General features: G+C 67.6%; 56 protein-coding genes and 1 pseudogene (1 of these 57 cut by a window edge). 22 read left to right on the plus strand and 35 right to left on the minus strand.

From position 1 onward, the window contains the following. The 9 genes from PMI12_RS04545 to PMI12_RS04585 form a co-directional block, all read right to left on the minus strand. The coding region (locus PMI12_RS04545; protein ID WP_007829589.1) for a GTP-binding protein at window positions 1-106 on the minus strand (106 nt) is incomplete at its 3' end. A 142-nt stretch (window positions 107-248) separates the two neighbouring features. After that, window positions 249-2,348 (minus strand): elongation factor G, encoded by a 2,100-nt coding sequence (gene fusA, locus PMI12_RS04550; RefSeq protein ID WP_007829590.1) that lies wholly within the window; start codon window positions 2,346-2,348, stop codon window positions 249-251. A gap of 96 nt (window positions 2,349-2,444) precedes the next feature. Then, window positions 2,445-2,918: a 30S ribosomal protein S7 gene (gene rpsG / locus PMI12_RS04555; RefSeq protein WP_007829591.1), complete on the minus strand. Its 474-nt coding sequence runs from the start codon at window positions 2,916-2,918 to the stop codon at window positions 2,445-2,447. A gap of 150 nt (window positions 2,919-3,068) precedes the next feature. Next, complete coding sequence (gene rpsL, locus PMI12_RS04560) at window positions 3,069-3,446, minus strand: 30S ribosomal protein S12 (protein WP_013543948.1); 378 nt, start codon at window positions 3,444-3,446, stop codon at window positions 3,069-3,071. 203 nt (window positions 3,447-3,649) lie between these two features. After that, window positions 3,650-4,819: a D-alanyl-D-alanine carboxypeptidase family protein gene (locus PMI12_RS04565; protein WP_007829593.1), complete on the minus strand. Its 1,170-nt coding sequence runs from the start codon at window positions 4,817-4,819 to the stop codon at window positions 3,650-3,652. 40 nt (window positions 4,820-4,859) lie between these two features. Beyond that, window positions 4,860-5,492: an alpha/beta hydrolase gene (locus tag PMI12_RS04570; protein WP_007829594.1), complete on the minus strand. Its 633-nt coding sequence runs from the start codon at window positions 5,490-5,492 to the stop codon at window positions 4,860-4,862. 36 nt (window positions 5,493-5,528) lie between these two features. Then, window positions 5,529-5,882, minus strand: a complete 354-nt coding sequence (locus tag PMI12_RS04575) for a (2Fe-2S) ferredoxin domain-containing protein (RefSeq protein ID WP_007829595.1) — start codon at window positions 5,880-5,882, stop codon at window positions 5,529-5,531. A gap of 44 nt (window positions 5,883-5,926) precedes the next feature. Further along, the gene (locus PMI12_RS04580) at window positions 5,927-7,057 is read right to left on the minus strand and encodes a VanZ family protein (RefSeq protein WP_007829596.1); all 1,131 of its coding nucleotides are present in this window, start codon (window positions 7,055-7,057) and stop codon (window positions 5,927-5,929) included. Window positions 7,058-7,069: 12 nt separating this feature from the next. Next, a complete protein-coding gene (locus PMI12_RS04585) occupies window positions 7,070-7,498 on the minus strand; it encodes a CopD family protein (protein WP_007829602.1) in 429 nt (142 codons plus the stop codon). Between the two features lie 367 nt (window positions 7,499-7,865). Between PMI12_RS04585 and hemB the strand changes: the two genes are divergently transcribed. Together hemB and PMI12_RS04595 are read left to right on the plus strand one after the other, a co-directional pair. Further along, entirely contained in the window at window positions 7,866-8,852 is a 987-nt protein-coding gene (gene hemB, locus PMI12_RS04590; RefSeq protein WP_007829604.1) for a porphobilinogen synthase, read from the plus strand. An 11-nt stretch (window positions 8,853-8,863) separates the two neighbouring features. Then, complete coding sequence (locus tag PMI12_RS04595) at window positions 8,864-10,006, plus strand: magnesium transporter CorA family protein (RefSeq protein WP_007829606.1); 1,143 nt, start codon at window positions 8,864-8,866, stop codon at window positions 10,004-10,006. Window positions 10,007-10,093: 87 nt separating this feature from the next. On the opposite strand, the gene PMI12_RS04600 is transcribed toward PMI12_RS04595, so the two are convergent. After that, the gene (locus PMI12_RS04600) at window positions 10,094-10,459 is read right to left on the minus strand and encodes a hypothetical protein (protein ID WP_007829608.1); all 366 of its coding nucleotides are present in this window, start codon (window positions 10,457-10,459) and stop codon (window positions 10,094-10,096) included. A gap of 304 nt (window positions 10,460-10,763) precedes the next feature. On the opposite strand from PMI12_RS04600, the gene PMI12_RS04605 reads away from it, so the two are divergent. Continuing rightward, window positions 10,764-11,669: a LysR family transcriptional regulator gene (locus PMI12_RS04605; protein ID WP_007829610.1), complete on the plus strand. Its 906-nt coding sequence runs from the start codon at window positions 10,764-10,766 to the stop codon at window positions 11,667-11,669. 18 nt (window positions 11,670-11,687) lie between these two features. Here PMI12_RS04605 and PMI12_RS04610 read toward each other — a convergent pair whose 3' ends face one another. Together PMI12_RS04610 and PMI12_RS04615 are read right to left on the minus strand one after the other, a co-directional pair. Further along, on the minus strand, window positions 11,688-12,371 hold the full coding sequence (locus tag PMI12_RS04610; protein WP_007829612.1) for a dienelactone hydrolase family protein: 684 nt from the start codon (window positions 12,369-12,371) through the stop codon (window positions 11,688-11,690). 49 nt (window positions 12,372-12,420) lie between these two features. Next, entirely contained in the window at window positions 12,421-13,026 is a 606-nt protein-coding gene (locus tag PMI12_RS04615) for a 2-hydroxychromene-2-carboxylate isomerase (RefSeq protein ID WP_007829614.1), read from the minus strand. A gap of 73 nt (window positions 13,027-13,099) precedes the next feature. On the opposite strand from PMI12_RS04615, the gene PMI12_RS04620 reads away from it, so the two are divergent. Then, window positions 13,100-13,846, plus strand: coding sequence for an SDR family oxidoreductase (locus PMI12_RS04620; protein ID WP_007829617.1), 747 nt, complete (start codon window positions 13,100-13,102; stop codon window positions 13,844-13,846). A 2-nt stretch (window positions 13,847-13,848) separates the two neighbouring features. Further along, a complete protein-coding gene (locus tag PMI12_RS04625; RefSeq protein WP_007829619.1) occupies window positions 13,849-14,502 on the plus strand; it encodes a MarC family protein in 654 nt (217 codons plus the stop codon). Window positions 14,503-14,507: 5 nt separating this feature from the next. Here PMI12_RS04625 and PMI12_RS04630 read toward each other — a convergent pair whose 3' ends face one another. The 10 genes from PMI12_RS04630 to purT all read right to left on the minus strand — a co-directional run bounded on the left by PMI12_RS04630 (window position 14,508) and on the right by purT (window position 25,077). After that, a complete protein-coding gene (locus PMI12_RS04630; RefSeq protein ID WP_007829620.1) occupies window positions 14,508-14,969 on the minus strand; it encodes an EVE domain-containing protein in 462 nt (153 codons plus the stop codon). A 167-nt stretch (window positions 14,970-15,136) separates the two neighbouring features. Beyond that, a complete protein-coding gene (locus tag PMI12_RS04635; RefSeq protein WP_007829622.1) occupies window positions 15,137-16,303 on the minus strand; it encodes an ABC transporter substrate-binding protein in 1,167 nt (388 codons plus the stop codon). Window positions 16,304-16,336: 33 nt separating this feature from the next. Next, window positions 16,337-18,193 (minus strand): AMP-dependent synthetase/ligase, encoded by a 1,857-nt coding sequence (locus PMI12_RS04640; RefSeq protein WP_007829624.1) that lies wholly within the window; start codon window positions 18,191-18,193, stop codon window positions 16,337-16,339. Window positions 18,194-18,198: 5 nt separating this feature from the next. Next, window positions 18,199-18,972, minus strand: a complete 774-nt coding sequence (locus PMI12_RS04645) for an ABC transporter ATP-binding protein (protein WP_007829626.1) — start codon at window positions 18,970-18,972, stop codon at window positions 18,199-18,201. Further along, the gene (locus tag PMI12_RS04650) at window positions 18,969-19,787 is read right to left on the minus strand and encodes an ABC transporter ATP-binding protein (protein WP_007829632.1); all 819 of its coding nucleotides are present in this window, start codon (window positions 19,785-19,787) and stop codon (window positions 18,969-18,971) included. The genes PMI12_RS04645 and PMI12_RS04650 overlap by 4 nt, the downstream gene beginning before the upstream one ends. Window positions 19,788-19,932: 145 nt before the next feature. Next, window positions 19,933-21,009 carry a branched-chain amino acid ABC transporter permease gene (locus tag PMI12_RS04655; protein WP_007829634.1) on the minus strand — a complete coding sequence of 359 codons (1,077 nt, stop codon included), beginning with the start codon at window positions 21,007-21,009 and terminating at the stop codon, window positions 19,933-19,935. 6 nt (window positions 21,010-21,015) lie between these two features. Further along, complete coding sequence (locus PMI12_RS04660; RefSeq protein ID WP_007829636.1) at window positions 21,016-21,891, minus strand: branched-chain amino acid ABC transporter permease; 876 nt, start codon at window positions 21,889-21,891, stop codon at window positions 21,016-21,018. Between the two features lie 15 nt (window positions 21,892-21,906). Beyond that, window positions 21,907-22,737, minus strand: coding sequence for a helix-turn-helix domain-containing protein (locus PMI12_RS04665; protein WP_007829638.1), 831 nt, complete (start codon window positions 22,735-22,737; stop codon window positions 21,907-21,909). A gap of 112 nt (window positions 22,738-22,849) precedes the next feature. After that, window positions 22,850-23,791 (minus strand): alpha/beta hydrolase, encoded by a 942-nt coding sequence (locus PMI12_RS04670; protein ID WP_007829640.1) that lies wholly within the window; start codon window positions 23,789-23,791, stop codon window positions 22,850-22,852. An 83-nt stretch (window positions 23,792-23,874) separates the two neighbouring features. Next, window positions 23,875-25,077 carry a formate-dependent phosphoribosylglycinamide formyltransferase gene (purT, locus tag PMI12_RS04675; RefSeq protein ID WP_007829642.1) on the minus strand — a complete coding sequence of 401 codons (1,203 nt, stop codon included), beginning with the start codon at window positions 25,075-25,077 and terminating at the stop codon, window positions 23,875-23,877. 186 nt (window positions 25,078-25,263) lie between these two features. Between purT and PMI12_RS04680 the strand changes: the two genes are divergently transcribed. Genes PMI12_RS04680 through PMI12_RS04690 form a run of 3 tightly spaced genes read left to right on the plus strand, consistent with a single transcriptional unit; the run spans window position 25,264 to window position 28,323 of the window. Continuing rightward, window positions 25,264-26,112, plus strand: a complete 849-nt coding sequence (locus PMI12_RS04680) for a 3-hydroxybutyryl-CoA dehydrogenase (RefSeq protein WP_007829644.1) — start codon at window positions 25,264-25,266, stop codon at window positions 26,110-26,112. Between the two features lie 35 nt (window positions 26,113-26,147). Beyond that, on the plus strand, window positions 26,148-26,963 hold the full coding sequence (locus PMI12_RS04685; protein ID WP_007829646.1) for a crotonase/enoyl-CoA hydratase family protein: 816 nt from the start codon (window positions 26,148-26,150) through the stop codon (window positions 26,961-26,963). Between the two features lie 22 nt (window positions 26,964-26,985). Further along, window positions 26,986-28,323: a serine hydrolase domain-containing protein gene (locus tag PMI12_RS04690; protein ID WP_007829647.1), complete on the plus strand. Its 1,338-nt coding sequence runs from the start codon at window positions 26,986-26,988 to the stop codon at window positions 28,321-28,323. A 7-nt stretch (window positions 28,324-28,330) separates the two neighbouring features. Here PMI12_RS04690 and PMI12_RS04695 read toward each other — a convergent pair whose 3' ends face one another. Beyond that, a complete protein-coding gene (locus PMI12_RS04695) occupies window positions 28,331-29,116 on the minus strand; it encodes a type III pantothenate kinase (RefSeq protein ID WP_007829648.1) in 786 nt (261 codons plus the stop codon). Window positions 29,117-29,251: 135 nt separating this feature from the next. On the opposite strand from PMI12_RS04695, the gene lysM reads away from it, so the two are divergent. Continuing rightward, window positions 29,252-29,713 (plus strand): peptidoglycan-binding protein LysM, encoded by a 462-nt coding sequence (gene lysM, locus PMI12_RS04700; RefSeq protein WP_007829649.1) that lies wholly within the window; start codon window positions 29,252-29,254, stop codon window positions 29,711-29,713. Window positions 29,714-29,890: 177 nt separating this feature from the next. On the opposite strand, the gene PMI12_RS04705 is transcribed toward lysM, so the two are convergent. From PMI12_RS04705 to PMI12_RS04720, 4 genes are read right to left on the minus strand one after another with little or no spacing between them, the layout of a single operon-like run. Further along, entirely contained in the window at window positions 29,891-30,301 is a 411-nt protein-coding gene (locus tag PMI12_RS04705) for a rhodanese-like domain-containing protein (RefSeq protein ID WP_007829650.1), read from the minus strand. A gap of 34 nt (window positions 30,302-30,335) precedes the next feature. Further along, on the minus strand, window positions 30,336-30,764 hold the full coding sequence (locus PMI12_RS04710) for a YeeE/YedE family protein (protein ID WP_007829651.1): 429 nt from the start codon (window positions 30,762-30,764) through the stop codon (window positions 30,336-30,338). Between the two features lie 20 nt (window positions 30,765-30,784). Continuing rightward, complete coding sequence (locus PMI12_RS04715; protein WP_007829652.1) at window positions 30,785-31,222, minus strand: YeeE/YedE family protein; 438 nt, start codon at window positions 31,220-31,222, stop codon at window positions 30,785-30,787. 2 nt (window positions 31,223-31,224) lie between these two features. Beyond that, window positions 31,225-31,548, minus strand: coding sequence for an ArsR/SmtB family transcription factor (locus PMI12_RS04720; protein WP_007829653.1), 324 nt, complete (start codon window positions 31,546-31,548; stop codon window positions 31,225-31,227). 75 nt (window positions 31,549-31,623) lie between these two features. On the opposite strand from PMI12_RS04720, the gene PMI12_RS04725 reads away from it, so the two are divergent. Beyond that, the gene (locus PMI12_RS04725) at window positions 31,624-32,535 is read left to right on the plus strand and encodes an MBL fold metallo-hydrolase (RefSeq protein WP_007829654.1); all 912 of its coding nucleotides are present in this window, start codon (window positions 31,624-31,626) and stop codon (window positions 32,533-32,535) included. A 4-nt stretch (window positions 32,536-32,539) separates the two neighbouring features. Here the strand turns inward: PMI12_RS04725 and PMI12_RS04730 are convergent, their stop codons facing one another. Continuing rightward, on the minus strand, window positions 32,540-34,594 hold the full coding sequence (locus tag PMI12_RS04730) for a PEP/pyruvate-binding domain-containing protein (RefSeq protein ID WP_007829655.1): 2,055 nt from the start codon (window positions 34,592-34,594) through the stop codon (window positions 32,540-32,542). A 143-nt stretch (window positions 34,595-34,737) separates the two neighbouring features. Between PMI12_RS04730 and PMI12_RS04735 the strand changes: the two genes are divergently transcribed. Both PMI12_RS04735 and gorA read left to right on the plus strand, forming a co-directional pair. Then, a complete protein-coding gene (locus PMI12_RS04735) occupies window positions 34,738-36,663 on the plus strand; it encodes a DUF6600 domain-containing protein (RefSeq protein ID WP_007829657.1) in 1,926 nt (641 codons plus the stop codon). 77 nt (window positions 36,664-36,740) lie between these two features. Beyond that, window positions 36,741-38,099 (plus strand): glutathione-disulfide reductase, encoded by a 1,359-nt coding sequence (gene gorA / locus PMI12_RS04740; RefSeq protein ID WP_007829659.1) that lies wholly within the window; start codon window positions 36,741-36,743, stop codon window positions 38,097-38,099. Here gorA and PMI12_RS04745 read toward each other — a convergent pair. Further along, window positions 38,096-38,992: a ketopantoate reductase family protein gene (locus PMI12_RS04745; protein ID WP_007829662.1), complete on the minus strand. Its 897-nt coding sequence runs from the start codon at window positions 38,990-38,992 to the stop codon at window positions 38,096-38,098. The genes gorA and PMI12_RS04745 overlap by 4 nt on opposite strands. A gap of 54 nt (window positions 38,993-39,046) precedes the next feature. Beyond that, window positions 39,047-39,961: a LysR substrate-binding domain-containing protein gene (locus PMI12_RS04750; protein WP_007829664.1), complete on the minus strand. Its 915-nt coding sequence runs from the start codon at window positions 39,959-39,961 to the stop codon at window positions 39,047-39,049. A 169-nt stretch (window positions 39,962-40,130) separates the two neighbouring features. On the opposite strand from PMI12_RS04750, the gene PMI12_RS04755 reads away from it, so the two are divergent. The 8 genes and pseudogenes from PMI12_RS04755 to PMI12_RS04790 all read left to right on the plus strand — a co-directional run bounded on the left by PMI12_RS04755 (window position 40,131) and on the right by PMI12_RS04790 (window position 48,255). Continuing rightward, window positions 40,131-40,916, plus strand: a complete 786-nt coding sequence (locus PMI12_RS04755; protein ID WP_007829666.1) for an ABC transporter permease — start codon at window positions 40,131-40,133, stop codon at window positions 40,914-40,916. Continuing rightward, window positions 40,913-41,937, plus strand: a pseudogene (locus PMI12_RS04760) (ABC transporter ATP-binding protein). The gene PMI12_RS04755 and the pseudogene PMI12_RS04760 overlap by 4 nt, the downstream one beginning before the upstream one ends. Window positions 41,938-41,959: 22 nt before the next feature. Continuing rightward, window positions 41,960-43,039 (plus strand): extracellular solute-binding protein, encoded by a 1,080-nt coding sequence (locus PMI12_RS04765; RefSeq protein ID WP_007829669.1) that lies wholly within the window; start codon window positions 41,960-41,962, stop codon window positions 43,037-43,039. Between the two features lie 5 nt (window positions 43,040-43,044). After that, complete coding sequence (locus tag PMI12_RS04770) at window positions 43,045-43,866, plus strand: ABC transporter permease (RefSeq protein WP_007829671.1); 822 nt, start codon at window positions 43,045-43,047, stop codon at window positions 43,864-43,866. Beyond that, window positions 43,817-44,365: a TIGR00725 family protein gene (locus PMI12_RS04775; protein WP_007829673.1), complete on the plus strand. Its 549-nt coding sequence runs from the start codon at window positions 43,817-43,819 to the stop codon at window positions 44,363-44,365. Before PMI12_RS04770 ends, PMI12_RS04775 begins: the two co-directional genes overlap by 50 nt. A gap of 117 nt (window positions 44,366-44,482) precedes the next feature. Beyond that, window positions 44,483-46,000 (plus strand): AMP nucleosidase, encoded by a 1,518-nt coding sequence (locus tag PMI12_RS04780; protein ID WP_042672838.1) that lies wholly within the window; start codon window positions 44,483-44,485, stop codon window positions 45,998-46,000. Window positions 46,001-46,125: 125 nt separating this feature from the next. After that, window positions 46,126-47,136, plus strand: coding sequence for a Bug family tripartite tricarboxylate transporter substrate binding protein (locus tag PMI12_RS04785; RefSeq protein WP_007829678.1), 1,011 nt, complete (start codon window positions 46,126-46,128; stop codon window positions 47,134-47,136). Between the two features lie 111 nt (window positions 47,137-47,247). Further along, window positions 47,248-48,255 (plus strand): Bug family tripartite tricarboxylate transporter substrate binding protein, encoded by a 1,008-nt coding sequence (locus PMI12_RS04790; protein ID WP_007829680.1) that lies wholly within the window; start codon window positions 47,248-47,250, stop codon window positions 48,253-48,255. Between the two features lie 12 nt (window positions 48,256-48,267). Here the strand turns inward: PMI12_RS04790 and PMI12_RS04795 are convergent, their stop codons facing one another. Further along, the gene (locus tag PMI12_RS04795; protein ID WP_007829681.1) at window positions 48,268-48,960 is read right to left on the minus strand and encodes an ArsR/SmtB family transcription factor; all 693 of its coding nucleotides are present in this window, start codon (window positions 48,958-48,960) and stop codon (window positions 48,268-48,270) included. An 82-nt stretch (window positions 48,961-49,042) separates the two neighbouring features. Here PMI12_RS04795 and PMI12_RS04800 point away from each other — a divergent pair, with 82 nt between their 5' ends. Beyond that, a complete protein-coding gene (locus PMI12_RS04800) occupies window positions 49,043-50,227 on the plus strand; it encodes a cytochrome P450 (protein WP_007829683.1) in 1,185 nt (394 codons plus the stop codon). On the opposite strand, the gene PMI12_RS04805 is transcribed toward PMI12_RS04800, so the two are convergent. Both PMI12_RS04805 and PMI12_RS04810 read right to left on the minus strand, forming a co-directional pair. Continuing rightward, window positions 50,185-51,186, minus strand: a complete 1,002-nt coding sequence (locus PMI12_RS04805; protein WP_007829685.1) for a pyridoxamine 5'-phosphate oxidase family protein — start codon at window positions 51,184-51,186, stop codon at window positions 50,185-50,187. The two genes, PMI12_RS04800 and PMI12_RS04805, sit on opposite strands and share 43 nt — an antisense overlap. Beyond that, window positions 51,183-51,833, minus strand: a complete 651-nt coding sequence (locus PMI12_RS04810; RefSeq protein WP_007829687.1) for a glutathione S-transferase family protein — start codon at window positions 51,831-51,833, stop codon at window positions 51,183-51,185. The genes PMI12_RS04805 and PMI12_RS04810 overlap by 4 nt, the downstream gene beginning before the upstream one ends. Window positions 51,834-51,948: 115 nt before the next feature. Between PMI12_RS04810 and PMI12_RS04815 the strand changes: the two genes are divergently transcribed. Next, window positions 51,949-52,839 carry a LysR family transcriptional regulator gene (locus tag PMI12_RS04815; RefSeq protein ID WP_007829688.1) on the plus strand — a complete coding sequence of 297 codons (891 nt, stop codon included), beginning with the start codon at window positions 51,949-51,951 and terminating at the stop codon, window positions 52,837-52,839. A gap of 12 nt (window positions 52,840-52,851) precedes the next feature. Here the strand turns inward: PMI12_RS04815 and PMI12_RS04820 are convergent, their stop codons facing one another. Both PMI12_RS04820 and PMI12_RS04825 read right to left on the minus strand, forming a co-directional pair. Continuing rightward, window positions 52,852-53,379: a hypothetical protein gene (locus PMI12_RS04820; protein WP_007829689.1), complete on the minus strand. Its 528-nt coding sequence runs from the start codon at window positions 53,377-53,379 to the stop codon at window positions 52,852-52,854. A 50-nt stretch (window positions 53,380-53,429) separates the two neighbouring features. Next, window positions 53,430-54,076, minus strand: partial view of a hypothetical protein gene (locus PMI12_RS04825; protein WP_007829690.1) — the 3' portion only. The gene runs 34 nt beyond the window's last position; 647 of the gene's 681 nt are visible here — the last part of the coding sequence; its start codon lies off the right edge, out of view; its stop codon occupies window positions 53,430-53,432.

Below are 54,076 nucleotides of genomic sequence, written 5' to 3' on the forward strand. Positions count from 1 at the left end.
GCACCGTGGCGATCGCCGCCGTCAGCGTGGTCTTGCCATGGTCGACGTGACCGATCGTGCCCACGTTCACGTGCGGCTTGGTGCGGGTGAATTTACCTTTTGCCATTTTTCAATCCTTGAAAGAGCATGTCCCGTGTGTTGGTTTTATGTCTGCATCCGATTGCTGGTTCGCCTCGCACGGGAACGTGGCGGCACCGGATCGCAGACAACGAGGGCCACGCACTGCGCGGCCCTGCATTCTTGAAAACTTACTTTGCGCGAGCAGCCACGATGGCTTCGGCAACGTTGCGCGGAGCTTCAGCGTAGTGCTTGAACTCCATCGTGTACGTGGCGCGGCCTTGCGACATCGAGCGCAGCGTGGTCGAGTAGCCGAACATTTCCGACAGCGGCACTTCGGCCTTGATGGACTTGCCGCCACCGATCATGTCGTCCATGCCCTGCACCATGCCGCGGCGTGAGGACAGGTCGCCCATCACGTTGCCGGCGTAGTCTTCGGGCGTTTCGACTTCCACGGCCATCATCGGCTCCAGGATCACGGGGCTGGCCTTGCGGGCGCCTTCCTTGAAACCGAAGATCGCGGCCATCTTGAACGCCATTTCGTTCGAGTCCACGTCGTGGTACGAACCGAAGTGCAGCGTGACCTTGACGTCGACGACGGGGTAGCCCGCCAGCACGCCTTGCGTCAGCGCTTCAACAACGCCCTTTTCCACTGCGGGGATGTATTCGCGAGGAACCACACCGCCCTTGATGGCGTCGACGAACTCGAAACCCTTGCCCGCTTCCTGCGGCTCGAGCTTCAGGATCACGTGACCGTACTGGCCCTTGCCGCCCGACTGGCGAACGAACTTGCCTTCGGCTTCTTCGACGGTCTTGCGGATCGTTTCGCGGTAGGCCACTTGCGGCTTGCCGACGTTCGCTTCCACGCCGAATTCGCGCTTCATGCGGTCCACGATGATTTCGAGGTGGAGCTCGCCCATGCCGGCGATGATGGTCTGGCCCGATTCTTCGTCGGTCTTGACGCGGAACGACGGGTCTTCCTGAGCCAGGCGCTGCAGGGCGATGCCCATCTTTTCCTGGTCGGCCTTGGTCTTGGGTTCGACGGCCTGCGAGATCACCGATTCCGGGAACACCATGCGCTCGAGCGTCACGACGGCTGCGGGATCGCACAGGGTTTCGCCCGTGGTCACTTCCTTCAGGCCCACGCAGGCGGCGATGTCGCCGGCGCGGATTTCATTGACTTCTTCGCGGTTGTTCGCGTGCATCTGCACGATACGGCCGATACGTTCCTTCTTGCCGCGCACCGGGTTGTAGACGCTGTCGCCCTTGGTCAGCACGCCGGAGTAGACGCGCACGAAGGTCAGCTGGCCCACGAACGGGTCGGTCATCAGCTTGAATGCCAGGGCCGAGAACTTCTCGTTGTCGTCGGCCTTGCGGGTGACGGGCGCTTCGTCTTCGTCGGTGCCGTTGACGGGCGGAATGTCGGTCGGTGCCGGCATGTATTCGACGACGGCGTCGAGCATCGCCTGCACGCCCTTGTTCTTGAAGGCCGAGCCGCACAGCATCGGCTGGATTTCGCCGGCGATGGTGCGCTGGCGGATGGCCTTCTTGATTTCTTCCTCGGTCAGCTCGTTGCCTTCGAGGTACTTGTTCATCAGCTCTTCGCTGGCTTCGGCAGCCGCTTCGACGAGCTTTTCGCGGTATTCGTTGCAGACATCGGTCAGGTTCGCGGGGATGTCACCGTAGGTGAAGGTCACGCCCTTGTCTTCGTCCCAGATGATGGCCTTCATCTTCACGAGGTCGACGATGCCCTGGAAGTGCTCTTCGGCACCGATCGGGATCTGGATCACGACGGGGTTGGCCTTCAGGCGGTCGACCATCATCTGGCGCACGCGCAGGAAGTCGGCGCCGGTGCGGTCCATCTTGTTGACGAACGCGAGGCGGGGCACCTTGTACTTGTTGGCCTGGCGCCAGACGGTTTCCGACTGGGGCTGCACGCCGCCGACGGCGTCGTACACCATGACGGCGCCGTCCAGCACGCGCATCGAGCGCTCGACTTCAATGGTGAAGTCCACGTGGCCGGGGGTGTCGATGATGTTGATGCGGTGTTCTTCGAACTTGCCAGCCATGCCCTTCCAGAAGCAGGTGGTGGCAGCCGACGTGATCGTGATGCCACGCTCTTGCTCTTGCTCCATCCAGTCCATCGTGGCGGCACCGTCGTGCACTTCACCGATCTTGTGGTTCACACCGGTGTAGAACAGGATACGTTCGGTCGTCGTGGTCTTGCCAGCGTCAATGTGCGCGGAGATACCGATGTTGCGGTAGCGCTCGATGGGGGTCTTGCGGGACATGATTTACTTTCGGGTTAAATGCGTTGAGCGCTGGTTCTCGAGTACGGACGACATCGCCCGACACTCAAGATCCAACGCCCAAGCTGTGTCTGATTTTTAGAAGCGGAAGTGGCTGAATGCGCGGTTGGCTTCTGCCATGCGGTGCACTTCGTCGCGCTTCTTCATGGCGCCGCCACGGCCTTCCGTGGCTTCCATCAGTTCGTTGGCCAGACGCAGGGCCATCGACTTCTCACCGCGCTTGCGGGCAGCTTCCTTGATCCAGCGCATCGACAGGGCGAGGCGACGGACGGGACGGACTTCGACCGGCACCTGGTAGTTCGCACCGCCAACGCGGCGCGACTTCACTTCGACCATCGGCTTCACATTGTTGATGGCAACGGTGAAAGCCTCGAGAGGGTCCTTGTCCGGGTTCTTCTTTTCGATGAAGTCGAGGGCACCGTAGATGATGCGCTCGGCAACAGCCTTCTTGCCGCCTTCCATGATCACGTTCATGAATTTGGACAGCTCGACATTGCCGTACTTGGGATCCGGCAGGATTTCACGTTTGGGGACTTCGCGACGACGTGGCATTTTTCTAACCTCTTTGCTTCAGTTGGCATCGTTTCCGATACCGCGAGAGCCAGTCAGGACTCTCACTTACTCGACCCGGGATTGGGTCACTTCGTTCGACAAGCCCGCCAAGGCCATCGAACACCGCTTGTTTTTTTACAACAGGAAGGCTTAAGCCTTCTTGGGACGCTTCGCGCCGTACTTGGAACGCGACTGCTTGCGGTCTTTCACGCCTTGCAGGTCGAGCGAACCGCGCACGATGTGGTAACGCACACCGGGCAAGTCCTTGACACGACCGCCGCGAACCAGCACGACGCTGTGTTCCTGCAGGTTGTGGCCTTCGCCGCCGATGTAGGAGATGACTTCGAAGCCATTGGTCAGACGGACCTTGGCAACTTTACGAAGCGCCGAGTTGGGCTTCTTTGGCGTCGTGGTGTAGACGCGGGTGCAGACACCGCGACGTTGCGGCGAGTTCTGCATGGCAGGGCTCTTCGAATTGATCTTTTCGACCGTTCGACCCTGACGCACCAGTTGATTGATGGTTGGCATGAATGAATTAGTCCCAAAACGCCCCGGCCTTGGCTGTGAAACCGTCCTTGTCCTTGTCGTGACGCAAGGCAGGGAAGCCGGGAATAACGAAAACGTGAAACCCTTCGGAAATTTCCGAAAAGCCCACGAGTATAGCAAACGAGCATGAAACAGCAAGGTCAGCCGCGGCGGCTGGCCGCCGACGGCCTTGCAATACCACTGATTTACTTGATCCAGAGCCGCACGGCATCCCAGGCTCGGCCGAATATCCCTGCCTGCTCGACGGGCTCCAGGGCGACCAGCGGCACATCCGCGACCGGCTGGTCGTCCAGGGTGACCTTGAGCGAACCGACGGGCTGGTACTTGGCGAACGGAGCCACCAGCGGATCGGGGCGCGACACCTGGGTCTTGATCTTGGCGGCAGTGCCGGCCGGCACCGCGACCACGATGGCCTCCGGACGACCCAGCTTCAGGATGTTGGCCTTGCCCTTCCAGACGGCCGGAGTGGCAGCCGGCTGGCCTGCGTCGAACAGGCGGACCGCGTCGTAGGCCGTGTAACCCCAGTTCAGCAGCTTCTGCGACTCGTTGGCGCGCACGGTCTCGCCGGTGGTGCCCAGCACGATCGACAGCAGGCGGCGCCCACCGGTCAGGTTCGGGAAGTCGCGCTTGGCGGTGGCGATCATGCAGTAGCCGGCCGCTTCGGTGTGACCGGTCTTCAGGCCGTCGACAGTCGGGTCGCGGAACAGCAGCAGGTTTCGGTTGGTGTCGTTGGTCGACGGGGTGCCCGGATAGCGGTACTTCTTGATGGCGTAGTACTTGGCTTCCTCGGGGAAGTCGCGCACCAGGCGGGTCGCCAGGATGCTCAGGTCGCGGGCCGTCGTGGTGTGACCGGGGGCCGTCAGGCCTTCGGGGTTCTTGTAGCTGGTGTTCTTCATGCCCAGGGCCTTGGCCTGGGCGTTCATCATTTCGACGAAGTGCTCCACCGTGCCGCCGACGCCCTCGGCCAGCGCCACCGTGGCGTCGTTGCCGGACTGCACGATCAGGCCCTTGATCAGGTCTTCCACCGGCACCTGCATCTTGGGGTCGATGAACATGCGCGAGCCGGGCATCTTCCATGCGCGCGGGCTGACCGGCATCGTCTGGGTCAGCGTGATCTTCTTGGCGCGCAGCGCGTCGAACACCACGTAGGCCGACATCAGCTTGGTGAGCGAAGCCGGCTCGACCGGGCTGTCGATGTCCTTCTGCGCCAGGATCTGGTTCGCGGTCACGTCGAGCAGCAGGTAGCTGCGCGCGGCGATTTCGGGCGGCGTCGGCACCTGGGCGACGGCGATCAGGCTGACGGATGCAGCGGCGGTAAGGACCAGCGCGCGGAGCGCGCCAAGAAAACGATTCATGGGGAGTTCGGAAAGAGACGAAAACAAGCCTGCGAGGCTTTCACGCGATGTCCGCGCGCAGATGGCGGACCACGAGACTTTTGAGCAGCGGCAATTGTCCGTGAAAGAAATGGCCGCCCCCGGGAACGACTGTGACAGGAAGTGACTGGGGCCGCGCCCAGTCCATCACGGCGGAGAGCGCCACGGTGTCGTCGGCTTCGCCATGAACCACCAGCATGCGCTCGTGCGCCTCGGCCGGCAGCGTGGCCACGGTGTTGCGCGCGGCGGCCGTGCCCACCAGCACGATCTGCCGGATGTCGCGTTCGGCCCAGAGTCTTGCGGCGGCGCCGCTCGCGACGAAAGCACCGAAGGAAAAGCCGGCGATCGCCAACGGACCTTCGGACGCCAGCTGGCCCACGACATTCAGCATGTCGTCCAGCTCACCGCGTCCCTCGTCGTGCACGCCTTCGCTGGCACCCACGCCGCGGAAGTTGAAGCGCACCGTGGTCCAGCCGCAGGCGACGAAAGCGCGCGCCAGCGTCTGCACCACCTTGTTGTCCATCGTGCCGCCGAACAGCGGGTGCGGATGGGCGATCACGGCAATGCCGCGCGCAACACCGGCAGGCTGGTCGCGTTGAACCTCGATCGCGCCGGCGGCGCCCTGGAGGCTGATCTTTTCGGTCTGGGAGTTCATTGGCGCAGGGTACGAGCGGAGAGCCGGTGGAAAAGTTCAGCGTCCGACATCGGGAGGCAGCACCAGCCGCTCGACGACCTGGCCGTTCTTCAGGTGCGACTCGACGATTTCGTCGATGTCCTCGCTGTCGACGAAGGTGTACCAGACGGCTTCGGGGTACACCACGGCCACCGGCCCGCCCGCGCAGCGGTCGAGGCAGCCGGCCTTGTTGACGCGCACCTTGCCAGGCCCTGCGAGCCCCTGCTCCTTGACCTTCGCCTTGCAGCGATCGAAGCCCTCCTGCGCGTTGTGCATGGCGCAGGAGTCTTCGCCGTTCTTGCGCTCGTTGAGGCAGAAGAAGATGTGGCGACCGTAATAGCCGGACGGCTTGGCGGGAGAGGAACTGGGCATCGGCAGATTTTAGTGACCGCCTCCCGGCGTCGTGGCCCGGACGCTCAGACCGTCGCAACGGCGGCAGGCCGGCTCCGCCGCGACAAGGCGGCCACCACATACGCCAGCACGGCGAATGGCCAAGTCCAGCCGAGCCACTGCGCCAGTCCGTGGAAGCGGATGAAGCACCCCTGCTCCCAAGTGGCCAAGGTCTGGGCGAAGTACGCGCTCTCGGGCGCCTGGTTCAGCAGGCTCAGCTGCAGCACGAGCCCCACCAGCAGCAGTGCCGCGCAGAGGCGGCGCGGCGCGAAAAGCAGCAACACGCCAGCGAACAAGGCCGCGGCGATGCCGACCTGCACCGGCAGGTCCAGCCATGCCCATGCGTGCTCGGGCCCGTAGCTCAATGCCGCCGACAGCGCCGAGGCCGCGACGCCGGTCAGCAGCGTCAGCGGCAGCAGGACCGCGCGCTGGGCCACGGAGCGCGCCACCAGGTAGCCCAGCAGGCACGGCACCAGCGCGCCGAGCATCACGCACAGCAGTTCCACCGCGGGCACCAGCGGTTCGAGTTCGAACTGCCGCAGCGGCAGCCAGTCGATGAAGGGCGTGTCGAGCAGCCATTCGGAGATCGCCACTTCGAGCCGCTCGAACACCTGCCCGAGCCCGAAGGTGACGGCGGCCGGAAACAGCAGCGCGAAAGGCCACAGCGCGAGCAGCACCAGCGCGCCGCGCGACTCCTCGACGAACCACTGCGAACGCGCGCGGCTCCAGTGCGCAACCGCGCCCAGCCGCTCCAGCCCCGCCGCCAGCACCGCGCCGAGAACGGTGCCGGTCGTGTTGAGCCCCAGGTCCACATTGGAAGGGATGCGCGCAGGCAGATAGCTCTGCAGCGTCTCCATGGCGAAGGCGATCGCCGCACCCGCTATGACGGCTCGCAGCACGGCATGCCAGACGGCAGCAGTCCGGCCCGTGCGCAGTGCCGCCAGGGCGCAGAGGAATCCGAAGGGCATGTAGCCCACCACGTTGACGGCGAAGTCGAAACCCGTCCAGTACTTGGGCCAGGGCGCCGACAGGTAGGCCCAGGGCGCGATCCCCTGGTCGCGCCAGTCGGCGAACGGATAGAGGCTGGCGTAGACGATCAGCGCTGCATAGGCGAGCGCCAGGGGGAGCGCGGTTGACTTGTGCGGCCTCTCCACCATGTGCACCGGGCTTCAGAACGGCTTGACGACCACCAGGATCACGATACCCAGCAGCAGCAGCACCGGCAGTTCGTTGAACCAGCGGAACCAGCGGTCGTTACGCCGGTTCTCGCCCGCCACGAAGCGGCGCAGCAGCACGCAGCAGCCATGGTGGTAGCCGATGGCCACCAGCACCAGCGCCAGCTTGGCATGCATCCACCCGTTGCCCGGGCCACGCCCGATGCCGTAGCCCAGCCAGAGCCACAGGCCGAAGCCGAGCGCCGGAACTGCCAGGAAAGTCGTGAACCGCATCAGCTTGCGCGCCATCAGCAGCAGCCGTTCACGCTCGGCCACCGACTCGGGCGGCACCATCGCCAGATTGACGAAGATCCGGGGCAGGTAGAACAACCCCGCGAACCAGCTTGCAATGAAGACGATGTGAAGAGATTTGACCCAGAGCATGGCGGCAGTTTAGTGGCGCCCTCTCGCCGGCCCCGGGGTTTTGCGGCAGTGCCTCCGCACGGCGGGCAAAAAAAAGCCCGACGTCTTCACGCCGGGCTGGGAAGCCCTTTTGCTGTCACACATCAAGGCACCCGCTCAGGGAGGAAAAGCGGGGAGCGGCAAGCCGCCCGCTTCAGAATTTAACAAAGACGAAACAAGGTTTCAAGCGACTGAGGCACTTTCTTTGACATTTAAGGCAAAAAATTTAGAACCTTGGTTCTACGATTTTCCGTAGTTGTCAGACAACCGCCTCCTTCGAACGGACGCGGCGAAATGTCGCTTCAGGCACAATTTTGGATATATGACGTCATCATCTTCCCCCTTGGCCATGTTCCCCGCCGGGCGGCCGCGGCGCCTGCGCCGCGATGCCTTCACCCGCAACCTCGTGCGGGAGCACGCGCTGACGGCCAACGACCTGATCTACCCGGTGTTCGTGCAGGAAGGCGAAAAACGCCGCGATGCCGTGCCTTCGATGCCCGGCGTGGACCGCCTGAGCCTCGACCTGCTCTTGCCCGTGGCCGAGCAGTGCGTCGCCGCCGGCATCCCGGCGATGGCGCTGTTCCCGGTGATCGACGCCAGCCTCAAGACACCCAACGGCGACGAGGCCTTCAATCCCGACGGGCTGATTCCCCGCGTGGTGGCCACCCTCAAGGCGCGCTTCCCCGAACTGGGCGTGATGACCGATGTCGCGCTCGACCCCTACACCAGCCACGGCCAAGACGGCCTGCTCGACGACATCGGCTACATCCTCAACGATGCGACCGTTGAAGTGCTGGTGAAGCAGGCGCTCACACAATCGCAAGCCGGCGTCGACATTGTGGCGCCCAGCGACATGATGGACGGCCGAATCGGCGCCATCCGCACCGCGCTCGAGGCCCGCGGCGACGTGCACACGCGCATCATGGCCTACAGCGCCAAGTACGCCAGCGCCTTCTACGGCCCCTTCCGCGACGCCGTGGGCTCGGCCGCCACGCTCGGCAAGAGCAACAAGAAGGTCTACCAGATGGACCCCGGCAACAGCGACGAGGCCCTGCGCGAAGTGGCCATCGACATCGCCGAGGGCGCCGACATGGTGATGGTGAAGCCCGGCATGCCCTACCTCGACATCGTGCGCCGCGTGAAGGACCAGTTCCACGTGCCGACCTTCGCCTACCAGGTGAGCGGCGAGTACGCGATGCTCAAGGCGGCCGCCCAGAACGGCTGGCTCGACCACGACGCCGTGGTGCTCGAAAGCCTGCTGGCCTTCAAGCGTGCCGGCGCCGACGGCGTGCTGACGTACTTCGCGCTCGACGCCGCGCGCCTGCTCCAGAAGTAGCGCGCACCGGCATGCGCATCTTCGAAATCAATCGCTCGCAGGTCAGCGAGCACTCCGCACTGACGCCGTTGACCGTGCCGGGCGCGTGCGGCGCAGGCGGCTACCTGTGGATCTCGCTCACGCGCGAGGAATTTCGGACTTCGCTGGCCGAGGTGCAGCAGATCCTGCAGACCTTGTGTCTCACGCAGCTGGTCGACCTGCACGTGGCCGACCTGCTCAACGATCAGCTGCCTTCACACTACGACTACACGTCCCAATACGACGTGCTGGTGTTCCGGCGCCTTGCCAACGGGAACGGGCAGGGCCAGGAGGCCCCGGCGGGTGGCGCGGCGCCGCGCCTGCCCCGCAGCGGCCCGCCCGTGCTGCGCCGCGTCGACACCCGTCCGGTCGGCTTCGCGGCGTTCGACCGCGTGCTGCTGTCGGTGCACCCGGAAGACGGCGCGGTGCGCGACGCCTTCGCCGCGCGGCTGCTGGCGGCCGGCTCGCCCGACGACCGCGGCGCGCCAGCACTCGACGTGCGCGCCACTTCGTCGCGCGTGCCGGCCAGCCCTTCGGACCTGATGCTGCGCGTGATCAACCAGATCGTCGACGGCTACCTCGACCTGCGGCGCGAACTCACCAAGCAGCTCGACCACTGGCAGACCGAGCTGATCGACCCGCGCAGCCGCTTCACCAACTGGGGGGCGCTGATGGAAGCGCGCCAGTCGCTGCACCACCTGGACGAGATCTGCGAGGACCAGCGCGCCGCCATGCAGGACTGGATCGACTCGCTCGAGACCCTGCCCGTGCCCAAGGGCGAGACCGAGCGGCGCGAGCGCGAACTCATCATGATCCGCAGCCGCGACGTGCTCGAGCACATCGAGCGCGTGGTGCACCACGTGCACCGGCTGGAGCAGAACGCCGAAACCGCGGTGCAGATGCACTTCAGCGTGCAGGGCCACCGTGCCAACGACATCATGCGGGTGCTGACGGTGCTCACTGCCGTGTTCCTGCCGCTCAACCTCATCGCGGGCATCTTCGGCATGAACTTCGAGTTCATCCCGCTGGTGCACAAGGCCGACGGTTTCTGGATCGCGATGACGTCGATGCTGGTCATCGCCGTGCTGCTGGTGCTGATCTTCTGGCGCAAGCGCTACCTCGCCCGCACGCGCTGACTCCCCTATATATCAGCGGCAAATGCAAAAGGGCCACGCTTTCGCGTGGCCCTTTTGCATTTGGGCAACCCCGAGGGGCCGCTTCGATTACTTGGCGATAGCGCCCGAACCTTGCTGCGCCTGGAGTGCGTCAGCCGGATTGGCCATCGTCGAGATGACCTTGCTGTTGACGCGCGAACCCGAAGTCACGTTCTGGTCGGGAGCGTAGGCGGTGCGAACGGCTTCGGCTTCGACGATCGCGCGGTCCTTCGACACGGCGACGGTTTCCGCACCGCGCGAACCGCGCACGACGTTCTGGTTCGGAGCCGACGCGGTGCGTGCGGCTTCGGCGTTGACGTCGTCGCGGCTCTTGGTCGAGACGGCGGTGTTCACGCCTTGGTAGGTTTCGGCTTGGGCGCCAACGGCGGCCAGCAGGGTCAGGGCGGCAGCGGCGAGGATTTGCGAGGTCTTCATGTTCAGTTCTCCTAGTGTGTTCGTCGGATGGTTCGTCCACCAGGCTTGCTGGTTCGCTTGCCTGTGCGGCGAGTTTCCCGGCGAACGGCCCTGCCAGAACACTCGGATCAGAGACACCGTGTTTCCTCTATTGAAACAATGCGAGCATCAAGGCATGCCGGTAGAAGAAAGCGGCCGGTTCCGGAACGGCCCAGCCGTGGCTGGCAACGTCGGCGTGAACCACAGTGTCGCGGGAGCCGGCTAAGAAAAACCCCGGAGAATCGAACCATCGCGTTCCCAAAACGGAAACAATGGGCTTATTCACATGGACAGTCTCGACCTGATCAGAACCTTTCGGGAAGTCGCCTCGCAAGGCAGTTTTTCCCAGGCAGCCAAGAGGCTCGACATGTCGAAGGCCACCGTCAGCAAGTACGTGGCCGAGCTGGAAACCCGCTTCGGCGTGCGTCTTCTCAACCGCTCCACGCGCTCCGTGAGCCTCACCGACGCCGGCCAGCTGCTGCTGGAGCGCAGCACGCCGGTGCTCGAGATGGTCGAGCTCACCCAGTCGGAACTGCAGGACCGCGCCAGCCAGCCCGGCGGCCGGCTGCGCATCTCGGCCCCGCACGGCATGGGCAACGGCGAGTTTCCGAACCTGCTGGCCGACTTCATGCGCTACTACCCCGACGTGACGATCAGCCTGCAGCTGACCAACCGCACCGTCGACCTCGCCGAGGAAGGCATCGACGTCGAACTGCGCAGCGGCCCGGTGGAAGACGCCAACCTCATCGTGCGCAAGCTGCGCCTGATGAACATGGTGGTCTGCGCCTCGCCGATCTACTGGAAGAAGCACGGCAAGCCCGAGCATCCGCGCGACCTGTCTGGCCACGACGCCCTCACGTTCTCGCTGCTGGGCCAGCAGCCGGTGTGGCGCTTCGACGAGAACGGCACGCCGCTCGACGTGCAGGTCAAGAGCCGCATGGACTGCACAGAGGCTGCGCCGCTGATCCGCGTGGCGATGCACGGCTTCGGCGTGATCTACCTGCCGTCGATCCTCGTGCAGTCGCACCTCGACCAGGGCGAACTCGTGCCCGTGCTGCAGGACTACGCGCGCAAGGACATGTGGCTGTCGGCCGCCTACCTGCAGCGGCGCCACAACAGCGCCGCGCTGCGCGCGCTGCTCGACTTCCTGCAGACGCGGGTGGGTCCTGAATCGGCGCAAAGAAGCAAGTAAGGGCGCCGAGGCGCTGCTTCAGCCGACGTGCTTCGCAAAGAACGCCAGCGTGCGTTCCCGCGCGAGCTTTGCCGCGTCGGCGTCGTAGGAGCCGCGCTGGTCGCAGTTGAAGCCGTGGCCGACCGGGTACACGTGCACTTCCACCTCCGGATGCGCCTTCTTGAACGACTCGACGGTGTCCAGCGGAATCCAGTGGTCCTGGTTGCCGAAATGCGCGAGCACCGGCACCTTGGGCTGGCGTGCCGTTTCCTCGGGCGTGGTCATGCCGCCGCCGTAGTAGGGCGCCGCTGCCGCCAGGCCCGGCAGCAGCGCCGCTGCGCGCCACACCAGCAGGCCGCCCCAGCAGTAGCCGACGATGCCGACCTTGCCGGCCTTCGACGCGTAGGCGATGGACGCCTCGATGTCCTGCAGCACGCCCGGCGCCGGCAGCGCCTCGACCGCGGTTTTCAGGCCGAAGCCGTTCTTCATGTCGTCGTCCGAATAGCCCAGCTCCACGCCCGGCTTGACGCGGTGGAAGGTCGACGGCGCCACGGCGAGGTAACCCTCCGCCGCGTAGCCGTCAGCCACCGCGCGGATGTGCGAGTTGACGCCGAAGATTTCCTGCACCACGACCACCGCGCCGCGCGGCTTGCCCGCCGGCTCGGCCACGTAGGCGGGGAAGATGAAGCCGTCCTTGGCCTTGAGATCGATGAATTGACCCATGTTGTCTTGCTCCTTGATGGCAAATAGATGAATGAATGAATGCCGGGGGTCAAGGGCGCAGCGCCCGCTCGACAAAGTCGAGGCGGTCCTGGCCCCAGAAGATCTCGCCGTCGATCACGTAGCTCGGCGCGCCGAACACCTGGATGTCGATGGCCTCCTGCGTGTAGGCCTCGTAGCGCTCCTGCACCGCCTGGCTCTGAGACTGCTCGGCGCGCTTGGGCGACAGCCCGCATTCGATGACCAGCGAATCGAGCACCTTCGGATCGCCGATGTTGCGCTCCTGCACCCACACGGCCGCGAACACCGCCGCGCACATGCGCATGGCGGCCTCGGTGCCGTCGTGCATGTCGACCGCGATGATGAGCCGGGCCGCATCGTCGCTGGCCACGGGAAAGAACTTCGGCCTGGTGTTCAGCGGCAGGCCGAGGTGGCGCGAGAAGCGCGCCAGGTCGACCAGCCGGTACGCCTGGCGCTGCGGTGCGCGTTTGCCCAGCGGCAACCCGCCCGACACAGGGAACACGCTGCCCATGTCGATGGGCCGTACGCGCACCGCGGCACCGGCGGCCGCGGCAATCGCCGCGAAGCGGGAATGCCCCAGATAAGTCCATGGGCTCTGTGGCGCAAAGTAGTAGTCGATGGTTCTGTTGGTGCTCATGCGCGTGCCCCCGATGATGTAATCCAAGCCAACGGTTTTAACTGACACGCAGTTTCTCTGCAGGAGGTAGGTTTTGGACCAAGTGCTCTTGATCACGGGCGGCGGGCGCGGCATCGGCGCCGCCACCGCCGTGCTCGCCGCGCAGCGCGGCTACGCGGTGGCCGTCAACTACGCCAGCAACTCTCTGGCCGCCGACGAGGTGGTGCGCACCATCCGCGCGGGCGGCGGCACCGCCATGGCCGTGCAGGCCGACGTGGGCGACGAGGCGCAGGTGCTCGCCATGTTCCAGAAGGTCGACGCGAGGTTCGGCCGGCTGACGGCGCTGGTCAACAACGCCGGCGTGGTCGACGTGCAGGCACGCGTCGACGAGATGAGCGTGGCCCGGCTGGAGCGCATGTTCCGCATCAACGTGATCGGCAGCTTCATCTGCGCGCGCGAGGCCGTGCGGCGCATGAGCACGCGCTACGGCGGCGCGGGCGGCGCCATCGTCAACATCTCCAGCGCCGCCGCGCGGCTGGGCTCGCCCGACCAGTACGTCGACTACGCCGCGAGCAAGGGCGCCATCGACACCTTCACCATCGGGCTGGCCAAGGAAGTGGCGGCCGAAGGCATCCGCGTGAACGCAGTGCGCCCCGGACTGATCGATACCGAGATCCACGCCTCGGGCGGCATGCCGGACCGCGCCTTCGATCTCGCGCCCACCGTGCCCATGCAGCGCACCGGCAGCGCAGAGGAAATCGCGGGCGCCATCCTGTGGCTGCTGTCCGCCGAGGCCAGCTACACCACCATGGCCCTGCTCGACGTCGCCGGAGGCCGCTGACCATGAGCACCTCGATGGACCTGATCAAGCCGCTGGTCACGCTGGTGGCCATCGTCAACCCGCTGGCCATCGTGCCGTTCTTCATCCACTACACGCAGGGCTACAGCGATGCGCAGCGCCGCCACACGGTGCGCATGTCGGCCTTCAGCGCTTTCGTGGTGATCGCGGTGAGCGCGCTGCTCGGGCTGCAACTGCTGTCCTTCTTCGGCATCTCGATCGCGAGCTTCCAGGTCGGCGGCGGCCTGCTGCTGCTCATGAGCTCGCTGTCGATGCTGAATGCCAAGCCGGCCGAGAGCAAGACCAACGTCGAGGAGCTGCGCGCCACCGAAGTGAAGGCCTCCATGGGCGCGTCCATCGCGGTGGTGCCGCTCACCATTCCGCTGCTCACCGGGCCGGCCACCATTTCCACCGTGGTCATCTACGCGGACAAGACGCAGCACCTGTGGGAACTCGCGGTGCTGGTCGGCTACGGCGTGGTGGTCGCGCTGGCCACCGCGGTGGCCTTCTCGCTCGCGCAACCCATTGCGCGCGTGCTCGGCAAGACGGGCATCAACATCATGACGCGGCTCATGGGGCTGATCCTCGCGGCGCTCGCGGTAGAGGTGATGGCCGATGGGCTGGGGAAGCTGTTTCCGATCCTGCAGCGCGTGGGCTGATTCATTCAGCCCAGCATCTTCTCGATGATCCGCCAGTGCGCGGGTTCGACCGGCGTGATCGACAGCCGGTTGCCCTTGCGCAGCACGACCAGGTCGGCCAGCTCGGGCCTGGCGCGCAGCTCGGGCAGCGAGAGCAGCCGCGTCTTGCGCAGCGCCTGCACATCCACCAGCAGCCAGCGCGGATCGTCCTTCTTCGAGGCCTCGTCGTAGTAGGGCGACTTCGGATCGAACTGCGTCGGGTCGGGCTTGATGCCCGAGGCCACGCGCGCAATGCCCGCGATGCCGGGCTCCGGGCAGCTCGAGTGATAGAACAACACGCCGTCGCCGACCTTCATGCCATCGCGCATGAAGTTGCGTGCCTGATAGTTGCGCACGCCGGTCCAGGCCACGGTGGCGCCGGGCGCGGCGAGCGCGTCGTCGATCGAGACCTCGTCGGGCTCGGATTTCATCAACCAGTACTGTGGCATTGCGGTCTCTTCACCGGAGGAATTCGCCGCAAATATAAACCTGCACCAGGCCGTGCACCTTCATCGCGGAACACCGCGGAACCGGCTCTGCCGGGCCGCAGGTGTTGCCCCCGGCGAGGGGGTGTGCGCAGCGACACGAAGTGCGCGAAGCATGGGGGAGCGCCGGGTCAGGGTGTCACATAGTCGGACACGACCACCCACTTGCCATCCTTGATCTGCGACAGGCGCGACAGGTCGTTGCCCAGGCGCTTGGTGGCGGTGTAGCTGCTCTTCGGGCTGCCGAACATGTCGGGCTCGAAGGTCATGCTGTCCATCGCCTTGATGAAGCTGTCGGTCGTGAGGTTCGGCCCGGCCTTGGTCGCCGCCTTGATGAACGAATCGATGATCACGTAGCCGTACACCGAGAACACGGTCGGGTCTTCGTTGAACTTGGTCTTGTACTTGTTGGCCCAGAAGCGCAGCGGCTGCGACTGCTCGTCGGTGTACGGGTTCTGCACCGTCATGGTGGCGTAGATGCCGTCCATCGCCTTGCCGCCCAGCTTGTGGATCAGGTCGGTGTAGGCCGCGCTCGAGCCCAGGAAGGTCGGGTTGAAACCCGTCTTGCGCGACTCGCCCACGGTGCCGATGGTCTCGCGGATGATGGTGCCGAGCACCACGAGGTCGCAGTTGGCGGCCTTCATCTTGGCGACCTGCGAGCTGAAGTCGGTGGCGCCGCGCTTGAACGAGGTCTTCTCGGCCAGCTCCATGCCGGCGGTCTTCAGGCCCGCCTCGGCGCCGCGCAGCACCTCGAGGCCGAACTCGTCGTCCTGGTAGATGGTGCAGACCTTCTTGGCGCCCTTCTCCTTGATCATCTTGGGCAGGGCCAGGCGGATCTGGTCGTAGTAGGTGGCTGCGAACGAATACTTCAGCCGATTGAGCGGCTCGTACATTTCGCGCGCTGCGGTGATCGGCATGAAGTTGACGATGTTCTTCTCGAACTGCACCGGCATCGCCGCCATGTTCTGCGCCGTGCCGATGTGGCCGGCCATGATGAATATCTTTTCCTGGTTCACCAGCTTCTGCGCCGCCAGCACGGCCTTCTTCGGGTCGTAGCCCGAGTCTTCGACGAAGAGCTTGAGCTTGCGCCCATTGAGGCTGCCCTGCTCGTTGAGTTCGTCCACGCGCAGCTGCATGCCGTTGCGCGCCTGCTTGCCGAAGCCCGCGAGCGGACCCGACAGGTCCTGGATCGTGCCGATGCGGATCTCGTCCTTGCTCACGCCCTGCTGCTGAGCGGATGCGAGCGTCGCGATCAGGCCCAGCACGGCCAGCGTCGTCAGTGTCTTGAGCTTCGTCATAGCGGTGTCTCCTCGGGTTGGCAAAAAAAGAGGTCAGCGGTACATGGCGTCGATGCGGCCGGCGTACTTGGTCTGCACCAGCTTGCGCTTGAGCTTCATCGTGGGCGTGAGCTCCTCGTCCTCGGCGCTGAGCTGCGTTTCGAGCAGAAAGAACTTCTTGATCTGCTCGACGCGCGCGAACCTGGCGTTGACGCGATCGATCTCGCCCTGGATCAAATCCTGCACTTCCTTCGTGCGCGTCAGGCTCTCGTAGTTGCTGAACGGCACGTCGTGGTCCTGCGCAAACTTCTCGACGTTCTCCTGATCGATCATGACGATCACCGTGAGGTACGGCCGCTTGTCGCCGATGACCACGGCATCGGTGATGTAGGGGCTGAACTTGAGCTCGTTCTCCAGCTCGCTGGGCGTCACGTTCTTCCCACCCGCCGTGATGATGATGTCTTTCATCCGGTCGGTGATGCGGAAATACCCGTCCTCGTCCATCGTGCCCACGTCGCCGGTGTGCAGCCAGCCGTCGGCGTCGATGGTCTCGGCCGTCTTCTCGGGCAGGTTGAGGTAACCCATGAAGACATTGGGGCCGCGCACCAGGATCTCGCCGGTGGCGGGGTCGAGGCGCACCTCGTTGTAGCCGGTGGCCGGGCCGATGGAGCCCGGCTTGATGCGCGTGGCCGGCACCGCGGTCGAGGCGCCGCACGACTCCGTCATGCCCCACACCTCCAGCATCGGCACGCCCAGCGCGAGATACCACTTGACCAGCTCGGGCGAGATGGGCGCCGCGCCCGTCACCAGGAAGCGCGCGCGGTGGATGCCGATGAGCTTGCGCGCGTTGTCCAGCGCGAGCATGCGCGCGAGCCTGAACCTGAACTTCAGCGGCGAGCTCACCGGCTCGCCCGCCAGCACGCGGTTGGCGATCTCCTCGCCCACGCCGATGCTCCACCTGTAGGCCGCCTGCTGCAGCGGGCTCGCCTCCTTCAGGGCGATCATCACGCCCGAATAGAACTTCTCCCACACGCGCGGCACGGCCGTGAACACCGTGGGTGCGATCTCGCGCACGTTCTCCGGCACGGTCTCGGGGTTCTCGACGAAGTTGAGGATAGCGCCGGTGTACATCGCGAAGTACTCGCCGCCCATGCGCTCGGCGATGTGGCACAGCGGCAGGAAGCACATGCGCTCGTCGGTCTGGTCCTGCGCGACGAGCGTGTTGTAGCCGCGCGCGGTGTACACGAGCCCGGCATGGCTGTGCATGGCGCCCTTGGGCTTGCCGGTGGTGCCCGAGGTGTAGACGAGGATGGCGAGGTCTTCAGGGCGGCAGGCGGCAACCGTACGTTCGACCGCCTGCGGATCGGTGGCCAGGTGCTGGCGCCCGAGCGCGCGCAGCGCGTCGAGGCTCATCACCGCTGCATCGTCGAGGTCGCGCAGGCCTTCCATGTCGAACACGACCAAGCAGCGCAGGCGCGGCAGGCCGGCGCGCACCTCGAGCGCCTTGTCGAGCTGCTCGTCGTCTTCCACGAAGAGCACGGTGGTGCCCGAGTCTTCGCAAAGGTAGTGCACCTGCGAGGCCGCGTCGGTCGGATAGATGCCATTGGAGACACCGCCGCAGCTCAGCACCGCGAGATCGGCGAGCACCCATTCGATGACGGTGTTGGACAGGATCGACGCGCACTCGCCCGGCGCAAAGCCGATGGACTGGAGGCCGGCCGCGATCTCGCGCACCGCGTCGGCGGTCTGGTGCCAGCTCCAGCTGCGCCAGATGCCCAGTTCCTTCTGCCGCATCCAGATGTTGTCGCCGCGCTGCTTCACGGCGTTCCAGAACATCGCGGGAATGGTGTCGCCGGGCACGACGACGTCGAGCCGGGGTGCGAAGGCGTCGAGGTCCCAGAGTCCTTGCATGGCGGCTATCTCCAGGTTTTCTTCTTTTTCCAGCGCCGCTCGCCGCGCACGCCGTCGTCCTTCACGCCGAGGTAGAACTCCTTGATGTCTTCCTTCTCGCGCAGGCGTTCACAGGTGTCCTCCATCACGATGCGGCCGTTCTCCAGCACGTAGCCGTGGTCGGCGGCGTTGAGCGCCATGTTGGCGTTCTGCTCGACCAGCAGGATGGTGGTGCCGCGCTCGCGGTTGATGCGCACGACGATCTCGAAGATCTCTTTCGTCAGTTTCGGACTCAGCCCGAGGCTCGGTTCGTCCAGAAGAATCAGATGCGGCGCGGCCATGATCGCGCGCGAGATGGCGAGCATCTGCTGCTGGCCGCCCGACAGCAGCCCCGCGTCCTGCGTGGCCCGCTCGCGCAGGATCGGGAAGTAGGTGTAGACCGTCTCCATGTCCCGCGCCACGCCGTCGCGGTCCTTGCGGGTGTAGGCGCCCATCAGCAGGTTGTCCTTCACCGACAGCAGCGGGAACACCTCGCGGCCTTCGGGCACGTGGCTCAGCCCCTGCTGGACGATGTGGGCCGGGTCCTTGGCGGTGATGTTCCTGCCCTGGAATTCGATGCTGCCCTTGCGGGGGTCGATGATTCCGGAGATGGTCTTGAGGATGGTCGTCTTGCCTGCGCCGTTCGAACCGAGCACGGTCACGATCTCGCCCTGCCTGACTTTCAGGCTGACGCCACGGATCGCCTTGATCGGACCGTAGGCGCTCTCTACGTTGAGAAGCTGAAGGACTGCGTCGCTCATGCCGCCGTCCTCCTCAAGCTGCTCACGTCGTCCACGGTCCCGAGATAGGCCTCGACAACCCGCGCATCGGCTTGCACCTCGCGAGGAGAGCCGGTAGCCAGCACCTCGCCCATGTTCATCGCCAGCACCCGGTCGGACACCTTGGAAACAAGCGACATATCGTGCTCGACCATCAGCACAGACACACCCAGCTCATGCTGGATGTCCTGGATCCAGAACGCCATGTCCGCCGTCTCTTCCACATTGAGCCCCGAAGAAGGCTCATCGAGCAGCAGCAGCTTCGGCTCCGTGCACAGCGCACGCGCCAGCTCGACGACCTTGCGAACGCCATAGGGCAACCCCGCCACCATCGAATCGCGATGGTGCTGCAGGTCCAGCAGCTCGATCACCTGCTCCGCCTTCTCGCGCGCCTCGATCTCCGCGAGCCGCGTGGCGGGCGTGAAGAACACCTCGCTCCAGAACCCCGTCTGCCGGTGCGTGTGCCGGCCGATCAGCAGGTTGTGCAGCACCGTCGCGTGCTCGAACAGTTCGATGTTCTGGAAGGTGCGCGCAATGCCCAGCGCGGCAATCGCATGCGGGGCCTGCTGGGTCAGCGCAATGGCGCCGCCCTCCTCGCCATGCCACGTGATCTCCCCCATGGTCGGCGTGTAGATGCGGCTGATCAGGTTGAACACCGTCGTCTTGCCCGCCCCGTTCGGCCCGATCAGCGTGAACACCTCGCCACGCCGCACGTCGAAGCTCACCTTGTTGACCGCCAGCACACCGCCGAAGCGCACGCTCAGCTCCTTGGCCGAAAGAAGAATGTCGCCGCTCATCTCTGGGCTCCGTCACTCGCCGGCGCGCAGGACTGCCGCACCCCGTTCGCAGGACACCGCGGAACCGGCTTTGCCGGGCAGCAGGTGTCGCCCCCGGCGAGGGGGTTGGCGAAGCGACACGGAGTGCGCGAAGCCTGGGGGAGTGTCATCTCAGCCGGTCCGACTTGGTGAACGACTTCTGCCGCTTGAACAGCCCCCTGCGGTAGAACGGAAACAGCTGCAGCCAGGTGCGGATCTTCAGCCAGCGTCCGTACAGCCCCAGCGGCTCGAACAGCACGAAGGCGATCAGCACCACGCCATAAACCAGCCCCTGCAGCCCCGGCGCCTGGCCGATGACCGCCGGCAGCCAGTCCTTGCCAATGGAGATCAGCTGCGGCATCGCGATCAGGAAGATCGCACCCAGGAACGCGCCGTGCACCGAACCGAGCCCGCCGATCACCACCATCAGCAGCAGGTCGATCGACTGCAGGATGCTGAACTGGTCCGGCGAGATGAAGCTGAGCTTGTGCGCATACAAGGCCCCGCCCAGGCCCGCGAGTGCCGCCGAGATCGCGAACGACATCGTCTTGTAGCGTGCGAGGTGAATGCCCATGCTCTGCGCCGAGATCTCCGAATCGCGGATCGCGACAAAGGCGCGCCCCGTCGGCGAGCGCAGCAGGTTCAGGATGCCCAAGGTGGAAATCACCGCAACCACCAGGCACAGGAAGTAGAAGCCATCGCCCGAGCCCAGCGACCAGCCGAATATCTCCGGCGCCTTCACATGCAGGCCGGCATTGCCGCCCGTCACGCTCTCCCACCGCGCGAACACTTCCTCGACGATGAAGCCGAACGACAGCGTCGCGATGCCCAGGTAGATGCCCTTCACGCGCAGCGCCGGCAGCGCGACCACCACGCCCACGGCCGCCGACAGCGCCGCGGCCGCGATCAGCGCAACCGGAAACGGCACACCGGCGTTCGTCAGCACGCCCTGCGTGTAAGCGCCCGCGCCAAGAAACGCCGCATGCCCGATCGAGAACTGCCCCGTGAACCCGGCCAGCAGCATGAGCCCCAGGCCGACGATCCCGTAGATCAGCACGAAGGTCAGCTGCGCGAGCCAGTATTCGTCGATCACCCATGGTGCGACGACCAGGAACGCCACCAGCAGGCCGTACCAGAACACATGCCCGCCGTGCCGGGCAAGGCGGATGTCCTGGTCGTAGCTGGTCTTGAAGATGAAGCGCATGAACGATCAAACTTTCTTGCGCAGCTTCTCGCCGAACAGACCGTTCGGCTTGATCATAAGCATCAACAGCACCACGATGTACGGCGCCGTGTCCTTGAAGCCATCGGGCAGATAGAAGCCCGCGAACGACTCGACGATGCCGATGACCAGCCCACCGACGATGGCACCCGGCAGGCTGCCGAAACCGCCGACCACCGCCGCCGGAAAGGCCTTGAGCCCGATGAAGCCCATGTTCGCGTGCACGAAGGTGATGGGCGCGAGCAGCATGCCCGCGATGGCCGCGACCGCCGCCGCCAGGCCCCACACCAGCCCGTTGAGCCGCTTCACCGGAATGCCCATGTAGTAGGCCGCCAGCTGGTTCTGCGACGAGGCCTGCATTGCGATGCCGAGCTTGCTGTAGCGGAACATCGCGAACAGCAGGGCGCAGAGGATGGCGGTGGCGACGATGATCGCGAGCTGCTCGAGGTTGACCACCAGCTCGCCCAGTTTCCAGATCTGGTCCTTGTAGGGCACGGGGAGCGTGTGGGTGTCGGTGCCGATGCCCGGCACCATGGTGATGAGCCCGCGCGCCACGTAGGCGATGCCGATCGTGAGCATCACGATGGAGAACTGCGGCTGCCCGAGGATCGGCCGGATCACCACCAGTTCGAGCAGCACGCCGAAAGCCGCCATCGCCACCACGGCAAGGATGGCCGCGAGCCAGAACGGCAGGCCGAACAGCGACATGCCCGCGAACGCACCGAAGGCCCCGAGCATCATCAGGTCGCCCTGCGCGAAGCTCACGGTTTCGGTGGCCTTGTAGATCAGCACGAAGCCCAGCGCGATCAGGCCGTAGATGCAACCTTGCGCAATGCCCGACAGCAGGAGTTGGAGGATCTGCATGGGGCCTCTTCGCGCCTACTGCCTGAAGCCGCCCGCCGCGTCGTGCAGCGCAAGCCGGCGCGATCCGGCCACGATGTCGCTGGGCTTGAGGCCGTAGACCTGGCGGATCGAATGGCTGAAGTGCGTCGAGTCGGGGTAGCCGGTGTCCAGCGCGATATCGGTCAGCGTGCCGGCCTGGCGCACGTAGCGCAGCAGGCTGCGCGCGCGCTTCCAGGCCCGGAAGGCGCGAAACGCCATGCCGGTCTCCTGCTTGAACAGATGCAGGAAGCGCGAGAACGACAGGTGCACCGAGGCCGCGCAGTCTTCGGCCGAGGCGGGCGCCGCGGGGTCGGCGACGAGGGTGTCGATGACCTTGCGGATGCGCGCGTCGATCGGTCGCGGCGCAAGCACCTCGCCGAAGAACAGCGCATCGAAATCGAAGCCGTCGAATTCCGAGCCGCGGCCCGAGGCCGCGAGCAGGTGCGCATGGACCTCGCGCACACGCCGCGCGAAGGCGGGCGCATCGACCGGGCCGCAGTGCCGCATGAACGCCGGCAAGCGCGCGGGGTCGACCGATTCCGATTCGATCAACAGGTTGAAGATCAGCGGATGCTCGCTCTCGACATGGTGCGGCACCTGCGGCGGCACCACGATCAGCTCGCCCGCCTGCCAGGCGCCGCCGCCGATGCGGATGCGGATCGGCGGCACGCCCGCGGGCGCCAGGTACACGCCGTGCCCGCCCATCGTGCGCTCGGCGGCCGCGCCGAGCAGCCCGGCGTAGAACACGCGTTGCGGCGTGAGCCACATGAGGCGTTCACCCTGTGGTGCGCCGCCGTTGTCCGACGGCGCAGTCCTCGTTCGCTGCATGGTGCCTGTCTCCTGCATCGGGGGTCGATTGCCAACGGTGGATGGTGTCGCGCTCGCTGGATCGTAGCGGCGCAGGCCGGCGGCGCGGCGTGCATTTGCGCGGGGACTTTCCCTAGGCCCGCGCGAACGCGCGGCGCAGCTCGGCGGCACAGAGCGCGACCGCGGTGCCGGCCTCGTCGAGCACCTTGCCCATGGTGATGAAGCCATGGATCTGGCGCTCGAAGCACACGTACGCGGCGCTGTTGCCGGCGGCCGTGAGCGCCTCGGCATACGCGGCGCCTTCGTCGCGCAGCGGGTCGTAGCCGGCCGTGACGACGAGCGCCGGCGGCAGGCCCGCGAGGTCGGTGTGCAGCAGCGGCGAAGCACGCCAGTCGAGGTCGTGCTCCGGGTCGGTGATGTAGTGGTCGTGGAAGTACGTCATCGTGTCGCTGGTCAGCAGGTAGCCCTGCCCGTTGGCATGGTGCGATGGATGGCCGCGGCGCATGTCGGTGGCCGGGTAGATCAGCAGCTGGTAGGCGATGGGCAGGTCGCCGGCATCGCGTGCGGCGATCGACACCACGGCCGCGAGGTTGCCGCCCGCGCTGTCGCCGCCCACGGCGAGGCGGCTCGCATCGAGCCCCAGCGCGACGGCCTCGCGGCGCACCCAGCGGGTGGCGGCGAGCACGTCGTCCACCGCTGCGGGAAAGCGGTGCTCCGGGCCCATGCGGTAGTCGACCGCGACCACGGCGCAGCCGGCGCCGTTGGCCAGTTCGCGGCACAGCACGTCGTGCGTGTCGAGGTCGCCGATGACCCAGCCGCCGCCGTGGTAGTACACCAGCACCGGCAGCGGACCGGCGCCCGAACCCAGGGGCCTGTACAGACGCACCGGGATGGGGCCGTGCGGCCCTTGCGCGGCCAGGTCGCGCACCTCGGCCACCTCGGCCGGCAGCGGCTGCAAGGCGGCGCGGCGCTCGCGATAGAAGGCCCGCGCGTCGGCAGGCGAGAGGGTGTGAGTCGGCGGAATGCCGCGCGCCTCGATGAAGTCGAGCAAGGCGCGCGCCTGGGGATGCAGCATGGTGTCTCCGGGAGGTCGAGCGGGCGTCGCTCGATCCCCCCGCACCATGCCCGCGCCGCTGCGGCGCGGCTTGCGGAAACTGGCTATGCCTTGCGCGGCTTCACGCGCGAGGCGGCTTCCTTGGCGAGCCTGCGAGCGGTGCCGGTGTCGGCTGCATGCACCAGCGCCACGCCCATGCGGCGCTTGGTGAAGCTCTCGGGCTTGCCGAACAGGCGCACGTCGCTGCCGGGCACCTGCAAGGCCTCGGCCACGCCGTCGAAGGCGATGCCGGTGGCGTCCACGCCGCCGTAGATCACGGCGCTGGCGCCCGGGCTCTTGAGCGAGGTGTCGACCGGCAGGCCGAGGATGGCGCGCGCATGCAGCTCGAACTCGTTCTGCCACTGCGTGGCCATGGTGACCATGCCGGTGTCGTGCGGGCGGGGGCTGACTTCGCTGAACCAGACTTCGTCGCCCTTCACGAACAGCTCGACGCCGAACAGGCCCTGCCCGCCGAGGTCGGCCGTGACGGCCTGCGCGATCTGCTGCGCCTTCTGCAGCGCGGCGGGCGCCATGGGGTGCGGCTGCCAGCTTTCCACGTAGTCGCCGCTCACCTGCACATGGCCGATGGGGTCGCAGAACCTGGTTTCCACGGCGCCTGCGGCATCCTTGGCGCGCACGGTCAGCAGCGTGATCTCGTAGTCGAAGTCGATGAAGCCCTCGACGATCACGCGGCCGTAGCTCACGCGGCCGCCGGCCATGGCGTAGTCCCAGGCCTTCTGCACGTCGGCCGGGCCGTCGATCTTGCTCTGGCCCTTGCCGGAGCTGCTCATCACGGGCTTGACGATGCAGGGGTAGCCGATGCCTGCGTCGATGGCCGCCTGCAGTTCGGCCAGCGAGTCGCAGAACTTGTAGGGGCTGGTGGGCACGCCCAGCGTCTCGGCGGCCAGGCGGCGGATGCCTTCGCGGTCCATGGTCAGGCGGGCGGCGCGGGCGGTGGGAATCACGCGCACCACACCCGCGTCTTCGAGCTGCTGGAGCATGGGCGTGGCGATGGCCTCGATCTCGGGCACCACCAGCGCGGGCTTCTCGGCCTCGATCAGCGCCTTGAGTTGCTCGGGGTCGCTCATGGTGATGGTGCGCGCGTGGTGCGCCACCTGCTGGCCGGGGGCGTTCTCGTAACGGTCGACCGCGATGGTCTCGACGCCGAGGCGCTGCAGGGCGATCAGCACCTCCTTGCCGAGTTCGCCGGAGCCGAGAAGCATCACGCGGGTTGCCGAGGGGGAAAGGGGGGTGCCGAGGGTGGTCATGGTCGGAGGTCGGAGAAAGCGGTGGAAAGCGGGGGAAAAAGCAACCGCCGCACTGTAAGCCACCGGCGGGCCGACGGTGTCGCACGCGGCAACGGCGCGGCCCGGGGGCTGCTTCACAATCGAAGTTTTCGCCGCGGCGCCAGCCTCGCGCACCCTTCTTTTCGTTTTCTCTCAAGGAGTTTTCTCATGGCTATTCAGACTGTCGGCATCATCGGCGCCGGAACGATGGGCAACGGCATCGCGCAGGCCTGCGCGGTGGCCGGCGTGAAGGTGGTGATGGTCGACATCGCCCAGGCGGCGGTCGACAAGGGCCTGGCCACGGTGTCGGGCAGCCTCGACCGCCTGATCAAGAAAGAGAAGCTCACCGCCGAGCAGAAGACCGCCGCGCTGGCGCTCATCAAGGGCTCGACCAACTACGACGACCTGAAGAGCGCACAGCTGGTCATCGAGGCGGCCACCGAGAACCACGCGCTCAAGCTGAAGATCCTCAAGCAGGTCGACGACATGCTGGCACCCGAGGTGATCATCGCCTCGAACACCTCGTCGATCTCGATCACGCAGCTGGCCGCCGCCACCTCGCGCCCCGACCGCTTCATCGGCATGCACTTCTTCAACCCGGTGCCGATGATGGCGCTGGTGGAGCTGATCCGCGGCTACCTCACGAGCGACGCCACGCACGACACGGTGAAGGAACTGGCCGAGCGCCTGGGCAAGTCGCCCATCACCGTGAAGAACGCGCCGGGCTTCGTGGTCAACCGCATCCTGGTGCCGATGATCAACGAGGCCTTCTTCGTGCTGGCCGAGGGCATCGCCACGGCGGAAGACATCGACGCCGGCATGAAGCTGGGCTGCAACCAGCCGATCGGCCCGCTGGCACTGGCCGACATGATCGGCCTGGACGTGTGCCTGGCCGTGATGGAGGTGTACCTGGAGCAGTTCGGCGACTCCAAGTACCGCCCCTGCCCGCTGCTGAAGGAAATGGTCGCCGCGGGCCAGCTGGGCCGCAAGACGGGCCGCGGCGTCTACACGTACTGATCGAGCGAAAACAACAACAAGGAGACAAGAACGCCATGACCGCCACGCCCACAATCCCACCGGCAGAAGGCTGCATCGACACCGAGGTGCTCGGCCACGTGCTGCTGATCGGCATCAACCGCCCTGCCAAGCGCAACGGCTGGACGCCGCCGATGTTCAGGCAGCTCGCCGAGGCCTACACCCGGCTCGACGACGACCCGAACCTGCGCGTGGGCGTGCTGCACGCCTTCGGCGACCACTTCACGGCAGGCCTCGACCTGCCGGCGGTGGCCGAGTACATGAAGCGTGGCGAGAAGGCGGTCCCGCAGGGCCTGGTGGAGCCGCATGACTTCGGGCTCGAAGGCTACCGCCGCCGCACCAAGCCGATGGTGGCTGCCGTGAAGGGCATCTGCTTCACGGTCGGCATCGAGCTGATGCTGGGCGCCGACATCGTGGTGGCCGCCGACGACTGCCGCTTCTCGCAGATGGAAGTGCAGCGCGGCATCATGGCCACGGGAGGCGCCACGCTGCGCATGGCCGAGCGTGCCGGCCTGGGCAACGCGATGCTGCACCTGCTCACGGCCGACGAGTTCGACAGCGCCGAAGCCTATCGCCTCAACTTCGTGCAGAAGGTGGTGCCGGCCGGCCAGGAGCTCGACGCGGCGCTGGCCATTGCGCAGCGCATCGCCGCCCAGGCGCCGCTGGCGGTGGTGGCCACGCGGCTCAACGTGCTGAAGGCCATCGAGCACGGGCCGCTGGCCGCGGTGTCGGAATTCATCGAGACGCAGAAACGCCTGTCGAACAGCGAGGACGCCGCCGAGGGCGTGCGCTCTTTCGTCGAACGCCGGCCAGCGCGCTTCAGCGGCCGTTGATCCTTTCACCGAGAACAACAACATGCCCTTTTTCGTTCGCACGGCGATCGCCGCCGCATTCACCCTGCTCGCCGTGAACACCACTTCCGCACAGACGCCCACGCCTCCCGCGCTGCCCGACCCCGCGGCCACCTCGGTCGACGCGCTGGGCTGGATGAAGGGCTTCCCGCCCGCACCGGACAAACTCATCACCTTCGACAACCCGGCCGGCGGCGTGTTTCCGCGCACGCGCTGGAGCTTCTCGCACGTGCGCGAGACCGTGCCCACCGCCAACGTGTGGCGCGGCAGCGGCGCGGCCAGCCCGCTGCCGGCGGCCACGTCACCCGTCCAGATCGAAGCCGTGACGTTCAAGCCTCTTGGAGGTGCAGGCAGCGACCAGACGCTGAACTTCGCCCAGATGATCTCCGGCACCTACACCGACGGCATCCTCGTGATGCACCGCGGCAAGGTGGTCTACGAGAAGTACTTCGGCGCACTCACGCCCGAGCGCCCGCACATCGCGATGTCGGTCACCAAGTCCTTCGTGGGCACGCTGGCTGCCATCCTCGCGGACGAAGGCAAGCTCGATCCGGCCGCACCGGTCACCAAGTACATCCCCGAGCTCAAGGACACGGCGTACGGCGACGCCACCGTGCGCCAGGTGATGGACATGACCGTCGGCGTGCACTACTCCGAGAACTACGCCGACCCGAAGGCCGAGATCTGGGACTACGCCCGTGCCGGCGGCATGCTCACGCAGGGCCAGAACTACATCGGACCCAAGTCGTTCTACGAATTCCTCGTCACGCTGAAGAAGGAAGGCGAGCACGGCGACGCCTTCGCCTACAAGACGGTCAACGCCGAGGTGCTGGCCTGGATCGTGCGCCGCGCCAGCAACCAGTCGCTGGCCGACCTGCTGAGCGAAAAGATCTGGCGCCGCATCGGCGCCGAGCAGGACGCCTACTTCATGGTCGACCGCATCGGCACCGAGTCGGGCGGCGGCGGCCTCAACACCGTGCTGCGCGACCTCGCGCGCTTCGGCGAGACCATGCGCAACGGCGGGCGCGCCTCCAACGGGCAGCAGGCCATTCCGAAGGCGGTGGTCGACGACATCCAGCGCGGCGGCGACCCGGCGAAGTTCGTGAAGGCCGGCTATGCGCTGCTCAAGGGCTGGTCGTACCGCGACATGTGGTGGGTGTCGCACAACCCGCACGGTGCCTACATGGCGCGCGGCATCCACGGCCAGAGCATCTACGTGGACCCGAAGGCCGAGGTGGTGATCGTGCGCTACGCCGCGCATCCGGTGGCGGGCAATGCGGGCAACGACCCGCTGACGCTGCCGGCGTTCCATGCCGTGGCCGAGGCGCTGATGCGCCCCTGAGCCGCTTCTAGGCCGTCGCCCGCTCCCGGGCAATCACGAGCAGGCCGTCCATGATCAGGCTCTCGACCAGCTCGAAGTGCCCGTTCATGACCGGCGCCATCTTCCAGCCCGCGCCGCCGGTCATGTAGCAGGCCGGATCGGCGCCGCAGTGCGAGCGCACGTGCTGCACCATGCGCTCGACCGCGCCGGCGATGGCGTAGGTGCCGCCGCTGGTCAGCGCATCGCTGGTGTTGGTGGGGAATTCGCGCACCTCGCCGGTCGGCACGTGCAGCCCGGCCGTGCCCGACTCCAGCGCGCGCAGCATGATGCCGTGGCCCGGCAGGATCAGCCCGCCGAGGAACCTGCCGTCCGCGTCGATCGCCTCGACGGTCACGGCGGTGCCGATCATCACCACCACCATAGGCCGCGGCGGCTGTCCCGGCCTTGCGGCGAGCATGCGGTGGCGCGCGCCGATCATCGCCACGAAGCGGTCGGCGCCCAGGCGGGTGGGATGGTCGTAGCCGTTCACGATGCCGGCCTCGCCCGCGCTGGACATCACCCAGCGCGGCGCGCAGTCGAAACGCTCGACGATCTGTTCCTCGGCACGCCGGCGCACCGCGTCCCCGGCCACCACGCAGCCCAGCATGGAACCGGGCGCCGGCAGGTCGGCCCAGGGGCCGTCGGCCAGCCGTTCGATGTGGTCGAGGAATTCGGCGCCGTGCGCCTGCAGCTCGGCGCCGGGGCGGGCCGAGTCGTAGAGCGCCCATTTGAGGCGGGTGTTGCCGATGTCGATGGCGAGGAAGGGGGATGGCATGCGCGGGATTATTGCGACTTTGTCGTTATTCCTGCTGGCACCTCGTCGACACGCGGCGTGGGCCTACGCGGCGCTGCCCCGTCGCGCCGGTAGATTGGCAGGTCCATCCACCAACTACGGCACAAGGAGAACACCATGGGTTTGCTCAGTTTCATCAAGGAGGCGGGTGAAAAACTGTTCGGCGGCCCGTCGGCGCAGGCCGCCACGCCAGACGCCAACCAGGCCGCCGCCGCGGCCATCAAGACCTACATCGAGACGCAGAACCTCGGCCTCACGGGGCTCCAGGTGACCTATGCGGCGAGCAGCGGCGTGGTCACCCTCGCGGGCCAGGCGCCATCGCAGGAGGCCAGCGAGAAAGCCTCGCTGGCAGCAGGCAACGTGGCGAACGTGACGAGCGTCGAGAACAACCTCGTCGCACCGGCCGCGCCGCCCGCGCAGTACCACGACGTGGTGAAGGGCGACACGCTCTCGGCCATCTCGAAGAAGTACTACGGCGATCCGAACAAGTACAACGCGATCTTCGAGGCGAACAAGCCGATGCTGAGCAGCCCCGACAAGATCTATCCAGGGCAGAAGCTGCGCATTCCGCCGCTCTGAACTGGCGCTCGAAGAGGGCAGTCTCGAGGCCTGCCGAGGAATCGGTGGGCCTTTTTGCTTCTTTCGGGGTGCGTGCGAATGGCACCGGGTGCTCCCCTGCGCGAATGCCCCCCGCCTTCGGCTCCTCCTTTATTTCGCTGCGGGGAGCCCCGTCGGCGTGAGCACACCCCGAACGACTCAGTTCTGCTTCCAGGGCAACCCACGCTTGCGCCAGCCGCCGATGAGTCCGCGATGCCCCTGGTCGTCCGGATTCCCCTCGAAGCCTTCGAGGATGTTGTAAGCCTCTGCGCCCAGTTCGGTCGCGCGCTTGGCGGCCGCGATGGAGCGCACACCGCTGCGGCACAGCAGCACCAGCTTCTTCCGGCCTTCGGCGGCGGCACGGATGCCGTCGTCGAACGCGGGGTTCATCGCCATGCCCGGCCACTGTTTCCAGGCCAGCGGCACGGCGCCGGGTACGTAGCCGACCCATTCGCGCTCGGCGTCGGTGCGCACGTCGACCATCACGGCCTCGCCGCTGGCCATCCATTGCGCCGCCTGCTCGGGCGTCACGTCGCCAGCGTAGCCTTTGTTCTCCACGGATTCGGTCATTTCCTTGCTTCCTTCCTTTTCTGCGACGCGGTATTCAATCACTGGGATTCTTCATCTGTTCGATCAGTTCGAACAGGCCCATGCCCAGCAGCATGGCGCCCACGAAGACCGCGGCCTTGAGCTCGCCCGAGCCGAGCGAGACCAGCGCGGGGCCGGGACAAAAGCCCGCCACACCCCAGCCAACGCCGAACAGCAGGCTGCCGCCGACGAGGCGACGGTCGATCCGGCGCGCGGTGGGCAGCATGATCGGCGCGCCGAGCAGCGACAGCTTGCGCCGGCGCGCGAATAGGAAGGCGGCGGCGCTCACGATCACCGCCCCGCCCATCACAAATGCGAGCGAGGGGTCCCAGGCGCCGGCAAGGTCGAGAAAACCGAGCACCTTGGCCGGATTGGCCATGCCGGAGACGATGAGGCCGAGCCCGAAGACCAGGCCGGCGAGCAGGGAGGCGATGACGGTCGGCATGAGGGCGAATCGCTCCTTCATCACAGGTTCAACAGATGACGCGCCACGAACACCGTGGCGAATCCGGTGGCCATGAAAGCCCCGGTGGCGGCCAGCGAACGCGGCGACAGCCTCGCCACGCCGCACACGCCGTGGCCGCTGGTGCAACCCGCACCGTAACGCGTGCCCACGCCCACCAGCAGGCCGGCCAGTGCGAGCGCGCCATAGCCGGCATCGATCCGTGCCGCGGGCAGCACGGCAAACAGCCCGCAGGCGGCGGGTGCACCGATCAGTCCGAGCACGAAGGCCGCGCGCCAGGCCACGTCGCCCTTCACGGGGCGCAGCAAACCGCCCAGCACGCCGCTGATGCCCGCAATGCGCCCGTTGAGCAGCACGAACATCGCCGCGGCGATGCCGATGAGAACGCCGCCGGCCAGCGCGGTCCATGGCGTGAAATGCGGCCAGTCGATGGCGGCCATCTTCAGTCCTCCTTCGGGCAGTAGAGACGGTAGAGCACCGCGAGGATGTCGAGCAGCGCGGCATCGGCGACGCTGTAGTAGATGTTCTTTCCCTCGCGGCGGGTGCTGACCACGCCTTCCGCGCGCAGCACCGAGAGTTGCTGCGACAAGGTGGGCTGGCGGATGCCCAGCGCGCTTTCGAGGTCGCTCACGCACATCTCGCCCTGCGAGAGCTGGCACAGCAGCAGCAGCCGGTCTTCGTTGGCCAGCAGCTTGAGCACCGCGATCGCCTGGCGGGCACCGCCGCGCAGCACTTCGGGATCGATGACGAGGGTGGAAGCCTTCATGGAGGGCAATGTCGGTTAGCTCACTAATATTATATCGATTAATATAATATCAACGGCTTGACTGAAGGAGTGCCCATGACGACGACCGCAGCGCCCCGCCGCACCACCACCCAGGCATTCTTCGATCCCGTGACGGGCACGGTGTCCTACGTGATCTGGGACCACGCCACGAAGCACGCCGCGATCATCGATCCAGTGCTGGAGTACGACTTCAGGTCTGGCCACACCAGCACCGCCTCCGCCGACCGCCTGCTGGCCTATGTGCGTGAGCAGGCGCTGCAGGTCGACTGGATCCTGGAAACCCACGCGCACGCCGACCACCTCTCGGGCGCGCGCCATGTGCAGTCGCAGGCCGGCGGGCGCATCGCCATCGGCGAGCACATCCGCACGGTGCAGGCCACCTTCCGCGCGCTCTACAACCTGGAGCGCGACTTCCTGCCCGACGGCAGCCAGTTCGACCATCTCTTCAAGGACGGCGAATCCTTCCGCATCGGCGACGCAGAGGCGGTCGCGCTCCTGGTGCCCGGCCACACGCCGGCCGACATGGCGTACCTCGTGGACGGCGCGGTCTTCGTCGGCGACACGCTCTTCATGCCCGACCTGGGCAGCGCGCGCGCAGACTTCCCCGGCGGCGACGCACGCCAGCTCTATCGCTCGATGCACCGGCTGCTCGCCCTGCCGCCCGGGACGACCATCTATGTCTGCCACGACTATCCGCCCGCCACGCGCGAGCCCCGCTGGCAGAGCAGCGTGGCGGAACAGCGCGCCCACAACATCCATGTGCGCGACGGCATCGGCGAAGAAGAATTCGTGCGCATGCGCACCGCGCGCGACGCCACGCTCGACGTGCCGACGCTGATCCTGCCGTCGATGCAGGTCAACGTGCGCGCCGGGCGATTTCCGCCGCCCGATGACAACGGGGTGGCCTACCTGCGCATTCCGCTGAATGCCCTTCCGGTCCATCGAGGCGCGGCCGCCCCGCAGTGATGGCTCAGCGCCGCCGCTCCACGTATGGCCGCGCCTGCAGCAGCACGATGCGGTCGCCCACGGTGGCCCACTCGATGTCCTGGTCCACCGCGTTGAAGGTGCGCTTCACAGCCGCGCCCACGTTGGCGAGGCGCACCACCAGCTCGTCGGTCAGCACATTGCGGCCCACCTCCACCGGCACTTCCTTCACGCCGCCTTCCTTGTCGAGCTGCAGCGACGTTTCTTCGGCCGAACGGCTCAGCACCTGGATCGCCTTCGACCAGCTCGAATACATCACCTGCTCCGCCACCCGCTGCCCCTCGACCACGCGGATGCCGATGCCGCGCTTGGCCGAGATGTAGGTGACGTGCGGATGCCCCGCATCGAACGGGTCGCGGGTGATCATGACGCCAGCGTTGGTCGAGTCGATGGCGGTCTGCACGAACACCCCCATCAGCACCGACTCGGCGCCGAAGCCCGCGGCGCTGCGTGCCTCCCAGGCCTCGGGGTTGAAGACCGAGGCCCAGACCTTCTTCACTGCGACCTCGAGCGCATCGCCGGTCTTGACGTTGGGCACCGTGGTGTAGAGCCCCGCGCCGCTGAAGCCGGGCAGGTCTTCGGAGTTGGACGAGCTGCGCACGAACACGCCGCCGCCGCCCAGTTGCGACTGCCACGCGGCGCGCCATGCGGCGGCGGTGGCCGCGTCGACCGGCCATTGCACGATCTCGTCGCGCAGTTGCGCCAGCGCCTTCTGCCGGGCGTTCGGATCGCTCGCGAAGCCTGGCTGCTGCTGCATGCGCGCGATGCGCTCGGCCAGGCCGTTGGCGCGCATGAAGCGGTCGTAGTGCGCGAACGGAATGCAGAAGCCGTCGGGCACCGAAGTACCCGGAATGTGCGCGGCCAGCATGGCGCCGAGGTTCGCGGCCTTGGTGCCGCACTGCGCGTTGTTGCGCGCGCGCAGCGAGACCAACGGCAGCAGACGGGTTTCGTGCAGGTCGGGCCTGATGGCGCGCGCGCTGCCGGGCGTCGCGCCGGTGGCGGCGGTGCGCACGGCGCGCGGCGGCAGGGCGGCGATCTCTTCGGGCGCGAGGCGGCGCACCTGGTAGCCCGAGGCCGCGACCTTCAATGCCACCCACTGGCCCGCATGCGCCTTCAGCACCGTGGCGGCGTCGCGCACGTAGGCGTTCGGAATGCCCCATCCCTTGGCCAGCAGGTTGACGTGCGACAGCGCGGTCGACGGCCGCTCGGTCAGCACGCCCGCCACCGGCGGCAGGCTGATCGGCACCTGCCGCAGCACGGCGATGTCGTCGGGCAAAAGTGCGAGCTGGGCGTTGATGCCCGATTCGTCGTCCACGATGCGCACGCGGCCGGTGGCGGTGCCGAGGTTCATCGGCAGAAATGGCTGCTCGCGGATCAGCGCCTCCTGGCTCACGAAGTCGATGCCGGCTTCCTTCGCCACGCGTTCGTGCAGCGTGGAGTTGGTCTTGAACTTCACGGGCGCGAAGAAGCTGGCCTTGACCTGCGCGTCGGCCTGCCGCAGCAGCGGTGCAGTGAGCCGGTCGCCCTCCCAGAACTCGTAGGTGAAGGTGCCGATGTTCTGCTGCCAGCTCAGCGTGCCGAACAGGAAGCGGCGGTCGGGCACGAGGTAGTTGCGGTCGATCTCGCGCTTGATCGTGTTCGGCGTGAGCCGGGTGTCGCGCAGGAAGCGTACGTGCAGCTGGTAGCGCGGCGTGTCGATGTAGTACATGCGCGCCGGCTTCGCCTGCCGGTCGACGGCGAACAGCACGTGCGCGAGCTGCATCGGCGTGCCGGCGTCGTAGACGCGCGCCAGCTGGTCGAAGTCCCCCTGGCTGCGCAGCGCGGGCAATGACGACGGCACCGCGGGGCGCGGCGCGAGCTGCGCGGCCGGGCCGTCGGGCAGAGGCTGGTTTTGCTGCTGGTAATACGAGGGCTTGCGCGCCAGCTGGGCCGCGGCGGGCATGGCCGCCAGAACCATGGCGAGCGCTGCGCAAAGCGCGATCAAGCTATCGGTTTCGGAGCGCATGGCGCCCGTGGGGCGTGCGCGATCCTGGTTTTTCATGGGGGATTTCTTCCTTACAGCCGGTTGCCGAATGCACGCGCGCTTCACCAAGCAGCGGGTTGGCGATGACAGCGGCAGCGGATTCTCGCGCGTTACACATTCAGCGCTTTCGCATTGTCCCAACGACCGGGGAGAACAACGCCATGAGCCCATCCGCCATTTCCATGCATTCCGCCACGCTGCGCCGCTGGCTGCTCGGCCTGGCCATGCTGTGCGTCGGCCTCGCGGCCAGCGCCCAGCAGGACCCGCCGGGCCGCGTGGCCCGTCTCAACTTCCACCAGGGCACCATCAGCTTCGCGCCGGCCGGCGACGACAGCTGGTACGACGCGCAGCCCAACCGCCCCATCACCACCGGCGACCGCCTCTGGACCGACCGCAACGCCCGCGCCGAGGTGTACATCGGCTCGGCAGCCCTGCGGCTCGACGGGCAGACGCACGTGGAGTTCTCCGAGCTCGACGACGACACGGCGCGCATCACCTCGAACCAGGGCAACCTGCAGCTGCGCGTGCGCGACGAGCTGGCAGGCCAGCGCTTCGAGGTCGACACCGGCAACCTCGCGGTGGTGATCGACGCGCCGGGCGAATACCGCATCGCCTCCGATCCGGCCGCCGGCACCACCTGGGTGGCCGTGGCCTCGGGCCGCGCCACGCTCTATGGCGAGAACGGCCAATCGCAGTCGCTGGCCGCGCGCCAGCAGCTCACCGTGTCGGGCCGCGACCTCGCGGCCGTGGGCGGTGCGCCGCCGCAGGCTGGCGGCTTCGACGCCTGGGTGGCCGAGCGCAACCGCATCGAGGACCAGTCGGTCTCGGCGCGCTACGTGTCGCGCGAAGTGGTCGGCTACCTGCAGCTCGACAACTACGGCGACTGGCAGAACGACGCCACGTACGGCGACGTCTGGTTCCCGCGCAACGTCGATGCCGACTGGGCGCCGTACCGCGACGGCCAGTGGGTCAACGTCGCGCCGTGGGGCCTGACCTGGGTCGATGCCGCGCCTTGGGGTTTCGCACCCTTCCATTACGGCCGCTGGGCGCGCGTGGGTTCGCGCTGGGGCTGGGTGCCGGGGCGGACAAGCGGCCGGCCGGTGTATTCGCCGGCGCTGGTCGGCTTCGTGGGCGGCGGTGCGAACGCGGGCGTCCAGATCGGCAACGGCCGCAGCGGCGTGGGCTGGTTCCCGCTGGCCCCGGGCGAGCAATGGCGCCCCGGCTACCACGCGAGCCAGCGCTATGTGGACCAGGTGAACCGCATGGCCATCTACAACCGTCAGGCCGGGCCGCGCAACGACTTCTATGCCAACCAGCAGATGCCGGGCGCCGTGACCGTGCTGCCCGCCGACCGCTTCGGCCGCGGCCCCTTCGGCCGTCGTGACCTCGTGCGGCTGCCGGACGACCGCTTTGCGCGCGTGCCGGTGGCACCCACGCCGGGCGTCGCGATCAACGGCTTCGGCGGTGGCTTCGGCCGGCCCGCCGCCGTGGTCCCGCCGGCGGCGGCGCTGATGGAGAGGCAGCAGCAGATACAGCTCCAGCAGGCGCAGCAGCAACAGTTGCAGCAACGACAGCAGATGGAATGGCAGCGCCAGCAGGGCGGGCGTCCGCAACAGGACTGGCGCCAGCAGCAGGACTGGCGGGCCCAACAGGACGGGCGCCAGCGCGGCGAACAGGAACGCTGGCAGCAGCAACAGCAACAACAGCAGGCGCTGCGCCAGCAACAGGAAATGCAGCAGCGCGCGGCGCAGGCGCAAGCCCAGCAGCAGCAGCAGCAGCAGATGCTTCAACAACAGCAACAGATGCAGCTGCAGCTGCAGCAGCAACGCGCGACCCAGCAGCAGGCCCAGCAACAGCAACAGCAGCTTCGCCAGCAGCAGGAAATGCAATTGCGCGCCGCACAGGCGCAGCAGCAGGCGCAAGCCCAGCTTCAGGCCCAGCAGAACGCGATGCGGCAGGCGCAGGAGGCCCAGTTGCGCGCGATCCAGCAGCAGCACGGCATCGCGCCAGCGCCGCAGCAGCCGCAGCCGCAAGGCCAGCGCAGCGACGATCCGCGCAGGCTCTGGACCTCGCCCGACTCGCGCTGAACGCCAGCCGCCGCGCAAGTCCCGCCGGAAGCGCTTCCTTCGGCCCGCCGCTACAGTCGGCGGCCAAGGAGCCTTTCATGCCCACATTCGACTTCGATCTCTTCGTCATCGGCGGCGGCAGCGGCGGTGTCCGCGCCGCGCGCATGGCCGCGCAAACCGGCGCGCGTGTCGCCATCGCCGAGGCCGCCGAACTCGGCGGTACCTGCGTCAACGTGGGCTGCATACCGAAGAAGCTCTACAGCTACGCCGCCGGCTATGCCGAATCGTTCGAGGAAGCCGCCGGCTACGGTTGGAAGCTGCCGCAGGCGCCGCAGTTCGACTGGGCGCACCTGAAGTCGCAGCGCGCAAAAGAGATCACGCGGCTCAACGGCATCTATGCCTCGCTGCTGAAGAACGCGGGCGTCACGCTCGTCACCGGCTGGGCGCAGCTGGCCGACGCCCACACGGTGGAAGTCGACGGCAAGCGCCACACCGCGCGTCACCTCCTGGTGGCCACCGGCGGCACGCCCTACGTGCCCGACATTCCGGGCCGCGAACACATCGTGAGCTCCGATGCGATGTTCGACCTCGACCCCTTCCCCAAGCGCCTGCTGGTGGTGGGCGGCGGCTACATCGCCTGTGAATTCGCATCCATCTTCAACGGCCTCGGCGCCCAGGTCACGCAGCTGCACCGCCGCGCGCACCTGCTCACCGGCTTCGACGACGACGTGCGGCAGTTCCTTGCGAACGAGATGGGCAAGGCCGGCGTCGACGTGCGGCTGAACTGCGAAGCCACCTCGGTCACGCGCGGGCCGCACGGGCTTGCCGTCACGCTGGCGCGCGGCCAGCAGATCGAGGCCGACACGGTGCTCTTCGCCACCGGCCGGGTGCCCAACACACAGGGGCTCGGCCTCGAGGCGGCGGGCGTGAAGCTCGACGAGCGCGGCGCCATCGCGGTCGATGCGCACTACCGCAGCTCGGTGCCGTCGATCCATGCGGTGGGCGACGTGTCCACGCGCGTGCAGCTCACGCCGGTGGCGCTGGCCGAGGCGATGGTGGTGGTCGACGAACTCTTCGGCAAGGGCAAGCGCCGGCTCGACTACGAGTTCATTCCCACAGCCGTGTTCACGCACCCGAACATCGGTACCTGCGGCTACACCGAACTCGAAGCGCGCGCGAAGTTCGGCGAGGTCACGGTGTTCTCGAGCGAGTTCAAGTCGCTGCGCCACACGCTGTCGGGCCGCACCGAGCGCACCTTCATGAAGCTGGTGGTCGAGAAGGCCACCGACCGCGTGGTGGGCCTGCACATGGTGGGCGCGGACGCGGGCGAAGTGGTGCAGGGCTTTGCGGTGGCGATGCGCGCGGGTGCGACGAAAGCGCTGTTCGACAGCACCATCGGCATACACCCGACTGCGGCCGAGGAGTTCGTGACGATGCGCGAGCCGATGCCAGGCTAGCGCTGCTTGCCTTCGAGCAGCTTCACCATCACGAACAGCACGCGGTTCGCCGGCGTGGGAACGCCGAGCGCCTCGCCGCGCCGCACGACCAGGCCGTTGAGGTGGTCGATCTCGCTGAGCTTGCCGCGCGCGAGGTCCTGCGCGGTGGACGAGTATTGCGAAGGCATGGTCTGCGCGATGCCGCGCACGGCGGCGTCGGTGTCGCCGGGCACCACAACGCCCTCGGCTTTTGCGACGGCGAGGCATTCGGCCACCACGTCGCGGATCACCTCGGCCACGCCCTCGCCTTTGACGAGCACACCGTAGGGCAGCTGCGTAACGGCGGACAGTGCGTTGTAGGCGCAGTTGAGGATCAGCTTGGCCCACAGCGAGCCACGCACGTTGTCGGAGATTTGCGTGGGCACGCCCGCGGCGGCCAGATGCCGAGCGACCTGTTCGCTCACGCGCGAAGGCGCAATCACCAGTTCGCCGCGCCCGTGGTGCTTCACATGGCCCGGCCCCGCCATCTCGGTGGCGACGTAGACCACGGCCGCTGCAACCTCATTCGACGGCAGCACCGGGCGCACGCGCTCGTCGTTGTCCACGCCGTTCTGCAATGTGAGCACCAGCGCGCCGGGAGAGAGGTGCGGCTTGATCTGCGCGGCGGCCGATTCGCTGTCGGTGGACTTCACGCAGAACAGAACGAGGTCGGCGCCGTGCACTGCGCTGGCTTCGATGCTGGCTGCCACCTTCACGAATTCGTCGAAGGCCTTGGTCTCCAGCCGAAGCCCGCTGGCGTTGACGGCCTCCACATGCGAGGGCCGCCCGATCAGCACCACCTCGTGTCCGGCGCGCGCCAGCATGGCGCCGTAGTAGCAGCCGACTGCGCCGGCGCCCATGACTGCGACTTTCATCGATCGTGTCCTTCGTTGTCTGTTCGGACCACGAGGTTACTCAACACGGCCGTTTCATGCTTCGGCCTCCACGCCGCGCGAGGCCGCGCCCTCTTGCAGCAGCCATTCGCGGAACGCCACGAACGCCGGCAGGTCGAGCCGGTCCGGCCGATAGCAGAGATAGTGCCCCTGGTTCACGCTCACCGGCATGCCGCAGGGACTCAGCAGCGAGCCTTCCGCCAGTTCTTCCTGCACCAGCAGCCTGGGCACGAGGCCGATGCCCAGGCCGTTGAGCGCTGCCTGGATCAACGCGGAGTACTGCGCGAAGCGCGGGCCGGCCACGGTCTGCACCTCCGGCACGCCGTGTTGCGCGGCCCACTGGCGCCACGCGGTCGGCGCGCCCTCGTGGTGCAGCAGCGTGTGGCCGAGGATGTCGGCGGGCTGCGCGATGCGGTGCCGCCCTTCGACCAGCGAGCGCGCCACGATCAGCACGAACTCGCGCCCCGCGATGTATTCGGACACCACGCCGGGCCAGCCGTCGGGGCCGTAGCGGATCGCGGCGTCCACGCCGGCCGGAATGCCGTCGCTCGGCTCCAGGTGGCGGCTGAAGCTCAGCATCACGTGGCGGCTCTTCTGGCTGAAGGCGGGCAGGCGCGGAATCAGCCACTTGGTGAGGAAGGTGGGCACGCTCGCCAGCGTGAGAAGTCCGGCGCCCGCATCGCCCGAGCGCGCCTCGAAGGTCGCCGTTTCAATCGCTCGCAGCCCACCCGAAATCTTCTGCCAGTACACGCGCCCCTGGGGGGTCAGCTGCACGCCGCGTCCGTTCTTCTGCAGCAGTTCGCGGCCGAGGAAAGCTTCGAGCCCCGCAATCTGCTTGCTGACCGCGCTCACGGTGATGCACAGGGCGCCGGCCGCGAGCGTGATGCTGTCGTGGCGCGCCACGGCGTCGAAGGCCAGCAGCTCCTGGATGGTGGGGCAGTCACGCTTCATGCTGCATGGCTCCGGTTGATGAAAGCTGAATGAAAAACGCTTTCCGATTGCTCAAGTGTCGTCATCCAACTTTCACCCATAAGTTCGCATGCGCTTCCTAGAATTCGAAGCATCGCGGCGGCATGGCCGGCGCAGACAGTAGCGCATCCGGAAAGTATGCCGGGTGCCAATGATACTGGAGACAACCTTGGTTCGCGGCATCTCGCTCATCTACGGCCTGTACCTGCTGCTGCCCATCGCCCTGCTGCTCGTCGGCAGCGTGGGCGGCAACTGGACCAACACGCTGCTGCCCACGGGCATCACCGGGCAGTGGTATCTCGACCTCTGGCTCGACACCTCCTTCCGCAAGGCCTTCGTGAGCAGCCTCGTGGTCGCCATGGCGGCCTGCGCCATCAACACCGTGCTGGCGCTTCCGCTGGCCTATGCGCTGTACCACGGCGCGCGGCGCGGCGGCAGCCTCGCCGCGCGGATCGTGAGCGCCACGCCGGTGGCGGTGCCGGCCATCACGCTGGCCTTCGGCTACATGATCGTGTTCAACACCGACCTCGCGCCCTGGCTGGGCTCGATGCCGCTGCTGATCGCGGCGCACGCGATCCTCACGCTGCCCTATCTCACCAACACGCTGCTGACCGACCTGCGCCACCTCGACCTGGGCCGGCTCGAGCAGGCCGCGGCCACGCTCGGCGCCTCGGGCTGGCAGCAGTTCACCGGCATCGTGCTGCCGAGCCTGCGCCAGAGCCTGATCAGCGGGCTGGTGATGGTGGCCGCGATATCGGTGGGCGAGTTCGGCGTGTCGAACCTGCTCACGAGTTTCCAGAACCGCACCTACCCAGTCGTGCTGCTGCAGGCCTTCTACGGCGCCACCGGCTTTGCCTGCGCGGCCACGGTGATCCTTCTTGTGCTGGCCAGCGCGTCGGCGCTTCTTTCTTCTTCCCTTGTAAAGCAGCGCGCATGAGCCTCTTGTTCGACAACGTCAGCTACAACTACCCCGGCAGCACGCACGGCCTGCACGACGTGTCGCTCGACGTGCGTACCGGCGAACTGGTCGCGGTGATCGGGCCCAGCGGATCGGGCAAGTCGACGCTGCTCAAGCTGGTGGCGGGCCTGGAGACGGGCCACACCGGTCGCATCATGCTCGGCGGCGAAGACATGTCGCGCACGCCGGTGCACCAGCCATCGGCATGGTGTTCCAGAGCTATGCGCTGTTTCCGCATTTGAGCGTGCTCGACAACGTGGCCTACGGGCTCAAGCTGCGCAAGGTGGCAACGGCCGAGCGGCGCAAGCGCGCGCAGGAGTTGCTCGACATCGTGGGGCTGGGCGAGTTCTCGCAGCGCGCCGTGGCGCGACTCTCGGGTGGGCAGCAGCAGCGCGTGGCCCTTGCCCGCGCGCTGGCCATCGACCCGCGTGCGCTGCTGCTCGACGAGCCGCTGTCGGCGCTCGACGCCAGCGTGCGCGGCCACCTTCGCGACCAGATCCGCTCGATCCAGCAGCGCTTCAACGCGACCACGCTGCTGGTCACGCACGACCAGGAAGAAGCGCTGGTGATGGCCGACCGCATGGCCATGCTGAAAGACGGCCGGCTGCTGCAGATCGCCACGCCGCGCGACATCTACGAGAACCCCGCGAGCCGCGCGGTGGCCGAGTTCGTGGGGCTCTCGACGATCCTGCCCGCGAAGGTGGCCTCGCCGGGCCGGCTGGACCTGGGCTTTGCCGAGCTCTTCGCCGAGACGGGCAGCCGCTCCTTCGGCACCCCGGTGCATGTGCTGGTGCGCCCCGAGCACATCCAGCCCGACCCGGCGCCCAACGCCATGAACCGCCTCGCGGGCCGCACCGGCGCACAGCGCTACCTGGGCGCGCTCACGCGCTACGACTTCGAAGTGCAGGGAGCGCCCAAGCCCTTCCTCGCCGAGTCGCCCGCGCCGGCCAACGAAGCCATTGCCATCGCGCCCGAACACCTCCGTTTACTCGACCACTGACCTTTTCCTTCAAGGAGCCACCATGCAACGCAGACATCTGATCCAGGCCGCCGGCGCACTGCCGCTGGCCACGCTCGCGGCACGCACCGCCTTCGCCTTCGACGGCCCCGAGCTCTACGCGGGCGAGAAGGCGCTGTACGCCGAGGCGCAGAAGGAAGGCCTGTGCGTCTCCTTCGACACCGGCCCCGAGTGGGCCAACTGGAAGTCGCTGTTCCGTGACTTCAAGAAGCGCTACCCCGAGATCGAGCTGACCTACAACGACATCGGCTCCGCCGCCACTGTGGTCGCACTCGAAAAGACCAAGCGCCGCCCGCAGGCCGACACCGCCTATTACTTCGCGGCCTCGGCCGTCGATGCCGCGAAGAAGGACGTGGTCGCGCCCTTCAAGCCTGTCAACTTCGACAAGCTGCCGCCCGTGTTCCGCGAGGCCGAGGGCCGCTGGTTCACCATCCACACGCTCAACATCGCCTTCCTGGTCAACAAGAAACTGGTGAAGACCGTGCCCACCGGCTGGGCCGACCTGCTCAAGCCCGAGTTCAAGAGCACGGTGGTCTACCTCGACCCGCGCTCCACCGGCATCGGCCAGGTGCTGACCTTCGCGGCGGCGTATGCCAACGGCGGCAGCGTCGACAACGTGCAACCCGGCACCGACTACCTCGGCAAGCTGCATGCGGCCGGCAACGTGCTGCGCGTGGAAGGCACCACGCCGTATGCCAAGTTCCTGAAGGGCGAGATCCCCGTGTGGATCAGCTACGAGAACGACGGCCTGAAGGCCAAGCACGTCGACGGCATGGGCGACGCGGTGGAAGTCGTGATCCCGAAGGAAGCCAGCGTGGCCGCGCCCTACGCCATCAGCCTCGTGAAGAACGGCCCGAACCCGAACGCCGGCAAGCTGTGGCTCAACTTCATCATGAGCGAGGCCGGCCAGTCGCTGTTCGCGCAGGGCTTCGTGCGGCCCGCCGTGCCGGGTACGCCGCTGTCGGCCGATGTCGCGGCCAAGATGCCGGCCGCGCCGCAGATCCGCCCGCTCGACGTGGTGAAGGCGTCGGAGCGCAAGGCCGAGGTCGACAAGCTCTGGGCCCAGGCTGCATTGGGGAAGTAATCAGCATGCGACGCTTTGGCGCCTGGCCCGCATGGGCCTTCATGGCGCTGTTCTTCGCGGTGCCGCTCGCGGCGCTGCTGCCCGAGGCCTTCGGCGAGGGCGGCAGCGCCTTCGGCCGGCTGTTCGGCAACCCGCTGTTCTTCGGCGCGCTGCGCAACACGCTGGCGCTCGGGCTCGCGGCGGGTCTCATGTCGGCGCTGGTGGGCACTTGCATCGCGATCGAACTCGCTCGCCAGCCCGAGGGTCGGCGCCAATGGATGATGACGCTGCTGGGCCTGCCGCTGGCTTTCTCGGGGCTGGTGATCGCCTACGGCTTCATCCTGGCCTTCGGTCGCGCCGGCTTCGTGACGCAGCTGCTCGCGGGCCTGGGCGCAGACCCGGCGGCCATCGGCAGCTGGATCTACAGCGTGTCGGGCCTGGGCTTTGCATACGCCTACTACCTGATTCCGCGCGTGGCGCTGTCGCTGTACCCGGTGTTCGCGAACCTCGACCTGCGCCCGGCGCAGGCGGCGCGCACGCTGGGCGCTTCGCGCTCGCGCGCCTTCCGGGACACGGTGGTGCCCGAGGTGCTGCCCTCGGTGTTGTCGAACGCCTGCATGGTGGCCGCGATAGCGATGGGCACCTACGGCACGGCGCTGGCGCTGGTGGGCACGCAGCTCAACATCCTGCCGCTGATGCTGCTCGCGCAGGTGGGCGACGGCGGTTCCGATTTCGCGGTGGCGGCGGCCTTGTCGCTGGTGCTGATGGTGGTGTGTGTGATCGTGATGGGAGTGGGCGATGTCTTTACGCGAAGGCGCGAGCACGGTGCTGTCGGCGCCGGTCACTGAGGCGCTGACGCGCCTGGCGCAGAAGCAGTGGGGGCCGGCGCGCCACCGCCAGCCGGTGGCCATCATCGGTCCCGGCGACGGCGGCCCGGCAGAGTGCGAGGCGGCCTATGCCGTGGCGCACGCACTGGCCGGCGCGGGCATGGCAGTGGTCTGCGGCGGGCGCGGCGGCGTGATGGCCGCCGCCTCGCGCGGGGCGGTGGAAGCCGGCGGCATCGCCGTGGGCATCCTGCCCGAGGACGACGACCGCAATGCCAACGAATGGCTCAGCGTGGCGATCCCGACCGGTATGGGCGAGATGCGCAACGGCATCGTCGCGCGCAGCGGCGTGTGCCTGGTCGCCATCGGCGGCAACATGGGCACGCTGTCGGAGATGGCGATGGGGCTCAAGTGGGGCAAGCCGGTGTTCGTGATGCACGGCGATATCGAGCTGCCGGGCGCGGTGCAGGCTGCGGATGTGAACGACATGCTGGGCAAGGTGCTGGGCTGCCTGCTGGCTTGAGAGGCCGTGCAGGGGACATTCGCGGAGCAAGGCACCCCGTCGGCGTGAGCGCGCCCTGAACAACGCACCCCAACGCGGTCCCAAGGCAAACACCGCAGGCATTGCACAATGACAGGCATGCCCTACATGCCCACCTTCGTCGCCCCCGCCCGCTTCACCGACGCCGCCGCCGCACTCGAACAGGTCAAGACCATCTACCAGGGCGGCCTCGCCCACCTGCGCGAATCGATGCTGCGCTTCGTTGCCGGCGAGGCGCTGCCGGGCCGGGTGCGGGCCTGCTACCCCTTCGTGCGGGTGCACACCCACACCGTCTCGCGCCACACGCCGCCTGCCAACGCCGGCCTGAGCTACGGCTTCGTCGCCGGACCCGGCCGCTACGAGACCACGCTGACGCGGCCGGACCTGTTCTCGCGGTACTACCTCGACCAGTTCCGACTGCTGCTGGAGAACCACCAGGTCGAGCTCGAGGTGGGCACCAGCACGCAGCCCATTCCGATCCACTTCTCCTTTGCCGAGAACGACCACATCGAAGGCACCATGAGCGCCGAGCGCCGCGCCCTGATGCGCGACGTGTTCGACCTGCCCGACCTGGGCGTGATGGACGACGGCATCGCCAACGGCACCTACGAGGCGCGCGATGGCGAGGCGCAGCCGCTGTCGCTGTTCACGGCCGCGCGGGTGGACTACTCGCTGCACCGCCTGCGCCACTACACGGGCACCGCGCCCGAGTGGTTCCAGAACTTCGTGCTGTTCACCAACTACCAGTTCTACATCGACGAGTTCGTGCGCCTGGGCCACGAGGCGATGGCCGACGAGAACAGCGAGTACGTCGCCTTCATCGAGCCCGGCAACGTGGTCACGCGCCGGCGCGGGCTGCCGGCCGGTTCGAGCAGCACCTACGGCCACCTGCTCGACGGCAGCCAAGGCACCGCGCCGCCGCGGCTGCCGCAGATGCCGGCCTACCACCTGGTGCGCGAGGACTGCAGCGGCACCACCATGGTCAACATCGGCGTCGGCCCGGCCAATGCCAAGACCATCACCGACCACATCGCGGTGCTGCGCCCGCATGCCTGGATGATGCTGGGCCACTGCGCCGGCCTGCGCAACACGCAGCAGCTTGGCGACTACGTGCTGGCCCACGCCTACGTGCGCGAAGACCACGTGCTCGACGAGGAGCTGCCGCTGTGGGTGCCGATTCCGGCACTGTCGGAAATCCAGCTCGCGCTGGAAAAAGCCGTGGCCGACATCACGCGCTACGAAGGCCCCGACCTCAAGAAGATCATGCGCACCGGCACCGTGGCCAGCACCGACAACCGCAACTGGGAGCTGCTGCCCGGCAACCAGCCGCAGCGCCGCTTCAGCCAGAGCCGCGCGGTGGCGCTCGACATGGAAAGCGCAACCATCGCGGCCAACGGCTTCCGCTTCCGTGTGCCCTACGGCACCCTGCTGTGCGTGAGCGACAAGCCGCTGCACGGCGAGATCAAGCTGCCCGGCATGGCCAACCACTTCTACCGCGAGCGCGTGGAGCAGCACCTGCGCATCGGCATGCGCGCCATCGACATCCTGCGCGCGGAAGGCTCGACACGGCTGCACAGCCGCAAGCTGCGCAGCTTCGACGAGGTGGCATTCCAGTAAGAAGAAGGGCTCCAGCAGGGCCCTGGGAGAGCGCGGGCCTCAGGGTTTGTCCTGCCCGCCGCGGCGCGGGATCGCCGCGTTTCGCGGACATCATCTGGCTGGCCCTACAGACAACCGGAAAAAAGATGCCCCAGTCGCCTTCCGCTCCCCTCTCCCGCCGCAGCTTCTCGGCATGGATCGCGGCCTCGGCCGCAGCAGCCGGCGGAGGGCATGCCGCCCTCTGGCCGCGCGCCGCGCACGCCGCCGACGCGCCCGTGAGCAGCAAGCTGCGCATCGTGATTCCCGCCAACGAAGGCGGCGGCTGGGACCAGACCGGCCGCGCGCTCGGTGCCGCGATGCTGGCCTCCGGCGCGGTCGGCAGCGTGGTGTACGAGAACGTCGGCGGCAAGGGCGGCACCATCGGCCTGGCGAAGTACGCCGAGAAATACGATGCCGACCCCGACACGATCCTGATGAGCGGCATGGTCATGGTCGGCGCGGTGGCGCTGCAGAAGCCCGCCGTCACCATGGCCCACGTGGCGCCCATCGCCCGCCTCACGAGCGACTACGAGGTGGTGGCGGTGAAGGCCGATTCACCCATCAGGACGCCCAAGGACCTGATCGCGCAGCTGCGCGCCGATGCGGCCAACACCGTCATCGCGGGCGGCTCGGCCGGCGGCGTGGACCACATGTACGCCGGCATGCTGGCGCGCGTGGCCGACGCCTCGCAGACGCTGGTCTATCAGGCGCACCCCGGCGGCGCCGAAGTGGTCGAGGCGCTGGAAAGCGGCAAGGCCGCGGCGGGCATCTCGGGCTACAGCGAGTTCAGCGAAGGCCTGGCCAGCGGCAAGCTGCGCGCCATCGGCGTGTCGTCGAAGCGGCCGTTCCAGGGCATTGCGTCGGTGCGCGAACAGGGCGTCGATGCCGATCTCGCCAACTGGCGTGGCGTGCTCACCGGCCGCAAGGTACCGCCCTACCGCAAGGCGGCACTGCTGACGGTGGTGCGGCGCGCCACCGCCACCGACCTGTGGCAGAAAACCATCAAGCAGAACAACTGGGACCCCTTCTGGATGGAGGGCAAGGACTTCGAGAACTTCCTCGAACTCGACACGGCGATGGCTGGTCCGCTGATCTATCTGCTCAAGCTGAAAGCCTGAGGGGCAACGGCCGCCACTCAACTCCAAGGGTTTTCCCTAGATGTAAAACCCGAGGAGGCTGCTCGTTTTTCGGACATCATCCAGTTACCTTTATAGACAACTGGAAACAAAATGCCGCATCCCGTGCCAGCAGGCTTTTCTCGCCGCAGCCTCGCTGCATGGTTGGCATCGGCCGTCGTCGCGGGCGTGGTGCCGGAAGCGTTCTGGCCCCGGTTGGCTGGCGCGGCCGAACCGCAGCTGATCCCCAAGCTGCGCATCGTGATTCCCGCCAACGAAGGCGGCGGCTGGGACCAGACCGGCCGCGCGCTTGGTGCCGCGATGGTGGCGTCGGGTGCGGTGGGCGATGTCGCCTACGAGAACATCGGCGGCAAGGGCGGCACCATCGGCCTGGCGAAGTACGTAGAAAAATACGACGCCGACCCCGACACCCTGCTGATGAGCGGCATGGTCATGGTCGGCGCGGTGGCGCTGCAGAAGCCCGCTGTCACCATGGCGCAGCTCGCGCCGGTGGCGCGGCTTACCAGCGACTACGAGGTGGTGGCGGTGAAGGCCGACTCGCCCATCAGGACGCCAAAGGACCTGATCGCGCAGCTGCGCGCCGATGCCGCCAAGACGGTCATCGCCGGTGGCTCGGCCGGCGGCGTGGACCACATGTACGCCGGCATGCTGGCGCGCGTGGCCGGCAATGCGGCCGCGCTGGTCTACCAGCCGTACCCCGGCGGTGCGCAGGTGGTCGAGGCGCTGGAAAGCGGCAAGGCGGCCGCCGGCATCTCGGGCTACAGCGAATTCAGCGAAGGCCTGGCCAGCGGCAAGCTGCGCGCCATCGGCGTATCGGCCAAGCGCTCGTTCATGGGCATTCCGGCAGTGCGCGAACAGGGCGTGGACGCCGACCTCGCCAACTGGCGCGGCGTGCTCACCGGCAAGAAGGTGCCGGCCGAGCGCCGCGCGGTGCTGCTCGAAGCCGTGCGCCGCGCCACCATGGCCGAACTCTGGCAGAAGACCATCAAGCGCAGCAATTGGGACGCGTACTGGATGGCGGGCAAGGACTTCGAGAGCTTCCTCGAACTCGACACGGCGATGGCCGGCCCGCTGATCTACCTGCTCAAGCTCAAAGCCTGATCGCCCGGCGCTTCAAGAAAAAAGCTCCGGCATCTCGCGCTGCGCCTTCGGCGTGAGCGTGAGCGCCCGCCCGTCCAGCTCCTGCCGTACCCATCCCCGGCGCAGCGACAGCTGCAGCCATGCGGCACCCAATGCGCCGCCCAGGTGCGGCCGGCGTTCACTCCAGTCCAGGCAGGCGCAGGCAAAGCGCCGGCGCGAGCGGCGCACCGCATCGACCTCGACACCCAGGCTCTCCAGCGCGATCGCGCCTTCGGGCGTGAGCTCGTACGAGCCGCTCTGCAGGCCGCTGAGCCAGCCCTGGGCATGCAGCCGGTCGTGCAGCGCAACGCCCGCCGTGCCCGCCATGTGGTCGTAGCAGGTGCGCGCACTGCGCAGGCGGCTCGGCGTGCTCGGCTCGAATCCGGGCGTGCGCGGCGTGCCGGCCACCACCATCAGGCTTTCGAGCGCGGCGGCGACGTCGTCGCTGGCGAGGCGGAAGTAGCGGTGCTTGCCCTGCACCAGCAGCTGGACCAGCCGCTCGTCCTTCAGGCGCGCGAGGTGCGCGCTGGCGGTCGACGCGGCCACCTCGGCGACGGTGGCCAGCTCGGTGGCGGTGCGTGCATGGCCGTCCATCAGGCAGCTCAGCATGCGGGCGCGCGCCGGTTCGGCGATGGCGCCGGCCAGGCGGGCCAGCTGGAAATCGGCGGAGGAGGAAATGGAGTCCATGCGCGCATCGTAGAACGGCGCTGCATCCGACACTTCGTTCGCGGGCGAAGTGCGATGGCGGCTTCGATCGCACACTGCGGCCATGAACGAAAGCAACCGCCCCGTCGATATCGGCATGCCCGCCGACCCGGTCGCAGCCGCCACGCATGCCGACCCCTATCCCTGCTACGCCACCCTGCGCGACGGCCCGCCGCTCGCGTGGAACGAGAAACTGCGCCTCTGGGTCGCAAGCCGCGCGGATGTCATCGAGCAGGTACTGCTCGCGCATGGCGCGCTGCGCGTGCGGCCGGCCGCCGAGCCGGTGCCGCGCGCCATCGCGGGCAGCGCGGCCGGCGAAGTGTTCGGACATCTGGTGCGCATGAACGACGGCGCGGCGCACCAGGCGCATCGGCCTGCGCTGCAACGAGCGCTGACCGGCCTCGACCTCAATGCCGTGCATGCAGCCGCCTTGCGGGTGGCGCAGCGCGTGCCCGGGCAGCAGCCGCTATCCGACACGCTGTTCTCGATGCCCGTGCAGGCCGTCGCGCACCTGCTGGGTTTTGCCGACGATGCGCTGGCGCAGGTGGACCGGTGGCTGCGCGACTTCGTGGCCTGCCTGTCGCCGCTGTCCACGCCCGAGCAGCTGGAGCGTGCGAGCGCCGCAGCGGGCGAACTGATGGCGCGCTTTGAAATGCTGGCAGCGGTCGCGCCGCCGCGGCACGGCACGTTGCTCGCGGCTGTGCTCGCCGAGAGCGCGGGCGATGCGCGCGTGTCGCGCTCTCTGCTCGCGAACCTCGCGGGCCTGCTCTCGCAGACCTGCGACGCCACGGCGGGCCTGGTCGGCAACAGCCTGATCGCGATGATGCGCGAGCCTTCCCTGCCGAGTGCGTCGACCCGCACGCGCGACGGCCTGCAAGCCATCGTCGAGGAGACCGCGCGCCACGACCCGTCGGTGCAGAACACGCGGCGCTTTGCCGCCGAGGCCGTCGAGATCGCCGGCACCCCGCTGGCGGCCGGCGATGCGGTGCTGGTGCTGCTGGCCTCGGCCAACCGCGACCCGGCACTCAACCCCGACCCCGATCGCTTCATGCCCGTGCGCGCCCGCCGCCGCATGCTCGGCTTCGGCCACGGCATGCACGCGTGTCCGGGGCAGGCGCTGGCCTGCACGCTGGCGGCGGCCAGCCTCGGTGCCCTGCTGCCGCGCCATGCAGCCGACCTCGATGCGCAGCGCGTGCGCGGCTGGAGCTATCGGCCGTCGGTCAATGGGCGCATCCCCGTGTTCCACTGACCCGTGCCCGCCAGGTGGGGCGACAGTTGTGCATCACCCCAGCGCAGCGGCAACGCCGCCGGACGACGCAGGGCGTGCGTGACCCGAAAGCGCATCAGCCGCTCCGCACCTTCGAACGCGGCCACTTCGGGACCGTCCCACACGATCTCTGCCGTGACCGCCACGTGCAGCAGGTCGCCGCTGTCGAAGTCGACGAACAGCAGCCCCGCGCGCGGATGCGCCGCCAGGTTGCCGAGCGTGTTGAAGAAGCGGTTGCCGTTGAAATCCGGCACGGTGAGCACGTCGCCTTCGTGGTCGTTGTCGATGCGCACGAAGCCCGGACGGCCGCCGCGGTGCGACACGTCGACGCCGTGCGAACTCGCATCGGCCTCATCGCCCGCCGCCGCTTCGTTCGGATAGGCGGTGGCGATGAACAGCGTGTCGGCGCTGCCGATCAGGCGATGCGCCGCCAGGTCGAGTTCGTCGAGCCACTGCACCTGCGGCGCCGCATCGCCGCGCGGCGATGCGAACACCGGCTCGCGCGCCTGGATGTAGCGCGGGCAATTGCCGAAGCTCTGCTGCACCGCGACCATGAAGCCCGAACCATCGAGCGCCTCGACCGTGCCGTTCATGCGGTTGCGCCGCCGCGTGTGCGGCTGCATGCCGAGCAGGCCCAGCGTGGCGCCCTGCTTCAGCTGCCCGGCGAGCGGATCGCCCGCCGCCGGCAGCGCATCGACGCGCAGGTGCGTGGCATCGGGTGAATGCACAAAGCCGGCGGACGCCGCGAGCACGCTGGCCCACGGCTGTAGTTCCGCATCGAGACTGCCGATCACGAGGAACGGCAGCAGCCCGAAGAATTCGCGGTGCTGGTCGGGCATGTAGTCGCGAATGACGCGCGGGCCCGCCACCTCCATCTGCTCGCGCGAGCCTGCCAGGGCCTGCATCGCGCGCTCGCCCGCATGGAACGGCGCGGCGATCATGCAACCGCCCCGAGCCCGACGGGCGTGCGCACCATCGGCACGAACCCCGGCAGGGCTTCCACGCGTTCGAGCCAGCCGCGCAGGTTCGGATAGGCGTCGATCGACACGCTGCCTTCGGGTGCATGCGCCACGTAGGCGTAGTTCGCGATATCGGCGAGCGTTGCGTCGTGGCCGGCGAGGAAGGGCTGCTGCTGCAAATGCATTTCCATTACCGAGAGCAGCGCATGCGAACGCGCGACGATCTCCGCCGGGTCGGTGTCGCGGCCGAACAGCGCAATGACCCGCGCCGCCGCCGGACCGTAGGCCAGCGGGCCGGCCGCCACCGAAAACCAGCGCTGCACGCGCGCAGCACCGACGGGATCGCGCGGCATCCAGCGTGCGGGGTCCGGCGCATAGCGTTCGTTGAGGTAAACGAGGATGGCGTTGGAATCGGCCAGCGCGAGTTCGCCGTCCTCGATCACCGGCACCTGGCCGAAGGGGTTGCGCGCCAGGAATTCGGGCGTGCGGTTCTCGCGCCTGCGCATGTCGATCTCGATGTTCTCGAATGGCAGGCCGAGCATCGCGAGGAACAGGCGCACGCGATGCACGTGGCCCGAGATGGCGGAACCGTAGAGCTTGATGGGCTGGGCGGGGCGGGCGGTGGTCATGGGAACTCCTTGTTTGAGGATGGCGGGGGCGTTGCCTGGATTGTTCTCTCTTGCATCAGATGAATGAATAGCCAATTCGGTATTTGACTGCTGCGTTTTCCGGTTTAATCGCGCCATGGATCGTTTCAAAGCCATGCAGACCTTCGTTCAGATTGCCGACAAGGGCAGCCTGACTCGCGCCGCCGAGGCGCTCGGCAGCTCACTGCCGGCAGTGGTGCGCTCGCTCGCCGCGCTGGAGGCGCACCTGGGCGTGCGACTGTTCCATCGCACCACGCGCCGGCTGTCGCTCACCGAGGAAGGCCGCCACTACCTGCCGAGCGCGCGCGAAGTGCTGCTCGCGGCCGACGCCGCCGACCTCGCGCTGAAGGCCGAGGCGCGCGAGCCGGCGGGCCAGCTCACGATCACCGCGCCGGTGCTCTTCGGCCACATGTACGTGGCGCCCGCCATCGTGCGCTTCATGCAGCGGCACGAAAAGGTGCGCTGTAGCGTGCGCCTGTACGACCGCACCGTGAACCTGCTCGAGGAGGGCATCGACGTGGGCATCCGCATCAGCCCGCTGGAAGATTCGTCGCTGGTGGCGCAGACGCTCGGCACCATCCGCCGCGTGGTGGCTGCGAGCCCCGCGTACCTCGCCCAGCACGGCACGCCACGGCATCCGCGCGACCTGGCCGGTGCGCCCTGCGTGCGCGGCCGCATCGACGCACCGGCGCAGTGGCTGTTCCGCGACGGCGGCAAGACGATCAGCGTGACGCCGAACAACCGCCTGGAGTTCAACCACCTGGCCCCGGCCATCGAGTCGTGCGCGGCGGGCATGGGCTTCGGCACCTTCTTCTCGTACCAGGTGATGCCGCACGTGGCGCAGGGCCGGCTGAAGCTGGTGCTCGAAGACTTCGAGCCGCCGCCGCGGCCGGTGAGCGTGATCTATCCCAACGCGCGGCTGCTGCCCGCGCGCACGCGGGCGTTCATCGAGTGGATGAAGATGGAGTTCAGCGGCCTCAGGCTCTGAGCCCGGGCGGCGTCAAGCGGCGCTGCCCGGCCAGCCGTCGTCGAGCGATTCGCGGCTGTCGTGCAGGCAGATCTCGCTGTCCTGCTTCAGCGGCAGCCAGCCTTCGCGTTCCAGCTGGCCAGCCAGCGCCGCCACCCGGGCCTTGAACCCGGCCAGCGGCTCGCGGCTGCGCAGCGTGACGAAGCGCATGCCGGTCTCGCCCATGAGGCTGTTGCGCGACAGCCGCGCACCGTGCGTCTCGCACAGGTGCTGCAGCGCGGATGCGTTGTGCAGCAGCAGCTTGCCGCGCCACTCGAAATACTGGTCGGGCTGGCTCAGCCGCTCCCAGCCCTGGACCGACGCCTCGATCTTCACGCGCCGCACCGCCATGCCCGCGCGCGCCAGCCATTGCCCCAAGGCCATGGCCTCGGCCTTCGCTTCCTCGAGCGTGCCGCGAAGCCAGCCGGTGGCGATGGGCTGCTGCTTCTGCTCGCCGTGGGCGAGGTCGATCAGCATCGGCTTGAGCCCGACTTGCTCGCACACCACGACGAAGGCCGCCATTTGCGATTCCTGCAAAACGCAGCACGTCAGGTGCAGCTTCAACGCGCGCTTCATGGCGCACCCACCGGCTCGGGCAGCGGCCTGCCGTCGCAGAGCGACGCGGCGTCGATCGCCATGCCGCGCACCGCTTCTTCAAGGCCGAGGTTCAGCACCGACATGAACTCGCCGTTGGCGCTGGTCCAGTTGGTGCGCGTGCCCATGCCGTGGTACTGGCGCGCGGCGGTCCCGCCGCCGGGCAGGCGGTAGCTCACCTTGAGCACGACATGCGAAACCAGGTTCAGGTTCACCGACCACGCATGGGCGAGGCGCAGCGCAACGTCGGCCACAGCCTGCCTGGCGCCACTGTCGCCTGCGGGCGGCGCCCCCGGCACCGCCTGGAGTCCATAGCGGCCCAGCGACTGCAGCGCACCGCGCGTCCACGCCGTCGCGTCGCCGCTGCGCAGCGACTGCACGGACCGGGGCGTGGCGTGCACCGTCGGCATCATCACCGTGAGGTTGCCGGCGTTGGCCTTGTTGCTGCGCGTGTCCTCGATCGCGGGCAGGTACAGCGTGCAGTCGCGCGCGAGCCGCAGCGGTGCGGCCGGTACGCCGTTGGGCCGCTCGGCCGGTTCGGGCGCCGGCTCGAAGACCATGGAGAGCGGCTCGCTCTCGGTGAGAGCGTGCGAGAGGGTGGGCAGGGCGCAGAGCGCGGCGAATG

Origin of the sequence: Variovorax sp. CF313 (assembly GCF_000282635.1) — a bacterium.
Lineage (GTDB): Bacteria > Pseudomonadota > Gammaproteobacteria > Burkholderiales > Burkholderiaceae_C > Variovorax.

Excerpts from the sequence above, each read along its gene's own strand:
- fusA (WP_007829590.1), bottom strand. The coding sequence starts at position 2,348 with ATGTCCCGCAAGACCCCCATCGAGCGCTACCGCAACATCGGTATCTCC.
- rpsG (WP_007829591.1), bottom strand. The coding sequence starts at position 2,918 with ATGCCACGTCGTCGCGAAGTCCCCAAACGTGAAATCCTGCCGGATCCC.
- rpsL (WP_013543948.1), bottom strand. The coding sequence starts at position 3,446 with ATGCCAACCATCAATCAACTGGTGCGTCAGGGTCGAACGGTCGAAAAG.
- PMI12_RS04565 (WP_007829593.1), bottom strand. The coding sequence starts at position 4,819 with ATGAATCGTTTTCTTGGCGCGCTCCGCGCGCTGGTCCTTACCGCCGCT.
- PMI12_RS04570 (WP_007829594.1), bottom strand. The coding sequence starts at position 5,492 with ATGAACTCCCAGACCGAAAAGATCAGCCTCCAGGGCGCCGCCGGCGCG.
- PMI12_RS04575 (WP_007829595.1), bottom strand. The coding sequence starts at position 5,882 with ATGCCCAGTTCCTCTCCCGCCAAGCCGTCCGGCTATTACGGTCGCCAC.
- PMI12_RS04580 (WP_007829596.1), bottom strand. The coding sequence starts at position 7,057 with ATGGTGGAGAGGCCGCACAAGTCAACCGCGCTCCCCCTGGCGCTCGCC.
- PMI12_RS04585 (WP_007829602.1), bottom strand. The coding sequence starts at position 7,498 with ATGCTCTGGGTCAAATCTCTTCACATCGTCTTCATTGCAAGCTGGTTC.
- hemB (WP_007829604.1), top strand. The coding sequence starts at position 7,866 with ATGTTCCCCGCCGGGCGGCCGCGGCGCCTGCGCCGCGATGCCTTCACC.
- PMI12_RS04595 (WP_007829606.1), top strand. The coding sequence starts at position 8,864 with ATGCGCATCTTCGAAATCAATCGCTCGCAGGTCAGCGAGCACTCCGCA.
- PMI12_RS04600 (WP_007829608.1), bottom strand. The coding sequence starts at position 10,459 with ATGAAGACCTCGCAAATCCTCGCCGCTGCCGCCCTGACCCTGCTGGCC.
- PMI12_RS04605 (WP_007829610.1), top strand. The coding sequence starts at position 10,764 with ATGGACAGTCTCGACCTGATCAGAACCTTTCGGGAAGTCGCCTCGCAA.
- PMI12_RS04610 (WP_007829612.1), bottom strand. The coding sequence starts at position 12,371 with ATGGGTCAATTCATCGATCTCAAGGCCAAGGACGGCTTCATCTTCCCC.
- PMI12_RS04615 (WP_007829614.1), bottom strand. The coding sequence starts at position 13,026 with ATGAGCACCAACAGAACCATCGACTACTACTTTGCGCCACAGAGCCCA.
- PMI12_RS04625 (WP_007829619.1), top strand. The coding sequence starts at position 13,849 with ATGAGCACCTCGATGGACCTGATCAAGCCGCTGGTCACGCTGGTGGCC.
- PMI12_RS04630 (WP_007829620.1), bottom strand. The coding sequence starts at position 14,969 with ATGCCACAGTACTGGTTGATGAAATCCGAGCCCGACGAGGTCTCGATC.
- PMI12_RS04635 (WP_007829622.1), bottom strand. The coding sequence starts at position 16,303 with ATGACGAAGCTCAAGACACTGACGACGCTGGCCGTGCTGGGCCTGATC.
- PMI12_RS04640 (WP_007829624.1), bottom strand. The coding sequence starts at position 18,193 with ATGCAAGGACTCTGGGACCTCGACGCCTTCGCACCCCGGCTCGACGTC.
- PMI12_RS04645 (WP_007829626.1), bottom strand. The coding sequence starts at position 18,972 with ATGAGCGACGCAGTCCTTCAGCTTCTCAACGTAGAGAGCGCCTACGGT.
- PMI12_RS04650 (WP_007829632.1), bottom strand. The coding sequence starts at position 19,787 with ATGAGCGGCGACATTCTTCTTTCGGCCAAGGAGCTGAGCGTGCGCTTC.
- PMI12_RS04655 (WP_007829634.1), bottom strand. The coding sequence starts at position 21,009 with ATGCGCTTCATCTTCAAGACCAGCTACGACCAGGACATCCGCCTTGCC.
- PMI12_RS04660 (WP_007829636.1), bottom strand. The coding sequence starts at position 21,891 with ATGCAGATCCTCCAACTCCTGCTGTCGGGCATTGCGCAAGGTTGCATC.
- PMI12_RS04665 (WP_007829638.1), bottom strand. The coding sequence starts at position 22,737 with ATGCAGCGAACGAGGACTGCGCCGTCGGACAACGGCGGCGCACCACAG.
- PMI12_RS04670 (WP_007829640.1), bottom strand. The coding sequence starts at position 23,791 with ATGCTGCATCCCCAGGCGCGCGCCTTGCTCGACTTCATCGAGGCGCGC.
- purT (WP_007829642.1), bottom strand. The coding sequence starts at position 25,077 with ATGACCACCCTCGGCACCCCCCTTTCCCCCTCGGCAACCCGCGTGATG.
- PMI12_RS04680 (WP_007829644.1), top strand. The coding sequence starts at position 25,264 with ATGGCTATTCAGACTGTCGGCATCATCGGCGCCGGAACGATGGGCAAC.
- PMI12_RS04685 (WP_007829646.1), top strand. The coding sequence starts at position 26,148 with ATGACCGCCACGCCCACAATCCCACCGGCAGAAGGCTGCATCGACACC.
- PMI12_RS04690 (WP_007829647.1), top strand. The coding sequence starts at position 26,986 with ATGCCCTTTTTCGTTCGCACGGCGATCGCCGCCGCATTCACCCTGCTC.
- PMI12_RS04695 (WP_007829648.1), bottom strand. The coding sequence starts at position 29,116 with ATGCCATCCCCCTTCCTCGCCATCGACATCGGCAACACCCGCCTCAAA.
- lysM (WP_007829649.1), top strand. The coding sequence starts at position 29,252 with ATGGGTTTGCTCAGTTTCATCAAGGAGGCGGGTGAAAAACTGTTCGGC.
- PMI12_RS04705 (WP_007829650.1), bottom strand. The coding sequence starts at position 30,301 with ATGACCGAATCCGTGGAGAACAAAGGCTACGCTGGCGACGTGACGCCC.
- PMI12_RS04710 (WP_007829651.1), bottom strand. The coding sequence starts at position 30,764 with ATGCCGACCGTCATCGCCTCCCTGCTCGCCGGCCTGGTCTTCGGGCTC.
- PMI12_RS04715 (WP_007829652.1), bottom strand. The coding sequence starts at position 31,222 with ATGGCCGCCATCGACTGGCCGCATTTCACGCCATGGACCGCGCTGGCC.
- PMI12_RS04720 (WP_007829653.1), bottom strand. The coding sequence starts at position 31,548 with ATGAAGGCTTCCACCCTCGTCATCGATCCCGAAGTGCTGCGCGGCGGT.
- PMI12_RS04725 (WP_007829654.1), top strand. The coding sequence starts at position 31,624 with ATGACGACGACCGCAGCGCCCCGCCGCACCACCACCCAGGCATTCTTC.
- PMI12_RS04730 (WP_007829655.1), bottom strand. The coding sequence starts at position 34,594 with ATGAAAAACCAGGATCGCGCACGCCCCACGGGCGCCATGCGCTCCGAA.
- PMI12_RS04735 (WP_007829657.1), top strand. The coding sequence starts at position 34,738 with ATGAGCCCATCCGCCATTTCCATGCATTCCGCCACGCTGCGCCGCTGG.
- gorA (WP_007829659.1), top strand. The coding sequence starts at position 36,741 with ATGCCCACATTCGACTTCGATCTCTTCGTCATCGGCGGCGGCAGCGGC.
- PMI12_RS04745 (WP_007829662.1), bottom strand. The coding sequence starts at position 38,992 with ATGAAAGTCGCAGTCATGGGCGCCGGCGCAGTCGGCTGCTACTACGGC.
- PMI12_RS04750 (WP_007829664.1), bottom strand. The coding sequence starts at position 39,961 with ATGAAGCGTGACTGCCCCACCATCCAGGAGCTGCTGGCCTTCGACGCC.
- PMI12_RS04755 (WP_007829666.1), top strand. The coding sequence starts at position 40,131 with ATGATACTGGAGACAACCTTGGTTCGCGGCATCTCGCTCATCTACGGC.
- PMI12_RS04765 (WP_007829669.1), top strand. The coding sequence starts at position 41,960 with ATGCAACGCAGACATCTGATCCAGGCCGCCGGCGCACTGCCGCTGGCC.
- PMI12_RS04770 (WP_007829671.1), top strand. The coding sequence starts at position 43,045 with ATGCGACGCTTTGGCGCCTGGCCCGCATGGGCCTTCATGGCGCTGTTC.
- PMI12_RS04775 (WP_007829673.1), top strand. The coding sequence starts at position 43,817 with ATGTCTTTACGCGAAGGCGCGAGCACGGTGCTGTCGGCGCCGGTCACT.
- PMI12_RS04780 (WP_042672838.1), top strand. The coding sequence starts at position 44,483 with ATGCCCTACATGCCCACCTTCGTCGCCCCCGCCCGCTTCACCGACGCC.
- PMI12_RS04785 (WP_007829678.1), top strand. The coding sequence starts at position 46,126 with ATGCCCCAGTCGCCTTCCGCTCCCCTCTCCCGCCGCAGCTTCTCGGCA.
- PMI12_RS04790 (WP_007829680.1), top strand. The coding sequence starts at position 47,248 with ATGCCGCATCCCGTGCCAGCAGGCTTTTCTCGCCGCAGCCTCGCTGCA.
- PMI12_RS04795 (WP_007829681.1), bottom strand. The coding sequence starts at position 48,960 with ATGGACTCCATTTCCTCCTCCGCCGATTTCCAGCTGGCCCGCCTGGCC.
- PMI12_RS04800 (WP_007829683.1), top strand. The coding sequence starts at position 49,043 with ATGAACGAAAGCAACCGCCCCGTCGATATCGGCATGCCCGCCGACCCG.
- PMI12_RS04805 (WP_007829685.1), bottom strand. The coding sequence starts at position 51,186 with ATGATCGCCGCGCCGTTCCATGCGGGCGAGCGCGCGATGCAGGCCCTG.
- PMI12_RS04810 (WP_007829687.1), bottom strand. The coding sequence starts at position 51,833 with ATGACCACCGCCCGCCCCGCCCAGCCCATCAAGCTCTACGGTTCCGCC.
- PMI12_RS04815 (WP_007829688.1), top strand. The coding sequence starts at position 51,949 with ATGGATCGTTTCAAAGCCATGCAGACCTTCGTTCAGATTGCCGACAAG.
- PMI12_RS04820 (WP_007829689.1), bottom strand. The coding sequence starts at position 53,379 with ATGGCGGCCTTCGTCGTGGTGTGCGAGCAAGTCGGGCTCAAGCCGATG.